This window comes from Verruconatronum alginivorum (assembly GCF_056590205.1).
Window position 1 is genome coordinate 3,516,320 of record NZ_JBWPVQ010000001.1, and the last position, 57,671, is coordinate 3,573,990.

The window sequence follows — 57,671 nt, forward strand, 5'->3', positions numbered from 1 at the left end:
GACTCCGAGTCTTATTTCGGCCATGTCCGCGCTCCTCTCCCGGGGAACGAGGGGGCGATGGGAGCGTATGTCTATCTTCTCCGCCTCGACGATGCTCCCGCCGTTTCCGGCGATACCTTTGGGCTCTGGGTGCGGCCGGAATTGGCGGTCGCGGAGCACCCTCTCCGGCTCCACCTGGAGTTGGCCCGCCAGGTCGACAACCACGCGAATCCGGCGGCGGCCGATTTTTCGGTGACCTATTTCCGCGTTGAAGCACAAACCGACGTCGACCGTTTCGGTTTGACCGCCGGTTACGAACTCCTCGGCAGCGACCGTAATTTCGCCGTGCAAACGCCCTTGGCGACGCTTCACGCCTTCAACGGTTGGACCGATCAATTCCTTGTCACGCCGGCCGCCGGTTTGCAGGACATTTACGCCCACGTCTCGGCGAAGTTGCCCGCTTCGGTCAACGGCAGAGTCGGGTACCATTATTTCACTTCCCACCGCGAAAGCATCACCTACGGTCAGGAAGTGAACGCTCAACTCACCCGCCGTTTCGGCCAGCATTTGAGCGCGTTGGTCAAGGCCGCCTACTTCGATGGCCGCGAAGGCCGACCGGACGTCACCAAAGCCTGGGTACAGACGGAAATTACGTTCTGAGCGGATCCGATCCCGGGTTTCGACCAAGCGACGGGAGCACCCCGCGCCCGATCACCCAATCCTCGGCGGTCATTGTTGGGTTCATGGAAAATGTTAATTTTTCTTTAAAAACAGCCTTGACCTCCTGGGTTTGATCCGCAGTTATCATTCGAGTCAGAATTTATGTTTTAATGAACGTTTAGTAAGAGCTTAACCCCAATTCCTCACTACCCCTATGTCGAACCGTATTCGTTCGCTGCCCCTCGTTTTCTCTCTTCATGCCGCTCTCGTGTTTGCGTCCGCGGTGGACGCGGCAACCGGCGGTCCGGCCGCTCTCATCCGAGAGGACATTTCAATCAATGGCGGGGTGGTGGAAGGCGATATCCACCTGGTTGCGCCGCGACCGTTCAATATCAACAGTGGTTTTCGCGGAGAAGGGCGTTTGCTTTTACCAGGCACCCCGGATCTGCAGATTCATCCTGGGGCAACGGTTTTGTCCATTGTCGATGATGCGGGAGATTCGAGTCCGCACGGTTATCGGGCGCGGATCAATGGGGGTGCTTTTCTGGAGGCCATCCGGACCCGGGTCGATCCTCCGGAGTTTCCGGAGATTGCGGCACCGCCATCACCGTCCGGCAATCGGAACATTCGGTTGGGTCGAGGGGATTCATTCGACGGAGATTTCTCCACGATCCGCAACCTGACCCTCGCGAACGGAGCGGATCCGTTTTTCCTGCCACCCGGTTCCTACGGCGAGCTTCACGTGCAGCGGGACGCTCGGCTCGTTCTTGGGCATGGTGGGGAGGATGGGACGGCGCGCTACACCTTCACCCGGATCCAGTGGCATGCGGGGGCGGTGTTGGAGCTCACGGGACCGGTGACGATCGAAGCCGGTTCTTTTCCCGGGGGATTGACCGGAGTTTTAGGGGACCCCGAACGACCGGAGTGGCTGACGCTCGGCGTGGCGACGGGAGGGGTGAACTTGAACAGTCACGCTGAATTCCATGGTACGCTCCTGGCGCCGGAAGGACGGGTGATCCTCAATGCGAACAGTCTATTGAGCGGACGTCTCGTCGCCCGCGATTTCACCCTGAACAGTAATGCCCGGTTGCGGTTCAGCGGGGGACCGGAGGTGCCACTGAATCAACCTCCGGTGGCGGGCGACGCCTCCTTTTCCGTGGTCCGTTACGACGTCCTAACCGCGAGCGTAGCCTTGCACGCGTCGGATCCGGATGGAGACCCGTTGCTTTTCGAAGTGGTAGCGGACCCTCAAAATGGTGCATTGGAAATGGGTGGGGACGGAACGTTCACCTACATCCCAGCCCATGGTTTTTTCGGGGAGGACCGCTTTACTTATCGGGTGTTCGACGGCGAATTGTTCAGTGGCGACGGAGAGGTGATCGTTGTCGTGCATTTTTTCAATCATCTTCCGGTGGCCGAACCGATGGAGGTTTTTACGCACGAAGGGGAAACCGTCGATCTCATGTTGGCAGCGACCGATGCCGACGGTGATCCGTTGAGCTTTCAGGTGGTCGAGGTGCCTCAGTCGGGCAGCCTGGCCGGCGAAGCCCCGAATGTGAGCTACACTCCGCAACCGGGATTCTATGGGGTTGACCGATTCCGGTTTGTCGCGGCCGATGGCTATGGGACTTCTGAGTCGGCCACGGTCACGATCGAAGTAAATGCCCGACCGTCGGTGGAGATTATGCATCCCGCCAACAGCGCGGTATTTCCCCAGTCGATCTCCGTGGAGATCGCCGCTTTCGCCGATGATTCGGATGGCACGGTGGAACGGGTGGAGTTTTTCGCCGGTGACGAATGGTTGGGGGAATCTGTCGAGGCGCCTTTCGTGTTTCAATGGGATGGAGCGACGGCCGGGATTCATTCGCTCCGGGCCATTGCGACCGATGATCGCGGGGCGACCGGAACGTCGGATGTCGTGACTATCATGATACGTGACCGGATGCCGCCGCGGGTCGATGCGGGACCGGATCGGGTTCTGGACGAACCGGGAACGGTGTTGTTGCACGGGTCGGGCGAAGGAGCCGGTGAATCGTTGAGCTTTCGGTGGCGGATCATTGGGGAAAACTCCGACCGGGTTCGATTCGATGACCCCACTCAAGCCGAAGCGGTCGCCACGTTCGACGAGCCGGGGGAGTATCTGTTACGCTTGTCCGCGTTCGACGGAGAGATGATCGGTTTCGATGAAATGCGGGTGACCGTTCACCGATGGAACCGGGCTCCTGAGGTTTCGGCAGGCGATGGTTTTTCGATGATCGAGGGTCGAACTGTCGCGTTGGATGGAACGATCTCGGATGACGGTTTGCCGACCGGGGCGTTGTTGACGAGTCTGTGGAGTGTCAGTGAGGGCGATGTCGGGGCAGTAACCTTTGGCGATTCGAGTGATCCGAAAACGGATGTGCGGATCATGTTGCCCGGCAATTACCGGCTACGTCTGACGGCTTTCGATGGGGAACTCGCCGCCCATGACGACGTTGAGGTGCAAGTTGAGACAGTTCCAAATCTTCCTCCAATGGTCGATGCTGGACCGGACCAACACCTGCCGTTCCACACCCAAGCCCGGCTGTTCGGATCGGTCGAAGACGATGGGCTTCCCCTGGACGGAGCGCTCTCTTATCAGTGGATCCAGACCGGGGGACCGGCGGCGATCATCGAAGATCCGGAGAGTCTCGCGACTACGGTGACGTTCAACGAGCCGGGCGTGCATCGTTTCCGACTGTTGGCGACCGACGGCGAACTGGAAGCCTTTGACGAGACGGTGATCGAGGTGGAGTTAATCAACCAACCGCCGGTCGTTGACGCAGGTCCGGATTTGATCAATTCAGGCGGGTTAGTGATCCTGCTGGAGGGAACCGTTACCGACGATGGACTTCCGTTGGACGGGGCGTTGGCGGTGGAGTGGAGTCAGACGTCGGGGCCCGGCAGCGCGGTTTTCCATCACCCGGATCGTCTGCGGAGTGCGGTTGAGGTCGATCTTCCGGGAGAATATCGTTTTCGCCTGTCGGCGTATGATGGCGAGCTTGAAGGTTTTGACGAAGTGAACGTGCGCTTCGGATCGCCGGTCAATCACCCGCCCATGGTTGATGCCGGTCCCGATCAAACGGTCGATTTCAATTTGCTCCGCACGGCCAATCTCTTGGAGAATGGAGGAGCGGAAACGCCTTTCGAGGAAGGTGCCGTTCCGGGATGGGAGGCGATCGGAGCGGTATGGCAACGTGTCCTGGGAGGGCATTCCGGCGTTCCGGAGGCATCTGAGGGAGAGTATGTTTTCCGGGCTCCCGCCAGTGGTATCGCCGAGATGCGGCAGGAGATCGATGTCTCGCCTTTCGCCGAGACGATCGATGAAGGAAGCCAATTGTTCGAATTGTCGTTATCTTATCGGGTGGCGGACAAGGTCCGCTACGACGAACCCCGCATTCGAGTGGAATACCGCACGGAGGGAGGGGAAACGTTGGCCTATTCGGATATTTCGCCGACGCCCGTGACCGAAAGTTGGGGCTTTCTGGCGGACACCCGGGTGGCGCCGGCCGGGACCCGCCAGATCCGGGTTCGCTTGTTGGCTTACCGTTCCGGTATCGATTTGGAAAACGAAGTCTATTATGACGAAGTTTCGTTGCGCGGGGTTCGGCTGCCGCCGTTGCATTTGCTCGGAAGTGTCGAGGACGATGGTTTGCCGGAGGGCGGCGTGCTGACGACCGAGTGGCGAACCATCCGGGGACCAGTTGCACCGATCTTTGAGAATCCGGCCGATCTCCGGGGGCGGGTTTATTTTTCGGCGGCCGGGGAATACGAACTGGAGTTGCGGGCGGACGATGGCGAAATGGTCGGAACCGATCGAATGATCGTGACGGTGGTGGACTCAAGCGGCGGCGGAATGGATCCGCTGCAAGTGAACGCTGGTCCGGATTTATTCACCGAGTTGCCTCTGGCTATTGTGCTGCCAATCGGATCGGTCGGCGGAGGAGGGGAGGAGACTATTCAGGTTTCGTGGGCGGAAGTGAGTGGAAGGGCCCGGATATTCATTGGCGACGCCAACACACTGACCCCGGAGGTGCGTTTTTATGAAACAGGTGAATACACTTTGCGCCTGTCGGTCCGGGAAGGAGACCGGGTGGCGTTTGACGAAATGCGAGTAACGGTGGCTTGTCCGGAGGAGTTGCAACCATTGGACGTGGTGATGGTGATCGACAAATCCGGATCGATGGCCGGGGAACGGATGATCAACGCCCGGCTGGCCGCGCAGCAGTTCATCGAGCGGATGGTGCCGGGGGACCGGGCGGCAGTCGTGCCGTTCGATGTAGGCGCCTCGGTGACCATGCCCCTCACCTCGAACCATGCCGCGGCGATCGCGGCAGTGCAGACGATTAATGCCGGCGGCGGAACCTCGATTCATGCGGGAATCAATGTCGCGGCGAACGAGTTGATCGCAAACGGACGTCCGGAGGCGGAATGGGTGATCTTGCTGTTGTCGGACGGGATTTCCAACCGCGCCGCCGCCATCACGGCTGCCCAGGCCGCTCACGCTTCGGGGATGCGGATCATCTCCGTCGGCTTGGGAAGCGGAACCGACGAATACCTGATGCTCGCCTCGGCGAGTTCGCGGGCCGATTATTTCTTCGCCGACACGGGAGCGGATCTGGAACCGATTTACGACGGATTGTCGCGGTCGTTTTGCCGGTTCGTGCCGGGCTTGGAGGTATTTGCCGGCGGAACACTGCATCTGCCGCGGGCGGATGCACCTGTGGTATTAGCAGGGCGAATTTCAACACGACATGTTCCGCCTAATGCGGATATCTCGGTCCTCTGGGAAGTAGTCTCGGGACCGGGGGGCGTAACGTTTGTTGATGAGTATTCGCCGATCACAGAAGCCACTTTTGCTGTCCCGGGGGTATATCGCCTTTCACTTACGGGCAAAATCCAAGGCGAAAGCGGACTGCTTGTTCGGCGGGCGGGAATGTTGACGGTCACTGTCGATCAGCCTTCCGATGCGATTGCCCCGGCGGGCTTGGTGGCGCTGTGGCGAGGCGAGTGGAATGTGATGGATTCGGTGGGAGGTTTTCATGGACGACCTACCGACCGGGTTTTCTATGGAGACGGTCCGGTGAACCAAGGGTTTATATTCGGTCCTGAAACAAGGGCCGTGGAGGTGCCGACGGAGGGACGTTTGAATGTCGGTCAATCCCCGGACGGCTTCTCTGTGGAGTTTTGGGGCCGGGTCGACCACAGCGTTGGGACGCATCGATTCTTCGGCTGGTATTTGCCGAACGGGAATACCCAATTCAGTTTTGGAAAGGTGGCGGCCGGCAATCGGAACATGCGCATTTACTGGAGGGATGACGCTGGTAACGTGCTAACGTTCGATACTCCTGATCTTAGTTACAGGCACGCTGAGTGGCATCATTGGGCGTTGGTCTATACCCGTTCATCGGGGGTTCTAAGGGTCTTTCGGGACGGGTTGCATTGGATGGCGATATCTGGTCTCGGTAATTCAGGGGTCTCGACCGACGGGGATTTCTTTTTCGGTGGTCATCCCAACGGGGGAGTTTTGCATGGCAGTATGGATGAGCTTGCCATTTACGATCGACCCCTGAGATTAGAGGAGATCTGGCAAGTCGCTCGTCCCGAACCGAAGATTCTCACTGCGGCAAATTCTCCCCCAACAGTGGATGCCGGTCCGGACCAGGCGCTTCACTCAATAGAGGACATCGCCATCTTGCGAGGTTTTGTCGCGGATGACGGATTGCCATCCGGCGGTGGGGTGCGGACCAAATGGAGAAAGCTGAGTGGCCCGGGCAACGTGCTGTTTGAAAATCATCTGGAACTTGAAACAGCAGCGCGATTTTCTGAAGCGGGAGTGTATGTGCTGGAGCTGTCTGCCGATGATGGTGTTGCGATCTCGCGCGCCACAATGCGGGTTCTTCTGGGAGTTGCGGCCCCAACTGAAGCGCAAATATCGGGACTTCAGGCTTATTGGCCGCTTGACGGTCACGGACGTGAAGAAGTCCGTGGCTTGCACGCGGAGTCCGTGGGCAAGGTCTCCTTTGGGCCTGGCGTAATCGGTGAAGCTTTGCAAGGACCTGATGGCTATCTGGTCGCTCGAACAGGGAGGACACTCAATGTAGGGGAATCACCGGACGGTTTCACGGTGGAATTTAATGGAAGGCTAACCTTCACCGTGGGAAATCAGATTTTAACGGCTTGGTATGCTGACACCCGATTGGAGTTTGCTATCCTGAAAGTCGGTGACTCATCCAATTCCTTGCGCGTCCGCTGGAGGGATGCCGATAACGTGACTCACTTTCTGGATACGAATTCGGGGGCATTTTCGCCGAACAGCTGGCATTACTTCACGTTTGTTTACGACCCGACGACTGGGCGCTTACGGATCTACCGGGATGGGACTCATTTCCAGACCTTGAATCTTTCCGAAGGAGGTTTCCCCACTACTGGCGATTTTTGGATGGGGGGACGTTCTCCTTTCACAGAAACGTTAATTGGATCGTTGGACGAAGTAGGTGTCTTCGATCGGCAGCTTAGTCCGGAGGAGATCTGGTTGAGAGCCGAAGCAAGGGCGAAAGGAAAAGCGGTGGTCGGGACCCGGCTTCCGCCGTTGGTGGATGCGGGCGATGATTTGGCGTTGAATTCCGTGGATCAAGAAGGGGTCCTCCTGGGCAGCGCGAGTTCCCGGGACGCGGATACGGATTTGCGGGTTCGTTGGCGGCGGGTTGCCGGGCCGGGGGCGGTCACGTTTGGGGATGCGTCGCAGCCGGAAACGACGGTCCAATTTGCGGCACCCGGCATTTACACGCTGGAGCTCAGTGCCAATGATGGATGGTCGGTCGCGACGGATACGGTCAGAGTGGTGGTCGGATGGGCCGACGGCGCGTTATTCCCACCCGCTGGACTGCGGGCCCATTGGCCCGGCGAAGGAGATGGACGGGAGGTGGTAAACGGCTTTGACGCGGAGGCGGTTGGCCCCGTCACCTTCCGGGCGGGAGTTGTCGGGCAAGCTTTCGATTTTTCAAATTCGGCCCTGGTCGCCAGAACGGCGGGGGAATTGAATGTGGGGGAATCGCCCGATGGATTCACCGTGGAGTTTTGGTCGTGGATTTCGTCCACTGGAGGCACCGATGTCCTGACGGCCTGGTACGTGGACACCCGGCTGGAATTCTCGATCGTGAAACTGAGTGGCACGGCGCGAACCTTCCGGATTTGGTGGCGCGATGGGAACGGGCAAGCTCATTCCCTGGACACGAGTTCTGGTATTTACTCGGCCAACGGATGGCAGCATTTCGCCTTTGCCTATGAACCCCCGACCGGACGTTTGCGGATTTATCGGGGCGGAACTCATTTTCAGACCTTGAACCTTACAGCGGGGGGATTTCCCACCACCGGGGATGTTTGGATGGGAGGTCGTCCATTGTTTGCGGATACGATGATTGGCGGCTTGGATGAGGTGAGCGTTTATGATCGGCAATTGGACGTGACTGAGATTTGGGCCATCGCGGATGCGGGGCCGCGCGGGAAGGTGGTCGCCGGAAAAAACCTGGCGCCCATCGTCGACGCGGGCCCTGACTTGGAGGTGGGGACGACTGGCGAAGTCGTCGAGTTGCGAGGATTCGCCGCCGATGACGGTTTGCCCTTCGGCGGAGAACTGCGAACCCAATGGCGGCGAGTGAGTGGTCCGAGCACGGTGACCTTCGGAAACCCGACGCACGTGGAAACCACTGTCCAATTTGGCGCTCCGGGAATTTATACCTTGGAGCTTTCCGCAGACGACGGACTCATGGTTTCGCGGGATACCTTGCGAGCGGTGGTCGGGCGGCCCGATGGAAATGAGGTGCCGCTCTCGGGCTTGCGCGCCCATTGGCCCGGCGACGGAAATGGAAACGAATTGATCAGCGGGTTTCATGCGGATCCGGTCGGTCCAGTTTCGTATGTCAGTGGAATGTCTGGCACGGCGTTCAATTTGCAGAACGGCCTTTTGGTCGCCCGGACCGGTGGTGGTCTCGATGTCGGAAGTTCGCCGGACGGATTCTCCGTGGAATTCTGGGCTTGGATCAACTCGACTGGGGGAACGCAGGTTTTGGCCGGGTGGTATGGCGATAACGGGGTCGAATTCTCCATCACAAAGTTGGCTGGAACCGCTCGCCAATTGCGGATTCGGTGGAAAGATGCAGACGGCCAAGTGCATTTCGTCGATTCATTGAGCGGAATATACGCTTTCGAAGGGTGGCAGCATTGGGTGGTCACGTATGACAACGTTGCAGGGCGTTTTCGAATCTTCCGGAATGGGCTCGGTTACCAGACGTTCCAGGTCGAGCCCGGAGCGGTTCCCACCCCCGGTGATTTTTGGATGGGTGGAAGGCCATTGTTCGCTGAAGTTTTCAGCGGTCGGTTGGACGAGGTGAGTGTTTATGATCGTCGTCTTCTTCCGGCCGAAGTCGCCGAATTGCATGCGGCTGGCTCGTTCGGGAAACCGATGCCGACGATCAACCGGGCCCCGGTGGTTTTCGCCGGGTTTGAGCAGGAGCACTTGGATACCTTGTCGTTCACGCTCGACGGTTATGTTCGGGATGACGGACTGCCGGTCGGCTCCGATTTGGAGATAGGGTGGACGCAAGTGGACGGCCCGGGAGTCGCAGAGATCCTCCGACCGGATGACGCCAATACCGACGTTCATGTCGACGAGTTCGGCAGTTATCGGTTTCGGCTGGCGGTTTCGGATGGCGAGCTCCTCTCCCATTCCGAAGTGTTGATTCATCTACGCAATAGTGCTCCCGAGAACCTTCCGCCAGTGGTCAACGCCGGAACGGCGCTGGCGGTGGTTCTGCCAAACACCGCGGTCTTGGCCGGGACCGCTTATGATCCGGATGACGGCCCGCAACCATTATTTGCCACATGGACGCGGGTAACCGGCCCGGCGGAGGTGATGTTCGCCGACGCCCATTCCATGGAAACCACCGCCGCTTTTTCCGTTCCGGGAATGTATCTCTTGCGTCTCTCCGTCACCGACGGAACCGGCAGCGCGGCCGACCATGTCGAGATCACAGTTTATCCTTCGAACATCAATCAAGCCCCGCAGGTCGACGCCGGCTCGGATCTTACGGTGGTGAGGTCGAATATTGTCACTTTGGCAGGGGCTGCCTCGGACGACGGCGTTCCCGGTCCGCTTCAGGTTTTATGGTCCCGGGTCTCCGGTCCGGCACCGGTTTTGATCGAGTCTCCGAATACCGCGCGGACTCGAGCGCAGTTCCCGGAGACCGGGGTTTATGTTTTGGAGCTGCGCGCGTTTGACGGGGATAAGGAAAGTTCGGATACCGTTCAGATTACGGTCGTGGAAGGGGTCAACCAACCTCCGATGGTTGACGCCGGGCCCTCCTTGGCGATCGATTTGGGTGAGGTCGCTCTCTTCCATCCGGTGATCGAAGACGACGGCTTGCCCGATGGTCACTTGACGGTCTCCTGGAGTTATGTTGGTGGTCCCGGAGGTGCGACTTTGATTCGAACCGCGACGGGTTCGGCCGGGGCGACGTTCAGTCGAGTGGGGGAGCATCGGTTCAGAATTACGGTATCCGATGGAGAATTCGTCGTTTCCGATGAGATAATGGTGGCCGTCACCGCCGCGAATCGGGTGGGACCGCAGGTGGCGTTGATTCGTCCGCAAGCCGATGGCGAGCGGATTCGTCTCGGGGAATCATTCTTGTTGCGAGCCGAAGCAACCGATTCGGACGGCGTGGTCGAGGCCGTTTCCTTCCGGGCGAACGGTGTCGCGATTGCCACGGTGACGGGAAGCGGAATCTTTCAATTTCAATGGGCGGGGATGCCGGAAAGGGCTTACGAGATCGTCGCGGTCGCCCGCAATGAGATCGGCCAAACGACCGAATCGGAGCCGGTCTGGGTGGAGGTCGCCCCGGTGCCCCCTGGCGTGACGTTGGCCGCTCCGGGGAACGGTTCTTTGCACCGCCTGCACAAACCGATCAATCTTTGGGCGTCGGCGACCGGCGGGGCCGTCATCTCCTCGGTCGAGTTTCTCGCCGGAGATCAGGTGATCGCCATCGCCGAAACCATGCCATTTGTCGCGGACCACGTTTTAGCCGCTGCCGGCCCGGTCGAACTTCGGGCGCGCGCCGAAACGTTATCCGGGGAAATCCTGGAGTCGGACCCGATATCGATTACCGTCGTCGCCTCCTCGGCGGACGCCCCGCTGGCCAGGATTGTTTCTCCCCTTGATGGAGAGACGGTCACCGCTCCGGTCGAGGTCCGCGGATTCGTGCTGGGTGGAGCGCTCTCCTCCTACGAGCTCCAGGTTCGGTCGGCTGATGGAGGGCCTGCGGATTGGCGAACCATCGAGACCGGGGTGGCGCCGGTAGGAGCCACCGACGGATCGGCTCATTTGGGCGATTTTGACCCGACCTTGTTGCGCAACGGGATTTACGAACTGCGGCTCCGTGCCGTCGATCCTTTTGGGTTTTCCATGGCCTCCGAGACGGTTTCCGTCGTCGTCGAGGGAGGAATGAAAGTCGGTCATTTCCAGATCGCGTTCGAGGATCTTCGGGAACCGATGGCGGGGATACCGATCCAGATCATCCGCTCGTATGATAGCCGGGGTGGAGTTGGGAATGATTTTGGCCCGGACTGGGAGCTTAATTTCAGAACCGTCCAGGTCCATGCGAACGGCCCAGTCGGCCGGGGTTGGGAAGACTATGTGGTCAGGGTCCAGGCGGTGACCGGCATTCCGATTTATGGAATCCGCCCGCGAGGAAAACGGGTCGTATCCGTCGTGGTCGGCGACGAGGTTCAGCAGTTCGAGGCGTATTCGCCGACTGAGCAGGCGTTCTACAATGTGTACGCGGCCTCGATCGCCTTCCGGCCAATTCACGGGTCCGTGGGGCAATTGATGCTGAAGCAGGGGGGGAACTTTCCGATCGACCGGGTGAATGGAGGCGTCGATATCACTGACTTCTTTAATAGCGTCGATCCGGAAGAGTTTGTTTACACGACCCCGGGAGGAATTCGCCTGGAAATCGAGCGTGTTTTTGGATTACGAAAACTCACCGATCGCAACGAGAACTTTGTGACTTTCTCCTCCAATGGCATTTCCCATAGTGGCGGCGAAACGATCCCGTTTATTCGCGATGCCGCCGGTCGCATTATCCGGATCGAGGATACGGAAGGCGCCGCGATCACCTATGGGTATGATGAATATGGATACTTGGAGTCGGTCACCGACCGGGCTGGAGAAACGGTCTATTTTGAATATGTCGCGCACCCCGCGGATCCCGACGGGGGACGACGCTTGTTGGAGACGATCATCGATCCGCTTGGGAACCGGGCTCTCGCAGCCGGTTACGATGGCGATGGTCGATTGATTGAGCAGATCGATGCCGATAGCCGAGCGATGACGTTTACGCACGACATCCCCAATCGAAAGCACATCATCACCGACCGGCTGGGTAACGCGACCTTGCACGAATATGATTTGAGGGGAAATGTCGTGCGAACCGTCGATCCACTCGGGAATGAAACCTTTCGCGAATACGATTCGAGGGACAACGAAATACGCACCATCGACGCCTTGGGTAACCTTCGGGAACGGACCTACGACGCGCTGGGCAATCTAACCTCCGAGACGGAATTCGGCCGTGACGCCGCCGGCAACCCGGTGGCCCACACCACCAGCTACAGTTACGACGGTTTCGGCAACCCGCTGACATTGACGGATGCGCTGGGAAATGTCACCGGTTTCACCTATGATCCCCGAGGCAACCTACTCAGTCAGGAGGACGCGCTCGGGAATCTTACCCTGTTCACCTATGATACCATTGGCAACGTCACCAGGATGACTGACCCGGAGGGGAACCGAACCGAGTTTGACTATGATGCCCGTGGCAATCAAACCGCCATGCGGATACGTGATACCGATGGCTTGATTGTGCAGGAAACCCATTTCACTTTCGACAGCCGCGGGAATCAACTGACTCGCACTGTCGGGACTTTTCCGTCCGATCCGTCCGGGGACGATCATTCGACGACCCGCTATTTTTACGACGCCCAATCCCGCCTGATTCGCACAATTTTCCCCGACGGAGGGGAAAGCCGGATTACCTACGATGCCGCCGGCCGGGAAACGGAGCGGATTGATCCGCTCGGTCGCGTCACGACGTTTGAGTACGATCTCCGGGGCAATCGTAGCCAAGTAATCCACCCCGATGGCTCGATTACCCGATCGACGTTCGACGCCGAGGACCGTCTTCTCACGGAAACCGACGCGCTCGGCGCGGTGACGACCTACGAATACGATGCGCTCGGACGACAGATCGCCACGGTCTATCCGGATGGAACCTCCACCGACACGATTTATGATGGAATCGGCCGGATCATCGCTACGGCCGACGAACGAGGAAATCTGACCCAATTTGAATACGACGACCATTGCGGCTGTTCGAACCGTCGTTCCCGAGTCATCGACGCTCTCGGTAACGTCACTCATTATGAATACGACGCGGCCGGAAACCAGGTTGCGATCACCGACGCCAACGGTCACACCACCCGGTTCGAATATGACGCCCTTAACCGTTCGGTCCGCACCCTTTATCCCGACGGATCGATGACCGAAACCGGCTACGATACTCTCGGGCGACGTGTTTCTGAAACGGATCAGGCCGGACGCACCACCGAATTCGAATACGACGCTGCCAACCGGTTGGTGTCTATTTTCCAGCCTTCGCCCGCCCCCGGTGCCCCGCGCCCGGTGACGCGTTATGAATACGACGTCTTTGGCAACCGGATTGCGCAGATCGACGCCCTCGGGCGGACGACTCGTTACAAATTCGATAAAATGAATCGCCGCATTAGCCGGACCTTGCCACTCGGGGAGCGAGAGACATACTCGCATGATCTCCTTGGCCGCCTGACGGCGACGACGGACATGAACGGTTACACCACGACATTTGCCTACGATTCCCGCGACCGGCTGATTTCCCGGACCGCCGACCCCTCGCATCCGTCGCTGGTCCTGCCACACGTCGCCTTCCGTGAAACCTTCACCTACGACGCCACCGGACGCCGACTTTCCGCCCGAGTCTTCGGTAACCCCCTCTACGGGGCCGCCCCGCTCCATGCGGAAGGGTTCATCTACGACGTTCGGGGCCGGCTCGTCGCGAAGCAGACTCCGCACGGCACGTTGACCTACGATTATGACGAGGCCGGCAACCTGACCGGTGTGCACAGCGACAGTCAAGCCGGGCTCGATCTCGAATACGAATACGATTTCCTCAACCGCCTCCAAGCCGTGCTCGATCACGGAGCGGGTGAAGGAGCCCTTCGGCACGAATACGCCTATAACCCGGTCGGCAGCCTGGCGCGTATCACGACCGCCGCCGGAATCACCCAGCATTACACCTACAATTCTCTCAACCGGCTCACCTCTCTAGCGGCGACAAACGGGGGAGGGCAGTCGCTCCATTCCTTTACTTACACGCTGAACGCGGCCGGTCACCGGACGCGGATCGCCGAATCCGACGGACGCACCCGCGATTTCGTTTACGACGGCCTCTATCGGTTGACCCGTGAAACGATCGCCGGTGATCCGAACGGCTACGACGGCGATTTGCTTTATGCGCACGACCTGGTCGGCAACCGTCTCAGCCGGGTCTCGACGCTCCCGGGCGTTTTCTCGCAAACCTACGGCTACGACGCCAATGACCGCCTCGACAGCGACACCTACGACGCGGCCGGCAACACTCTCTCCAGCACCCTCGGTTCGCCGCCGGTTTCCGGCGGCAGTGACCAATACGACTTCCGTCACCGCCTGATTCGCCGAACTACGGCCTCCGGAACGGTGATCGACCTCTCGTATGACGCCGACGGCAACCGGATCGCCAAAGAGGTCGACGGCTTGCTCACCGTCTACTTGGTCGACACCAACAGCCTCACCGGCTACGCCCAGGTGGTCGAGGAGTTGCAGCCCGACACGAGCGGAACCTTTCTTTGCCCGGTCGCAGTTTATGTCTATGGTCACGCTCCTTTGACCCAATCCCGTCTCGCGGGACCCGGCTTCGGTGAATGGAACCACCATTATTACCTCCACGAGGGCCAAGGCACGATTTGGGCTCTCGCCGACGAAACCGGGACGATCACCGACCGCTACTGGTATGAAGCCTTCGGCATCCACCTGGCCGAAGCCGGCAACACAACAAATCCCAACCGCTACACCGGCGAACAATGGGACCCCGACCTCGGCCACTACTACCTCCGCGCCCGCTACTACGACCCCGCCCGCGCCCGCTTCTGGACCATGGACCCATTCGAAGGGTTCTCATCCGATCCCATCTCCCTCCACAAGTACCTCTACGCCCACGCGAATCCGGTGATGTATGTGGATCCGAGCGGGAACTCTATATTGAAGGAAATTGGGATTTCCATGGCGATCGGAGCAGTAGTAAACACCGCTTTAACCGTTGTAAGTCAGCCAAGTCTATTTAAAGAACCGAGTCTCGCGGATATTGGAGCACAATTGGCGCTGTCAGCGGGGGAAGGCGCGCTCAGCGGCGTTTTCGGAGGCATTGGGGGAAGACTGGCGCTGAAGCTGTTTCCCCCGCTAAAGAATGCACTTCTTAAAGGAATCGCCTCAGGCGCAGGAGGCGGCGCAACTTATCAGTTAGCGAAGGAACTATTCGCTGTTTTGATTCTTGGACAACCACTGGAATTTAAGGACCGGCTGGGTAGAGTGATTGTCGCTACCGCCGTGGGGGCGGGCGTTGGAGGCGTTGGGTTTAAATTTGAACCCCTTGTGCAGCGCACCCGAGCCCTCGCAATTCGAACCCCGTCAGGATTCACAGTTTCTGTCTCGTGGATCGACATAACAAGATTCGAGTTGAGTAGAACCGGTGCAATCGGGGCTGGCGGGACAGGCGCACTTGGGTCGATTCTAGAGATGTGGATTTATGATGTTTTTGAATTTCGATAAATTTGATTATGAAAATTATAGCCCGTGTTGTTGGGTATTTATCTGTTTTGTTTATTGTATTGTATTGTGCATTAGTTCTTTTTAAATCAGTTGTTTTGTTGATTAATGTAGGTATACATGATAGTCGATTTTATTCATATTTACTAATAACGGTTGTTGTTCTGGTGGGAACCGTTTTTCTTTCATACTTATTTGCTTATATAACTCGCGTGTATTTTGTGGTGATTTTAGCAAAAATCCGAGAGAGGCGCTGATGTCGTGGATGCCAACACCAGTTCGGAACAACTATTTTGAGAATTGGGTAGAATTATTAATATTTCGGAGTGGAAATATATATGATGACAAAAATCTTCCTTTTAATGACAATTATCTAGAAATAATTTCTTGATAGTCAGGTGGGGTGCCTGGCTCATTTCTAAAAGTGTTGTCATGAATGTTCCCTTACCTTGGCATGGCCTCTTAGATCCAAGTCGCGCGCTGTCCCGCAAATATGGGGACGAAATTCGGAAGATGCGCTTGGTTGGACTCGACCCGCACTCGTCAGCGGCTACCTGCTGTCCCGTGGAATTCGAACAGATCGAGAAGTTGGAATCGGTCCCAGACCATGCCGCGGATCAAAGGGAAGAGGCCCAGGAGACTGTGCGCCCAGCCACTCGCAAACGATTGGAAACGCAGCAGGGCATCCTGCAAAAGGCTGACCAGGCCTGCCAGCGCACGGCGTTTGTGTGGTATCCGAGGAAGTCGCAAGGCCGCAGGGCCTGCTTGATTTGCTTGAAGAAAACCTCGATCTGTCAGCGGTAACGGTAGAGGTCGGCCACCGTCGAAGCCGCCCACCCCGGAAGTTCCGGAGACGCTCACGAAAATTTTTATTGCGGTAACAACTTCTTGGGATGAAAGGTAAAGAAATATTTATTCAATTTGTTGTTCTCTTGGTTGTTGTTTTGAATGTTTATTTATTTGATTGTTTTTTGGTTTCGGTAATTCTCTTGGGAGGGGTTTGGCTTTTTCTTTTGAAGAAGGTGGTTGGGGTTTTTTTGTGTGGAAGTGGTTTGAATAGAAATGGCAAAAAATCGAATATTCGTATTTGTTATTCTGTTTTTATTGTTCACACGATTTTAATAACATCGGTTTTAAGGGGGTATGGTTTGGATGCATTGTTTTCGATTGTGGTTGTTTTGATTTTGATGTTTGTTTTTGATTTATTTTGGCCTTCTCGGATTGATTAAATGAATTTAAGTTTATTGAGTTTTGGTGGTAATGAATAGAAGTTAGGTAGTTTTCTGAGATTTATTTCCGGCTTCCGTTTATGGTTTTCGTTGGCAACTCGAATGGAGATCCGACTCATGATTGTGATTTTGTTTTCTGTTCCATTAATTTTGGTTTGGATATTTGTGTTCTATATGGAAGCGCTTGAGGTTAGTGTGTGGATGTTTTTGTTAGCGGCCCCTTTGTTTTTTGTCCCAAATTGGATCGCTCATGAGTTGATTCCCTCGTCTTGGGTGAAGGTTGATCCTTCGGTGGGGGATTTTATTTGGATTCGGTTTCTTCGAGATCCTAAGCTTGAAGCAAGGTTCCGGGTAAGGTTTTTCTTGGCCGGCTGTGCTATGGCGTTGTTGTCTTTCTTGGTTTATCTATTATTTGGGGATTTGGTTTTTCTAGGTTTTTTATGTCTTGGAGGCTTGGTGGTTTTTATTGTTTTTCACTTTTATGTTCTTCGGGCGAAAGAGCCGGAGATTGCAAATATGAAAAAGGACGTGTGATCCATTTAGTTTTAGTTTTACGAATCCGAGCCTCCGTCGCTGACCCTGCTGCACGCTGCCCACCGCGAAACTTGGACCTCTGACGCCGTCGGGCCTTGGCTTTCCGCCTGAGAGAAGGAGTCGCCGCGGCGGCAATCAAGGGCCTCGCCAGGGTGGGTTTCTGACTGCTGGGGCATTGCCTGGAGGTGTTTGGAAAGAATTATTTCGGCGTGTTCGAATGATGTATTGGAATATGAGAGTGTTAAATGTGTTGTTGTCTATTTCGTGTGTGAGCTCGGGGTTGGTAATCTATAGGGAGAGCTGTTTTCTTGCGGTTTTAGGTGGAGGGGTGGCTTTCGGCGCTTTTGCCATTAAGAAAAGATTTGGGTTTGATGTCGCTATGCTAACTGTCTTGATGTTTCTTTTCATTGTTGGTTGGATATCAGTTTGGGTGATCGGTGTGTTAAACGGAGCGGGCGCTCTTTTACAGTATGTTGGGGGATTCTCGTTGGTGGTTTGCATCTCTGAATTCCTTTGTTCGGAAACAGATTAGTCGGGGTAAAGGGGAGCGACTCCAGCGGTCGATTGCTCTCCCGGATTGCAGACCCCATGCATCCGGGGTTGGTTCTACTCGATGGTGTTGTTTAATCGAGGGAACATGGTTGTTAGGTGGGGCGAGTGTTTTGTCGGGCACGGAACTAATGAGGCGGAGGATGGAAACCGGTGGATCTGGTTTCGGCCTGATGGATTGTCGTGAAAGTATATTGGTTTTCAGGTGGATAGATCATTCTGTCAGGGATGAATATAAGGTAGATGCCTATGGTATACATCTAAAGTGATAGGAATCGTTTTATTTTGGGGGGTGTTATTAACTGAAATTTTGGTGATAATATGAGATTTGAAAGAGAGATTTTGTGTTTTTCAGTTCTTGGGTTTTGTGTTTCTGGGGTTAATTTAATTTGTTCGATTGCTAGGATTCTCCTACGGTCAGAGTCGGTGGGCGATTTTGGTTTTTTTGTTGAAGATTTTCCGGTTGATACAGTTCAGCTGTTGAATCAAGACAGTGATTTGGTTGAGCTGGAATTTACTTTGGTTTCCTTGTCTTTTTTTATTTTTTGTCAGTCATTGATGATTTTGTTGTTTCTTAAGGCGAATGCGGGCTACAGTTCGGTTTCGTCCGGCGAGAGATCCACCATAAATCTTCGGTAAGGGCATCGGGTTCTTGCGTTTTGAGATGTGATGGATTTTCTTTATTTTTTGATTCGGGTTATTGTAGTTTTTCTTCCTGTCGTTTGTGTTGTCTTTGTGTTTCAGTTCACGGAGCGAAATAAACCCAATTTTAGGGTTTTGGTTTCGGGTAGCTCTTAGGGGTTTTGTTTTTTCTGTAATTTTGGTTTTGTCTTTGTATTTAAAGGGGATTGATCCGGTGGAAATGTATTTTTCTATTGGGATGGCTTTTTTGTTTTTTATTTTAATGATCGTTGGATGTGATATACGCAGTTTTCTGTGGATATTTGGCGGGAAGGTATCCCGCAGTGATAAGTCGGGTGGGGTTGAATCATGATCTTTTTCTCTGATACCGGAACAAGAAGCAGTGACCGATCAATGTGAAGCAATGGCGGATCGAAGGCACGTCGGGCTCGCGGGGTCTACTGCGGTCATCGAATCTTCAGGGAAATATTCGCTACACCTCCATGCCCGAATACGGGCCCGGCATCCTCTTCATGGCTGAGATTGCCAATAAGCTGGGGCGTGCATCATCTTCGCGTCATTATCGTTACATTAGATAGATAGGGGCGAAGATGGCGAGTTGAGTCGCTGCCAGTTCTCCGCGGCTTCGAAATGGACGGTTAACAAGTCGTCGGCCAGATCCTTCGCATGGCTACCGTGGTTGACGGCAAGGAATGACTTTGGCGGCGTAGGTTCCTGATTCAACAGATAAACGGGAATAACCGTTCCCCGCAGCTTGAAGGGCCGGCCTGCGGGGGGAAGGCCGGTCGTGGGGGGGTGAATGGCAGCCATTCAGGCCGCGGTTGCATATATATTACCAACCCAGCCCTGCGGACTGGGCTGTTGGATGACGCACCTGCGGCGCTGAAAAATCGTGCCGGATGGTTCTCTGGCACTCGAATGTGGACTGTCAATTCTGACGTTGATGTGCGAGCCTGCGGCGCTTTGAAAATGCAGCAACCCCGTGTCGACCGGTCCTTCTGCCGGTGGTCATTTCGATCCCTCTTCCCGGGGGGTGAGGATGAGGAGGTTGGCATCGTAGGTGATGATGCCGAGCATCACGGAGTTGATGAAGCGGTGGACGTCGATCCGGTAGGAGCCTTGGGGGTTGAAGGGGTTATCATGGTAGGGATCGGCGACGTAGACTTCCTGGCTTTCGTAGTCGAATCCGTTGACTACGACGAAATGTCCGGCGGGGAAGCCGGCGATGTCGTCGTCCGTGGAGTCGGGCAACTCGCGGACCGTCTGGTAGAGGTAGGTGGCGCTCAGACCGGTCAGGATGGGAGCTCCTTGGAGGAGAAGGCGGTGGAGGAATTCGGGAGTGAGGTCGGTGAAGCGGACCCGGCCTCCTTGGTGAAGGTATTGAATGTAGGCCCGGTGAGCTTCGATCAGTTTGTCCGAAGTGAGGTGCGGGATGCGGAGGGTGAGCTTTTCTATCAGTTCCTCCGGTTCGAGATTCCACCAGGTCGGGTCGAAGATGCGCAGATTGTAGGAGTAGGTGCGGGCGTTGAATCCGTGGTTGAGGGCGTGGAGGGCGAGGTTGACCGAGAGGGTGCCGCCGTCCTCGTGTTCGGGGATTTCTTCGATGATCTGGTCGAGCGGCAGGGGTAAGCCGAAATGCCGGTAGATTGCGTGCAGGCAGGTTGGGCCGCAGGTCGATTCGGTCGGCTGCGGAAGCATTTTAAGCGGAATTTTCAATGATCTTCAGGGTGATGAGAATTGTGTGGCAGGCAAATTAAAACCCGGATTTTTGACAGGGGACTTTCGAGAGGTAGGGCTATTTCATCTGGCCGACACCGCTCCCGGGTTGGGGCGTCTGCCGTGTTGGAGTCCCCGGCTTTCGCCGGTCATTGAGTCGTGGGGGGGACCGTCCAACGCGAAACTCCAACAATAGCCCAGATGAAATAACCCTGTTTCGAGAGGGGGAGCAATCAGACGTGTTGGGATCACCGTCGTGTCATTGCGAGGAGGCTTCGCCGACGAAGCAATCCATGAAACAGCGCCCCGCGCCCCTTCCGGGAACGTGGATTGCCGCGTCAGTCGTTCCTCCTTCCTCGCAATGACAGATGGTTGTCTGTTTTTCCCACTACTTTCAATCGGACCCTCGAGAGGGGGCGGAAATGGCTTCGGCATTGTCTTTTGGTTGGCCCGGTGTTACAACGTCCCTATGAGAACGCTTTCTGAAACCCGTTTGGCTCTTCGGTTGTATGTGTCGATCTCGGTGTTGGTCGGTTTTCTCTGGCCGGTTGGATTCGTCGCGGGGGTGGATGAGGCTTATGGTCCGGTAATCGCCCGTGAGGTCGTATCGGGTTTGAATCAGCCGGTTTATGTGACGACGCCGCCCGATGAGAGTCGATATTTGTTTGTTTTGGAAAAAGGAGGGAGCATTCGTTTGTTTGATCGGGATGCGAACGCGCTGTTGCCGGGGGCTCTTTTGGTGATTTCTCCGATCACCACGGCCAGCGAGCAAGGGCTGCTCGGCTTGGCTTTTCATCCGGAGTTTGCGGAGAATCGGTATTTTTTTGTGAACTACACCAATGCCTCCGGGGCCACGGTCGTGCGTCGTTATCGAATGCAAAGCGCCACTCCTCCGTATGCGGTCGAGCCTGGCAGCGCTTTAGATTTGCTTACTGTTCCTCAGCCGTATGACAACCACAACGCCGGGTGGCTCGATTTCAGCCCGGCGGATGGTTTCCTTTACATTTCGATGGGGGACGGCGGCAGCGGACATGATCCGTTGAATCACGGTCAGAACAAGGAGACCCTGCTCGGTTCGATGCTTCGAATTGATGTCGATGGCGACGATTTCCCGGGTGACTCCACTCGTAATTACGCGGTCCCGTCGAACAACCCTTTTGTTGGCATGGATGGCCGGGACGAGATTTGGGCTTACGGTCTGCGTAATCCCTGGCGCAACAGTTTCGACCGTGAGACCGGAGACCTATGGATCGCCGATGTCGGGCAAAGCAGCCGGGAGGAGGTCAATTTCCAGGCCGCGGGCATTCCCGGTGGGCAGAATTACGGCTGGCGCCTCCGCGAAGGCACGCTTGCAACGCCGACTGGCGGAGTTGGGGGGAATCGGCCTCCCGGTAATGTTGATCCAATTTACGAATACGATTTTTCCGACGGACGGAAGTCGATCAGCGGCGGTTACGTGTATCGCGGGAACGCGATGCCGCAATTGCAGGGGCATTATTTCTTTGGCGATTATGTGGCGGATTTCGTCCGGTCTTTCCGCTATGATGGATCCGGGATGGTCGATGAAGGCGACGTGCATGATTGGACCGCGGAGTTTGGCTCCATTGCGAATCCGGTTTCTTTCGGAGAGGATGCGGACGGGGAACTTTACATTGTCAGTCTTTCCGGGCGCGTTTATCAGATCACGCAGCCGTCGTGGTATCTGTGGCGTAACCGGCATTTCACGGCCGATGAGATCCAGGATCCCGATACGAGTGGTCCCGGTGCTTCCGCGCTCGGCGATGGGGTCGCCAACCTCGTGAAATACGCGCTGGGAATTGGAGCGAAGGAGTCGGGGGCCAATTTGCCAATTCAGCTTTCGATCGAGGCGGAAGGTCAAGGCGATGCGCCTTACCTGACCCTGACGGTCGAGCGGGACCCCGGCGCCGACGACGTTATTCTACTCGTCGAATCGACGGGCGACCTTGGAGGCGGTTCGGCCTGGAGCGAGGAGACGATTGTGGTTCTCGAGGACGAACCCGGGCTCTTACGCGTGCGGGATTCTGTGTCGATCTCCGAATCGGACCGGCGGTTTATCCGCCTCCGGGCCATCGGGAACTTCCCGGAATAACGGCAGAGAGGGAAAGCGGGAACGGAAGAAAACGTTCAACGTTCAACTTCCAACTTCCAACTTCCAACTTCCAACTTTCACCGTGGATTGGGCCGGGATCTCAGGTTCGGCCGGAGGCGGAAATGGGTCTATTGGTCGCGGCGGTCGGGGGCGCCGAATTGGGCGGGCGTTTCCTGAATCGGTTCCAAGCGGTAGATGCCGCCTTCTTCTTCGTCGGTGGCGAGGTAGAGGAGGCCGTCGGGGCCTTGGCGGACGTCGCGGATGCGGCCGATGGTTTCTTCAAAGAGACGTTCTTCGTGGACCACCCGGCCTTCATCGTCGAGGACGAGGCGGCTGACGTGTTCGGTCAGCAGGAAGCCGGCGAAGAGATGGCCGTTCCAAGCGGGGAAATGTTCGCCGTTGTAGAAGGCGAGTCCGGAGGGGGCGAGGGACTCTTTCCACCAATGGGCCGGGGGTGTCACGCCGGGAGCCTCGCGGCCGATCCCAATGTGCTCACCGGTTGCGTATTCGGTGCCAAAGGCGACCTGGGGCCAGCCGTAGTTGTTCCCTTTTTCAATCCGGTAAAGAAGGTCGCCGCCCGAAGGGCCGTGGTCGGTTGCCCAGATTTGACCGGTTTCGGGATGCATGGCTAATCCTTGATTGTTGCGGTGGCCGAACGAATAGATTTCGGGACGGAGGTTGCCGGGTTCGCGGCCGACGAACGGGTTGTCGTCGGGCGCGCCACCGTCTTCTCGGATGCGAATCATCGAGCCGCCGGGATCGGTTAAATCCTGGGAAACAAAGCGGAGACCGCGGTCGCCGATTGAAAAGATCACGGTGCCGTCGCCGGGGAAGAGGATACGGGAGCCGTAGTGACGGCCCGGGTCGCGGCGGGGAACCTGGGCGTAAATGGTTTCGACCTCTTCCAGGCGATTTTCTTCCTCGTTGAGCCGGCCGCGGGCGAGGGCGGTGCCGGTGCCGCGCTCGTCGTCTCCCATGACAGAGTCATCGTCGCCGGGACTTGAATACGTGAAATAAATCCAGCCGTTGTTGGCGTAGTCGGGGTGGACGGCGACGTCGAGGAGGCCGCCCTGGTTGCCGCCTTCGGGGGCGGTTAATTGGTCTTCGTCGGTGTCGATTTCGGGAAGGCCTCCGAGTTCCTGGACGGTGCGGGAGTCGAGGTCGACCAAGTGCATCCGGCCGGGGCGTTCGGTGACAATCATGCGACCGTCGGGGAGCCATGCCATTCCCCATGGGTGTTCGAGGTTTTCGACGATTTGGACCACGCGGAATCGGGTTTCCTCGCTCTCGACGGATTCCTCGACGACTTCCTCGATGGCCTCCGGTTCGGCCGAGGCGGCGAGGGGAGCGAAAAGAAGGGCGGCGGCGCAAGTGGCGCCGAGGGCCCTTGTCGGGTGAAAACGGTGCGGGTGGATCGGATCGTGCGTTGTATTCTTCATGGTCGCGAATCGGTTGAGTGTTTTGTTTTTCTTGGTGGTAACGAACGGCGGGCAGGGGGATCAGTCAAATGAGAGGGCGGGCGTTCGGCCGGTTTAAGGTTTTTCCGGAGGCGCGAGTCAGGGGGCGCGAAGCGCGCAGACGGAGCCGTCCCGGCTCCGTGCGGTTCCCAAGGCTCCGTAGGCTGAACCGACGCACTGAGGCGGGACGCCTCACCCACTTTGGACCTTCGGATCGTACGCCAGAACCAAAGTTTCCATAGCCCAACGGGCTTACGTCTTCCAGCCCAGGGTTGAGCTGAGAGAAGCGAGGCCTACCCTGGGGGCCGATCCCGACGTCACGAACCGCAACGCGGTTCCGCCGGCGTTCGATTCATCATCGCACGAAGGGTTGGGCGCAACCTCTTCGAGGTAGATCGTCTCGCGACCGAGACCCAGGGTAGCCCCCGCATTCGCGCGGCAACCCTGGGCTGGAGGACGAAACGCCGTTGGCGTATGTTCCCAAAGTGGCAGGGCCGTCACGGCTCCGTGCGGTTCCCTAGGCTCCGTAGGCTGAACCGACGCGCTGAGGCGGGACGCCTCACCCACTTTGAAGCCTTCGGATCTTATGCCAGAACCGAAGTTTCCATAGCCCAACGGGCTTACGTCTTCCAGCCCAGGGTTGAGCTGAGAGAAGCGAGGCCTACCCTGGGGGCCGATCCCGACGTCACGAACCGCAACGCGGTTCCGCCGGCGTTCGATTCATCATCGCACGAAGGGCTGGGCGCAACCTCTTCGAGGTAGATCGTCTCGCGACCGAGACCCAGGGTAGCCCCGCATTCGCGCGGCAACCCTGGGCTGGAGGACGAAACGCCGTTGGCGTATATTCCCAAAGTGGCGGGGCCGTCCCGGCTCCGTGCCGAGCACCAAGCCTGACCGACTCACCGGACCAGAGTGGCGGCTCCGTCTACTGGGCAAAACCCCGGTGCCGACGGTGGACGGCAGGATGCCATCCCTCCCAGTGACAAGAACGTTTCAAACATTCTCACATCAGAACCAAAGTTCCATAGCCCAACGGGCTTACGTCCTCCAGCCCAAGGTTGAGCCGAGGGAAGCGAGGCCTACCCTGGGGGCCGATCCCGACGTCACGAACCGCAACGCGGTTCCGCCGGCGTTCGATCCACCATCGCACGGGGGCTAGGGCGCAACCTCTTCGAGGTAGATCGTCTCGCGACCGAGACCCAGGGTAGCCCCGCATTCGCGCGGCAACCCTGGGCTGGAGGACGAAACGCCGTTGGCGTATATTCCCAAAGTGGCGGGGCCGTCCCGGCTCCGTGCCGAGCACCAAGCCTGACCGGCTCACTGGACCAGAGTGGCGGCTCCGTCTGCTGGGCAAAACCCCGGTGCCGACGGTGGACGGCAGGATGCCATCCCTCCCAGTGACAAGAACGTTTCAAACATTCTCACATCAGAACCAAAGTTCCATAGCCCAACGGGCTTACGTCTTCCAGCCCAGGGTTGAGCTGAGAGAAGCGAGGCCTACCCTGGGGGCCGATCCCGACGTCACGAACCGCAACGCGGTTCCGCCGGCGTTCGATTCATCATCGCACGAAGGAAAGGTCGCAGCCTCTTCGAGGTAGATCGTCTCGCGACCGAGACCCAGGGTAGCCCCGCATTCGCGCGGCAACCCTGGGCTGGAGGACGAAACGCCGTTGGCGTATATTCCCAAAGTGACGGGACCGTCCCGGCTCCGTGCCGAGCACCATGCCGCACCGGCTTACCGGACCAGATGGAACTGGTCCCTCCCAGAGAGTGGCGGTTCCGTCTGCTGGGCGAAACCCACGCGCTGAGGCGGGACGCCTCACCCACTTTAGGGGCATAGACGATCGCAGATAGACGATGGAGATGGACGGACGGGGACGGGGGTGGCAGAATGGGGGGATGGCGTTTTGTATTGAGTTTTTGGTTTTGGCGTTGGCGGTCGGGACGGAGGTGGTGGAATTGGAGCCGGTGGTGGTGACGGCGGGCCGGGGGCCGGGGGCGTTGGAAGAGACGCCGTTGCAGGTGACGGTGTTTGACCGGGAGGAGGTGGGGCATTCGGCGGCATTGACGGTGGACGATTTTTTGCGGCGGACACCGGGGTTTAGTTTGTTTCGGAGGCAGAGCAGTTTGGTGGCGCATCCGACCGCGCAAGGCGTCTCGTTGCGGGGAGTCGGTCCGACCGGGGCGAGTCGGGCATTGGTGTTGCAGGACGGGATTCCGATGAATGATCCGTTCGGGGGATGGGTTTACTGGAGCCGGATTCCGGCCTTGAGCGTGGAACGAATCGAAGTGGTGCGCGGGGGTGGTTCGACGGCGTGGGGAAACGCTGCGATGGCGGGGGTGGTGAACGTGATTAGCCGACCGCCCGAACCGGGGGTGGCGGTGGAAGGGCTTGCCGGGACGCGGGGGACGGCGCGGACGGGAGTGCGGGCCGGGACCGAGGCGGGGAGCGCGATGCTGGGGATCGATGGGCAGTTTTTTACGACTGACGGTTATCATGTGGTGCATCCGGAGCAGCGGGGATCGATCGACCAGAGGGCGGATTCTCGAAGTGTCACCGTGGCCGGGACGGCGGTGGCGCCGGTGGCGAACGAGAGTTTGTGGACTTTGCGGGCGGGCGGGTTCTGGGAGGAGCGGGGGAATGGGACGCCCTACACCGGGAACGAGACGCGGTCGGGGCGCATTTCATCGAGCCTCGATTTCGGGGAATGGGAGGAAGTTCGCTGGGAATGGACCTTGTTCGCGGAGCATTCGGTTTTTTCCAGCACCTTTTCGGCAGTGAACGCGGATCGGTCCGGGGAGACCCCGGCATTGGACCAATTTGATGTGCCGGCGACGGTGGTGGGGAGTGGTTGGCAGTTTTGGCGAGAGATAGGAGATCGGAACCGGCTGACCGGGGCGACCGATTGGCGATGGGTCATCGGGGAGACCAACGAAGATTTTTTCTTTCAGAACGGGGAATTCCAGAATCGTCGAATGGCGGGGGGAACCCAGGCCCTGGCGGGGGTGTTTCTGGAAAATACCTTCGAACCGGATGAATTCTGGCGTTTGTCGGTCGGTGCGCGGCTCGATTATTGGCGGAATTACGATGGGGAGGCGAGGCAATGGCAGCGGGCGACCGGAAACGTGACGATGGCGGACGAATATGATTCGCGGGGCGGGTTTGTGTTCAGTCCGCGGGCGGGGGTGGTGCGGGATGTGACGGACTCGGTATCCGTTCGGGCCGCGGTTTACCAAGGCTTCCGGGCGCCGACGATCAACGAATTGTATCGGCCGTTCCGGGTCGGGGCGGATGAAACGCAGGCGAATCCGGGCTTGGATCCGGAACGGATCACCGGAGTGGAGGCCGGGACGGATTTCGAGTTCACCGACCGGTGGAGGGGACTTGTATCCGGATTTTGGACGGAGATGCGGGATCCGATCGCCAATGTAACGGTCGGGCAAACTCCGGCGGGCGGGGCGTTGCGTCAGCGGCAAAACCTTGGCCGGGCGGAAGTGGTCGGGGTGGAGTTGGAAACCGGATACGATTTGCTGCCGGACTGGACGGTTTCGGCCGGGGTGTTGTTGTCGCGTCCGACGGTGCGGCGCGCGTCGCAACAGCCGGAGCTGGTCGGGAGGCGGTTGGCGCAGACGCCGGAGCGGACCGCAACCTTGCGTTCGCGATGGCGCTGGGGAGAGGAAGTCGTGGTCGATCTACAGGGACGGTATGTCGGGCCGCAGTATGAGGACGACTTGAATACGCGGAGATTAGCCGGTTATTGGCTGGTCGACTTGTATGCGGCGCGGTCGTTGGGAGAGGACTCGTCGGTGTTCGTCGGGGTGGAGAACCTGTTTGACCGGATGTACGCGGTCGGAGAGACGGGGGACGGCTTGGTGACGATCGGGCAACCGGTGATGATGCACGGGGGAATGCGGTGGCGGTTTTAGCGCGCTCGGCGCGCGCATAGACGATAGTTGGCCCTGGGGTAGTAGGGTGAATTCCTTATAGCGAGAAGGGATGTGCCTCAGGCGGGTGGTCGGGGCTTGCTAAGTGGGGACGAGGGGAGAAAATAGATATGGAGCTGATCGTTCACCGTGGTTTTAGCGGAGGTTTTTGGGCGGTCGGCCGATTTTTTATCGATGATAGAGCCCTATGAAGAGTACCGGCGGCAACATGCGGCTCTTGTTTCACTGACACGGAGCGGGTTGTGGAACGCTGCGGATGAGAATGCCGGCTTGCGGGAAATCGCGGTGGCGGTGGCCAAGGGTCTCGATGTGGAGCGGGTCAGTGTTTGGCGGTTCAGTGCGGCGCGGGAGGCGATCGTTTGCCTCGGTTTGTATGAGGCCTCGATGGATCGGCTTTCCAGCGGGCAGGAACTGAAGGAGAAGGACTTCCCTTCCTATTTCCGGGCGTTGGCGGAGGAGGAGATCATCGCGGCGCACGACGCCCGGAAAGATCCCCGGACGCGGGAGTTCACCGATTTGTATCTCAAACCGAACGGGATCACGTCGATGTTGGACGCTCCGGTTTATGTCGCCGACGGGTTGGCGGGGGTCCTTTGCGTCGAGCAAGTCGGAGAGGCGCGGGAGTGGAGTCATACGGAGGAGAGTTTCGCCGTTTCGGTGGCCAACCTGGTCTCCCTGATGTTGGCTCAGCGGGCGTTGGCGCGGAGCGAAGCGCGTTTGCGGACGATTTTGGAGAGCGAGCCGGAATGCGTGAAAATCGTTTCGTTGGACGGGCGATTGTTGGAAGTCAACCGGGCTGGTCTGGCAATGATCGACGCGGAGAACCTGGACCAGTTGCGGGACAGAAGCGGACTGGACCTGGTGCATCCGGCGGACCGGGAAACGGTCAGACAGGCGCATCAGCGGGCTTGCCGCGGGGAAACTACCCGGGCGCAATACCGGGTGATCGGTTTAAAGGGCCGGGAACGGTGGTTCGACAGTCATTCCGCGCCGCTTCTGGAAGCGGACGGATCGATCGGATCGATCCTTTCAGTTACGCGGGATGTGACCGAGCAAAGGCGGGCGGCCGAGACCATTTTGAAGGTGGCGGGGGCGGTGTCGATGCCGATTGGGGAGGCGTTTTTAGAGAACCTCACCCGGGAAATCGCCGAGGCTTTGTCGGTCAAGGGTGGGGCCATTTTGCTCGTTGATCCGGATCAGCCGGGCGACGTCTTTTCCCAGGCGCTTTTTATCGACGGGAAAAAGATCGACGACGTTCGCTACGAGATCGACGGCACGCCGTGTGAAACGGTGGTGAAAGGGGAGTCGCTCGTGGTGGAGCGGTCGGTGAGGGAGCGGTATCCGGAGGATCCGATGCTGGTTGATTTCGGCATCGAATCCTACGCGGGGGTTCCGATCCGGGGTGAGTCGGGGCGGGTGATCGGGATGGTGGCGGTTTTTTCGGAAACCCCGATGGAGCACGGCGAGTTGGTCTTGTCGACGTTGCAGATTTTCGCGGCCCGGGTATCGGGGGAGCTGAGCCGACGGACGGTCGAGACGCGATTGGAGACGGTTTGGCGGCGGCAGGAAATGATTTTGGAGTCGACGGCTGACGGAATTCTCGGGATCGACGCGGAGGGACGGGTCGTTTTCGAGAATCCGGCGGCTTTGGCGATGCTCGATTGGGCGCCGGGCGAACTGATCGGGCGAAGGGGGCATGATGTCTTCCACCATCACTTGGGAGACGGTCGGGAGTATCCTTTCGAGCAGTGTCCGGTGACCCGGACTTTGAAAGACGGTGAGACGCGGCGGGTGGAGAACGAGCTGTTTTTCCGGAAGGATGGCAGTTCTTTTTCGGTCGAATATATTTGCGCGCCGGTGAAACGGAACGACGGGCGGATCGACGGGGCGGTGATTTCCTTTCGGGATATGACCGAGCGGCGGCACCTGATCCACTCGCTCGGGGAACGGGTGAAGGAATTGCGGGCGATGCACAACGTGGCGGATCTCTTGCGCGGTCCGGAGACCCCGTGCGGCGAGTTGTTGCGGAGAGTGGCGGAAAATCTGTTGGGGGGGCTCCAGTATTCTGAATATGGATGCGCCTCGGTCGCCTTCGGCGAGTGTCGGGCTGACACGCCGGGATGGGAAAATGCCTGGGGAGTGATCGAGCAGTCCTTCGCAGCGGGGAATGGGGTGGTCGGTCGGGTCGGGATCGGTTATCGGGAGCAAATCCCGGAAGGAGAGACCGGGCCGTTTTTGTTGGAGGAGCGGTTGTTGATCGATTGGGTGGCGGAAGCGCTGGCTTCGCATTTCGACCAACTCTCGTCCCGGGAAGCGTTGCGGGAGAACCAGGCGTTTTTGCAGATGGCGTCGCGAGCGGGGAAGTTGGGGGCCTGGAGTATCGAAGTGCCGGGAGGTGAGCAACGGTGGTCGGACGCGACGCGGGAAATTTACGGGTTGGAGGAAGGACCACCCCCGCGCAAGAAGGAGCTGCTGGAACTGTTCGTGCCGGAGGACGGGGAGCGTTACCGGGAGGCCTGTGAGGCCTGCGCGCAGGGAGGAACGCCGTTTGATTTGGAGGCGTGCTTGCGGGAGCGGCGAGGCGAGTCGGTATGTGTCCGGGTGATCGGCGAGGCGGTGCGGAACGAATCCGGCGAGATCATTCGGGTGCAGGGGGCGGTTCAGGATATCACCGAGCGGAAAAAAGCGGAGGCGTCGCTCGCGGCGAGTGAAACCCGTTTCCGGCAATTGGCGGAGTCGATGCCGATGATCGTTTGGACCGCCTCGGCGGACGGAAATGTCGATTACGCAAACGATCGTTGTTTCGAATACACCGGGATAATCAACACAAATGCTCCGCTCATTTGGGAGGAGGCGCTCCATCCGGACGACCTGGAGCGTTGCCTGGAACGATGGCAGACGGCGGTGGAGCGTGGAACGCCGTTCGCGATCGAATACCGGATACGCCGGGGGGAAGACGACAGCTACCGTTGGTTCGACGTCCGGGCGGTGCCGGTCCGGGATTCGGCCGGAAACGTGGTGAAATGGTATGGGACGGCGGTCGACATCGACGATATCAAGCGTCTCCAGGAAGAGTCGACGAGGTTGGCGGACCGGCTCACCGCCACGTTGGAAAGCATGACCGATGCGGTCCATACCGTGGACCGGGAATGGCGTTTCACTTATCTCAACCGGGAAGCGGAAAGACTTTTGGAACGTCCGCGCGACCAATTGCTCGGGAGGAAAATGTGGGATGAGTTTCCGGAGGAGGAGGCGAAGGGATTCCGCAAGGCTTACGAGCGGGCGGTGCGGGAGAAAACCAGTGTCACGGTGGAAGGTTTTTTCGCTCCGCTCGGGAAATGGTTCGAAGTGAAAGCGTCACCCTCGCCGGAAGGCCTGACCGTTTTTTTCCGGGACGTGACCGAGCGTCGGCGTCACCGGGAGGCGATCCGGGAAAGCGAGGAACGCTTTGCCTTGCTCACCAAGGCGACCAACGACGCCATCTGGGATTGGAATCTCGCGACGAAGACGCTTTGGTGGAACGAAGGAATCGAGCATCTGTTCCGTTATGACCGAAAGGACGTTCCGCCGACGATCGAGTTTTGGATGGAGCAGATTCACCCGGATGACCGGTCCGTGGTGGTCGCGGGGATCGAAGAGGCTCTGGAAGGGGAGGAAAAGACATGGACCGCGGAATACCGCTTTCGCCGGAATGACGGGAGTTACGCCTACGTCCTGGACCGGGGCCATATCAGCCGGAACGAGGCAGGAAAGGCGGTCCGCATGATCGGTGGCATGACCGACCTGTCGGACCGGCGCAATGCCGAAGAGCGGGTGCGGGAGCAGGCGGCGCTGCTCGATTTGGCGCAGGACGCGATTCTGGTCCGGGATTTGGAGCACCGGATCCTCTATTGGAACAAGAGCGCGGAACGATTGTATGGATGGACGGCGGAAGAAGTGATCGGCCAGCCGGTCCAGGAAATGATCTACCGCAATCCGGCGGAGTTTTTAAAAGCATCGGAGACGACGCTGCGGGAGGGGGAGTGGGTCGGCGAGATTTCCCAGCGAAGCAAATACGGGGAGACGCTGACGGTCGAAGGCCGGTGGACGTTGGTCCGGGACGAGCACGGTATGCCGAAATCGATCTTGGCGATCAACACCGATTTGACGGAACGAAAGAAACTGGAAACCCAATTCCTGCGGGCTCAGCGTCTCGAAAGCATCGGCACCCTGGCCGGCGGCATTGCGCATGATCTCAACAACATCCTGGCGCCGATCGTGATGGGGATCGATTTGTTGCGGGATGAGGAGACCGATCCGCAACGGCAAGCGCTCTTCGAGACGATCGCCGCCAACGCCCAGCGGGGGGCGGCGCTGGTGAGCCAAGTGTTGACCTTCGCCCGGGGCGTGGAGGGGAAACGGCACAAAGTCGACGTGTTGGAAATCGCGCGGGAAATCCAGAGGGTGGTCCGGGATACCTTTCCCAAGAACATCGCGATCCAGGTGGAAGCTCCGGTGGCTCCCTGGCCGGTGGAGGCCGACGCGACTCAGCTGCACCAGGTATTGATGAATCTCTGTGTCAACGCCCGGGACGCGATGCCGGAGGGTGGGACGCTGACGGTCTCGTTGCAAAACACGGTGTTGGACGAGGTCTACTCCGGCATGACCCCGGAATCGAAACCCGGACCGTATTTGATCATCCGGGTGGAGGACACCGGAAAAGGAATTCCCCGGGCGAACCAGAACAGTATCTTCGATCCGTTTTTCACCACCAAGGAAGTGGGCAAAGGAACCGGATTGGGGCTTTCAACGGTGTTGACCATCGTGAAAAGCCACGGGGGCTTCATCAACGTTTACAGCGAGCCCGGGAAAGGCGCCCGGTTCAAGATTTACCTGCCGGCACTCGCCTCCGGGGAAGCGGTGGAGACTGTGGCGATCGAGCGGAGTGGTTTGCCGCGTGGGCGGGGGGAGTTAATTCTGGTGGTGGACGATGAGGCGGCGATCCGGGATGTGGCCCGCAAGACCCTGGAACGGTTCGGTTACCAAGTGATTTTGGCCGCCAACGGGGCCGAGGCGGTCGCGGCTTATGTCCGGGAGAAAGGAATTGCGGTCGTCTTGACCGATATGGCGATGCCGATCATGGACGGTCCGGCGACGATCGCGGCGTTGAAGGCGATCAATCCGGACGTCAAGATCATCGGGTCGAGTGGAATGGCCGCGAACGGCAATGTCGCGAAGGCGGCGGGTTTCGGGGTGCGGAATTTCATTCCGAAGCCGTATACCGCCGAGGCGCTGTTGACGGAATTGGATCGGATCCTTCACGGCGCAGGAATTTGAGAGGGATGGAGTGGTCGCGGCGGTCGCCGCAGCCGACGGATTTTCGGCTGAAGCGCTTAGTTCCGGCTAGGGCTCTGGAAGGAGCGGCGCGCTTTAGCCGCCGTCGTTGCGCGGGCGGAGTTTTGGGGATGGTCCTCGTGGTCGACGGTCTTCGGCTAAAGCACGAAGCTCCTGCTTGGGCGAGCCGACTTTTAACCTTTGACAAACCAGCTCCGGATGTGCGGGCGTTTAGGCGGTTATGGAAACGGAACATCGCGAACCGGTGGATAACGCCTTCGGTTGGATCGAGCGGGTGGCGCGGGCGGCGCAGAATCCGGCGCGCGGGTGGCGGCGCTGGTTGAGATGGGCGCGCTGGGTGTTGGCGGTTGTTGCCATCGGTTATGTCGGCGGACTTCTTCTCGGGCTCGGCGTGGCCCAGTGGGTGGGGGAGCGCCATTGGGTCTCCAGCTTGGTATTGCTGTTGCCTCCGGCATTGTGGCTGATACCGGTGGCGGTGCTCGGGCCGGTGAGTGCGGTGATCTGGCCGCGGCTTTGCCTGTTGCTGGCCGTGGCGCCGGTTTATGTTTTTGTGGGATTCATGCCGTTTCATTGGTCGCGTCCGCTGGAGGCCGGGGAAGGGGGGACGACGATCACGGTGTTGGCCAACAACGCCGGACAGCGGCAGACCCGGACCTTGTTCGGCTTGGTGGAGGAGGTCCGACCCGACCTCATGGTGTTGCAAGACGTCTCGGCCCGCCGGGGGGCGGTGTTGGCCCACCGGCAAGGCGATCCGGGAATGGACGTGGTCCAACACGCCCATTTCGTCCTGGTAAGCCGGTACCCGATTCGGGATTCGGGGCTGGTCGAAGGGTTGGTCTTCCGGGGGACCCCGGCGGCGGCGTGGTTTGAGTTGGAGGTCGGGGGGCAACCGGTGATGGTTTACAATGTTCATTTGCCAACTCCCCGGCACGACCTGGAGCGGTTGCGGGGCCAAGGATTCCTTTATGAACTCTCGCGTCTCGGGGGGATTTACTCGCGGGAGGGGCGGGGCCGTTACCGGGAGGCGTTGGCGGAACGCGTGGAGGTGGCGGAACGGTTGGGGGAAATCATTGCGGCGGAAGGTCGTCCGGTGATCGCGGCGGGAGATTTCAACGCGACGGCCAACGGGTATGTCCGCCGGTTGTTCGCCGCGACTTTGACCGACGCCTTTGCGGAGCGGGGGCGGGGATACGGGCTCACCTTTCCCAGCGTGACGCGAAATCCGCTTTCGTTGTTTGGTCCATGGATGCGGATCGATTATCTCTTCACGAGCGATGATTTCCGGGTGTTGGACGCCGAGGTGGAAGGACGCGAGCGCGCCCAACACCGGGCGGTGATCGCACGGTTGGAATTCATCGCAGCCGATGATTGAGGCGGGTTGATTCTCCAGAGCGAAGGCGCGGCATCCCAGTCGGAAGTGGCGACCTGTCAGGCCGCGAAGACCGTTTTTTTCGTTTACCCAGCCCTTCGGACTGGGCTGTAGAATCAGGCACCTACGGCGCCACAGACCTCCCGGATGACACGCTGGGTCCAAAGTATCTCCGGCACAGTGGTCTGGGGCGGGTTTCCCCGATGCTTATTTTGCCGCGGCCTTCCTCCGGCGAAAGCCGGGATGCTACGAAGAGGACCGGGGACGATTTTCAGAGATTGCATGGGAAAAGTCAGCCTTTGGAACCGATTCGCCTTGATGGGGGTCAATCGCAATCGTAGTGGTATCCCTTAAGGAAATATAAGGGGAAGACCCTAAATTTCATTGCGTCAGGGCTAATTCTCGTCAGTAGAGGAGGGGCAAATCAGAAAACCGGCGGGATCACGAGGGGCGATTTTGGCCGGTCAATCCAGTAATGCGGCCGTTTTTCCAGTCCAGACAGCTTTCGATTTCACCTCAGGTTCATCCGTCATGAGTGCTCATTTCCTTTGTCATTTCGCTCGATTGGTCTTGTTTGCCTTTGTTTTGGCCTGGCCGGGATGGCAGCTTCAGGCCGGAGCGGTCAATATCGCCGGGAGGGATGGCTGGACGGCCATCATGTACGGTTTGAACCAGGACCCCGCCGGGGACAGTCAGGCGGGGGCGGCCGACACCGACCTCATCGGATCCGATTTCCACGGTTCCCTTTACACCGCGTTCGACGACAATGGCACTTCGAATCCCGACGACGACACGTTGTTGTTCCGTTTGCGGATCGACAATCCGAGCTCGCCGGGGAACTTTCGCGGGGTCGCGGTGGTGGGGATGGACGCCAATGGCGATGGACGGATCGATATTTTCATGCAGGTCGATGCCCGGAACAACGGCCGGGTCATTCGTCTGATGGATCCCGGCACCGACGCCAATATCTCGCCGAACACGACTTCAACGAATCCTTTGCCGGTTGGGTGGCTCCCCAACAACGGGGTTTATCCGTTTTCCTCGACGAACTTCAATTCCGCGTCCGTCACGGCCGCCAACGATCCGCATTGGAATGGCAACGACGACGTTGGCAACGACGGCAAAATCGACGCCTTCGTTTCGTGGCGAATTCCGCTTAAAGACATCGCCACCGTCCTGGCGAAACCGTCGCCGATGGATAAGAACGGCAATTACGGACCCCGCGGTCCGAACGGCATTCAAGGTTTCAACAAGGACACCCTCGTCCGTTACGTGGCATTCAGCCAGACCCAGAGCGGTCCGATTAACGGGGACCTTCTCGGGGTGCCGCGCCATTACGACAAGAACGCCACGTTCGAATCCTTGGGAACCATGACCCCGCCGATGAGCGCCAGCGAACCGGTTTCGGCAGGTCCCTCAATCAGCATCGTAACTCCCGTCGGCGGGACCCTCTTCAACGCCACCACCAGCGTCAATGTCACCGTCTCCGGAACGAGTGCCTATTTGGAGGGACGGACCGTTACCGTGACGGTTTCCGATGGGATCGATTCGGTCTCGGGGAACGCCACCGTGCAGTCGGGGGGAGGGTGGAGCGTCACGGGACTTAATCTTTCGTCGCTCAGCAACGGTCTGCTCACCGTCAGCGCCAGCGCCACGACCGTCGCGGATATCACCGTCAGTGCCTCCACCACCGTCAACCTCAATACGACGTCGCCGGATTTGGAAATCACCCCGTTGGCGCAGAACTCGGCGGGTCGTCCGACCATCAGCGGCACCACCAGTCTTCCCGTCGGTTCGGTTATCACGGTGGTAATCGACCATGACAACAACCCGGGGACGCCTCAGGTCACTTATCAAGTCGTCGTCGGCTCTGGCGGAACCTGGACACTCAATACCCAGACGGCTATTCCGGTTTCCGGTTCCCTGCCGGCGGCCGGGCTCACCAGCTATGCTTTGATCACCGCCTCCGGCACCGATGCGGCCGGAAACACCACCACCGCGACGGCCTTGAATCCACCGACGGTGAACAATCTCGTCACCAGCAACACCACCCCGGCCATCACCGGCACCTGGACCCATATTTCCGGCGATGTCCTCCGGGTTACCATCAGCGGGGCGACTTACGAATTAAGTCCGTCCGGCAATTTCTGGACGCTGAATCTCTCCTCCCCGCCGCCCGTTTATTCGGGGGCCTTGACGCCGCTAGTCGCCGGACAGACCTATCCGGTGACCGCGACCGTCGTGCGCGGCGCGCAATCGGTGCAGGGCACTGGGCAGGTTGAAGTCGTCACGGTTCCGATCGTCGCCGTCGCGATCACCAGCGGGACAACCGCGACCACCGCTTTCCCGGTGATCTCCGGCACTTCGGAAAACGCCGGCGGTTATGTGCTGGTGACGATCGACGGGGTGACCTTTTCGGTGGTAACCGACGGCAGTGGAGCCTGGACCCTCGACACCCAGACCGCGACGCCGATCCAGGGAACACGTCCTTCGGGCGGGTGGAGCGGGCCGGTTTCGGTGAGCGTCACCGATAGCACCGGGACGGTGTCCGACAGCATCACCCTGACCATCACCATCCCTTCGGTCACGATCACCGGAATTTTCAGCGACGCGACGACCAATACCTTCGCGATCGTCAATACGGCCAATAAAGTCGGTTCGGGGAGCTGGATCAACATGACCGAAAGGACCAACATCCGGATCCAGGGCACCGCCACGGGGGGCGCTTCGGTCGACGTGGTGATTCGGGATTGGAAGGGAAACACCGTCACCGGGAACGCGGCGATCACCGCTGGGACCTGGACCCTTTCCGGACGGAATCTGACCAGCCTGAGTGACGGGCGTCTCGATATCACCGCGACGGTGGTCGGTTCCACCGCGAGTGCGACCAATTCGAATGTGACGTTGGACACGGTGGCTCCGCGGATTTTCGATACAACAAACAAGCCGATTCGGCACAATAACCTTCATAACATCACGGGCACGACTGACATTCCCATCCATGCCAACCCATCCACTCATCCTAATCCGCCCACATTGAACGTTACCCGGACCGGTGGAGCTGCGTTTACACCTGTTACCGGCGTCCCAATTTCGACAAGTGCTCCATACTCCTGGTCGGTCGCAGCAGGAAGTCTGACAAGTGGGACGACTTATACCTATACCATAACCGCTGTCGCAATTTCGGGGAATGTCACCGACGCGGCGGGCAATATTGTCCAACCATTGACGATTCAGGTTTTGGCTCACAACCAAGCTGAGAACACCGTTAACACGCTTGTTATTAATACTATTGCCTCCGCTGATCAAATTGGAGTTTCGCATATATCTCCCCTGACGATTTCCGGCACAACTACCCGAACCGGCGCTACGGTGACCGTCACAATTAGCGATGGGGTCACGACGCTATCGACTACCGCTGTTGCCGCAGGAACGGCGCCCGGCACTTGGACTGCTACGTTTCCCACCTCCAGCCCCTCGACCGATGTCAGGTTGTTGAAAAACGGTCCGGTTTTTGTCACCGCTTTCATCCCGGGAGTTCCCGCAGGAGGGGCAAATCCTGATAATCCTTCGGCCTTGACCGCCACCCGTCCCGCCACCCTCAACCTCGCCGATCCTGTCCTGACGATCACCGACAACGTTCCCGGGACGGCCACGGGGCCGGTCACGTTCACATTTTCTTTCACCGAAGGAGTCACTGGTTTCGATGCGAGTGACATCGCGGTGACCAACGGCACCAAGGGAACGTTCACCGTTGTTAACCCTTCCACTTACACCCTGATGGTGACGCCCCCCGCCAATTCGACCGGGGATATTCTTGTTAGCGTCCCCGCGGGTGCCGGTTCCGGCCTCAACACCGGGCGTCCGAGCACCGCGGCGAGCGCCACCCAGGCTTACGACACCACACCGCCGCCGGTTCCGCCGACGCTCACCTTGAATACCTCGGCGCTCGCGACCGACGCGTTTCCGGTGATCTCCGGCACCACCACTGAAATGCAACCCGGCTCTATCGTGACGGTGGTGGTCGACCTCGACAACGACGGCGATAACCTGGTCGAATACCAAGTCACGATCGGAGCGGGCGGCACCTGGAGCCTCAACACCGCCACCGCCGTTCCTTCGTCCGGAACGCTGCCCGAGGGGGGAGTCAATCCATGGTCGGCCGTCAGCGGCACCGTGACCAATGCCGCCGGTTCCGTGACGGCTTACGGTTTGAACACCCCGGCGGTCGAGCCGTTAATCACCAACAACCCAACCCCGACCGTCACTGGAACCTGGACCCAGGTGCCGGGTGCGGTGCTGAGCGTCACCCTCAATGGGGTGACGTATTCCGAACTGAATGGCAATCTCACCGTCGGGCCTACGACCTGGTCACTGACTGTCGCTCCCGGCGCTGCTCTGGGGGACGACGTTTACGAAGTCGTCGCCACCGTGACCCGTGGCGGCGACAGTGTATCCGACCTGACGAACAACGAATTGACCATCGACACCTTCGCGACGATCGCGATCAACGGCGGACCGACCGCGATCACCGGCGATCCGACTCCGGTCATTTCGGGGACCTCCGGAGGCCTGCCCGCCGGCACCATCGTCACCGTCTCGCTCGACCTCAATGGCAACGGCACCCCCGATTTGGTTTATCTCGCGATCGTCGACGTTGATGGCAACTGGAGTGTCGACACCGAGACCGCCACCCCGGTGTCGGGATCCTTCCCGTCCAACGGACTCGGCGGGGTGATCGACATCACCGCCACCGCAACAGATGCGGCGGGGAACACGGCGGTCGCCGAGCAGGAGTTGACCGTCAAGACCAGTGCCTACATCACCTTCACCACCAACCCGAGCAGCAACAGTCCGACGCCCGTCATTTCGGGAACCACCGATATCGAGCCAGGAGAACAGATCGAGATCTGGATCGATACGAACGACGATGGGATCTTTAATTACGGCCCCCTCTTCGCCACGGTCCAACCCGATGGCACCTGGTCAGTGACGGTGCCGGATCCGCTCGATCCCGGTTTAATTCAGATTCAGGCGAGTGGAACCGATCTTCTCGGCAATCCGGCGGTTACCACCACGTCGATGATTATCGACCTCACCGCGCCGAGCCTCACCATTACCACGCCGATCGATCAGCCTCCGGGTAACGAAGACGGGATCCTGAACCGGGTCGAAAACGACGCCGTGGTCATTCGCGGAACCACCACCGACGTGCCCGCCGGCGGCTTGATTTATGTCACCATCACCGACGGCTCGATGACTATCGCCGATACGGTCGTGGTCCAGAGCGATGGCTCCTGGACGGTTGACCCGCTCAACTTGAGCGCGTTCGCCGATGGCACGTTAACGGTCACTGCCACCTACATCGACAACTTCGGGGCGATGTTCATGGATGTCGCCACGGTGTTGCACGACAACACGCCGCCGCCGGCGGTCCTGAGCGCCGCCACCACCACGATCACCGGCCCCGCCCCGGTTTCCGTGCAGGTGACGGTTACGTTCAATGAGCCGGTTACAGGCCTGACGGAAAGCGATTTCGACACCTCGAACGGCGCGACTGTCCAAAACCTCCAGCATCAGGGCGGCAACGTTTATACTTTTGATTTCGTTCCGGCGGTCGACGGCACCGCTTCGGTCTGGTTGCCGGCCGGATTGGTCTTTGACGTTGCCGGGAATCCGAATCTCCTTTCGAACACCCTTACCTTCAACGTCACCAATCTGGTTCCTGACAACATTCCGCCGACCGTGATCAGTATTCTGCGGGAAAATCCATTGGCGGAGATCACCAACGCCGCGACTGTGACTTTTAAAGTCAGCTTCAGCGAAGCGGTGAAAGGAGTGACGACCGGCAGTTTCCAACTCACCGGAGCGGGTGCCCCGGGAGGGATCATCAATGTCGTCGAAGGGGTCACCGGAACCGGGAATCCGACCGACGGTTACATGCAATACCTGGTCACCGTCACCGGTCTCTCGGTCAACAACGGACCCTTGTTCCTCGAAATCGGTCCGTCCCATGGGATCGAAGACACCGCGGAGAATGACCTGGTCGATCCGATCCCGGACGATGTGGAGGGTTATTTCCTGGATACGATCGCTCCGGTCGTGAACACCGGCTCGATCCTTTTCAGCGCAATCACCTTGCCGGTGATCGAGGAAGGTTCCGGTTTGGCCACGGTCACCCCCGCGGCGGGCAGTTTTACCTTGTTGATCACCCGGCCAGATACCACCACCTATTCCCCGGCCGTCACCGGGGTGGCGGTCAACACCACCAGTTCCGCCGTCCAGCTCACCTTAGGGCAGAGCATTCCCCATGATCACGTGGTTCAAGTGACTTATACCCCTCCCGGCACGAATGCCCTGCGCGACGCCGCCGGCAACCTCGCCGCGGGTTTCAGCTTCACTCTCACCAACAACGCCCCGGTGCCCGACACCACTCCACCCGTCATCGATCTCGATCCGGAGGACGGCGGCTCGATCCACCGCACCGTCGCCAGCCCGGGAGGCTTTCCCGTTTATCTCGCGGACGGGGCCACCCTGGTCGAAAACTCCGACAAGGTCCCGACCATTTTCCTCGAAGTGGCAGGTCTTCTGGACGGTGTCGATGAGAAGCTCATCTTCGGCGGCACCACGGTCGCGGCCGACGGCTCCGGAACCTTGCCGACGAACATCACCGTCGGTGGTGTCCAGGTAAACATCGGTTATTTGGGCGGGGTTTTCTTCGTGCAGAAAGTAGACTATTCGTCGCTGAGCGCAGCTCAAGCGCAGGAGATCATCCGCGACATCCGGTATGCCAATGAAGCGACCGTCGTCACCCTCGGTGACCGGACCATTATTTTCACGGCCGAAGACGAAGCGGGCAATGTCTCCCTCCCGGCCATCGCCACCGTCAGCGTTGTCGCCGGCGCTCCCGACGCGGCTCAATCGACCCTGACGCCGATCAGCTCGACAATCACGGTCGGTGGATTCACCCAGATTCTCACGGTTACTGCCCGCGATGTCGCCGGGAATCCGTTGCCGACCGGTGGAGCGACGGTGACCATTACATTCGCCTCCGGCACCGGCAGCATCGGGAGTGTGACCGATGTCGGCGACGGAACCTACACCGCGACCGTGACGTCGCCGAATCTAGTCGGCAGCGGCGTTTTCGTGGCGACCCTCAACGGGCAACCGGTCCAAAACGGCGGGGCGAGTCAAACTGAAGCGGTGGTCAACTACGTCGCCGGACCCCCGACCCAATTGGTTTTCATCAACGATCCGTTTACCGGCGGCGACAGCATCACCGCCGGGACCACGACGCCGAGCGATCTGGTGTTGCAACTCCAAGACCAATTCGGCAACCCGGTGACGGTGACCGATTCGGCCGGACTTACCGTGACGCTCGGGACCGGGAGTCCGGCGGGCGAATTCCGCGACGAATTCGGCGACTCAATTTCTCCGGCGGAAGTGGTGATCGCGGAAAACAGCAGCACCGTCACGTTCCGTTATTACGACGAACGGGCGGGGAATCATACTTTGACCGCGAGCAGCGCCGGATTGACCGACGGGACCCAAGCGGTGGAAGTGACCCCGGCGGCCTTGGCGTCGCTGGTGCTGACCCTCCCCGGCGAAACCTTCGCGGTGGGAACCGGCAACTCCGGCACCCCGACGGCGCGGACCGCGGGCGAAGCCTTCGATCTCGAAGTCCGGGCGGTCGACGCCTTTGGCAACATCGTGACCGGTTACGACGGGGAGAAGAGCCTCCAGTTCTCGGGAGCTTCGGCCAGTCCGAACGGCGACCAGCCTCAATATCCGGCGACCGTGACCTTTGCCAACGGCGTGGCGAGCGGTCCGGCGAGCGCGGAAGTCATTTTGTATCTGGCGGAAACCCTTCAACTGACCGCCACCGAATTCGACGGTCCCGATCCGGTGGTCTCCGGAACCTCCTCCCAGTTTGATGTCAATTCGGCCGCACCGGCGGATGTCGATCTGACCGGTCCGGTCGCAACGGTCGCCGGGGTGGCGAGCGCCAATTTCACGCTGACGGTGGTCGACGCCTACGGCAATCCGTCGGCGGTGAGCGACGACACTGTTTTTGCCCTGAGCTCGACCTCGGGCGGTGTGGTCACCTTCGCCCCGTCGGCTGCGGTCACGGTGCTCGAAGGCCAATCTCAGACCACTTTCACCTACACCGACACCTTGGCCGGACCTCACGTGGTGACCGCCGAGATTGCGGGGACTCCGGCCGACGCCGGTTTGGTGGGGGCGAGTGACGCTCATCCGATCGTGGTGGTCCCGGCGGCTGCCTCCCAGTTGGTGGTCGCTCCGGTCGGAAATCAAGTGGCGGGCGTTCCGTTCGACGTCACCGTTACCCTGGCCGATGAATTCGGGAATCCGGTGGTGGCAACCGCCTCCTCGACCATCGAGTTGGAACGGGAAGCGGGAACCGGCAATCTCGGGGGGACGGTTGGCGGACTTCTGGAAATCGGACAAAGCTCGGTGGTGATCAGTGGCGTCACTTACAATGTGGCTGAAACCGAGGTGACCCTGAAAGCCACCGGCGACGGCGGCAGCGCCGATGGATTCGACGGCGTGTCGGCCCCGTTCAATGTCGGAGTTGGCGGTGTTTACACCTTCCTGGTCGAGGCTGACGGCGGCGGGCCGATCGGTCAGCAGACCTCCGGGGAACCATTCGCGATCCGGATCACCGCGCAGGATCAATTCGGCAACACCGTGACCGGATTCGAAGGGACGGTCGATCTGACGGTGAACCAGGCGGCGCTCATCACCGGCGGGGGCACGACTCCGGCGTTCGTCAACGGAGTTTTGACCGGCCATCAAGTGCGGATCGACGTCGCGGATACCGGATACGTTCTCACCGCGACCGGCGGGGGAGGCGAGGGTGATTCCAATACCTTCGCCGTGGTCCCCGGAGCGCCTTACGCCGCGGCTTCCACGCTGGCTCCGTTGAGCTCGACCTTGACGGTCGGTGGAGAGACCCAGGTGTTGACGGTGACGGCTTTTGACGCGTGGGGTAACTCGATCTCTGTCGGCGGAGCGACCGTGACGATCACCCTGGCCTCCGGTACGGGAAGTATCGGGACCGTGACGGATCACGGCGACGGGACTTACACCGCGACTGTTACCTCGCCGAATCTCGTCGGCAGCGGCGTGTTCGTGGCGACCCTCGAAGGTCAATCGGTGCAAAACGGCGGGGCGAGCCAAACCGAAGCGGTGGTCAATTACGTGGCCGGCCCCGCGACCCAGTTGGTCTTCGTCAACGATCCGTTCAGCGGTGTTGACAGTATCACCGCGGGCACTACGACGCCGGGCGACCTGGTGTTGCAACTCCAGGACCAATTCGGCAACCCGGTGACGGTGACCGATCCGGCCGGACTTACTGTGACGCTCGGGACCGGTAGTCCGGCGGGCGAATTCCGCGACGCTTTCGGCAATCCGATTTCTCCGGCGGAAGTGTTGATCGCGGAAAACAGCAGCACGGTCACTTTCCGCTATTACGACGAGCGGGCGGGGAATCATACTTTGACCGCGAGCAGCGCCGGATTGACCGACGGGACCCAAGCGGTGGAAGTGACCCCGGCGGCCTTGGCGTCGCTGGTGCTGACCCTCCCCGGCGAAACTTTCGCGGTGGGAACCGGCAACTCCGGCACCCCGACGGCGCGGACCGCGGGCGAAGCTTTCGATCTCGAAATCCGGGCGGTCGACGCTTTCGGTAACATCGTGACCGGTTACGACGGGGAGAAGACCCTTCAATTCTCCGGTGCTTCGGCCAGTCCGAACGGCGATCAGCCCCAATATCCGGCGACCGTGACCTTTGCCAACGGCGTGGCGTCCGGTCCGGCGAGCGCCGAAGTCACCTTGTATCTGGCGGAAACCCTCCAACTGACCGCCACCGAGTTCGACGGTCCCGATCCGGTCGTCTCCGGGACCTCCGCCGAATTCGACGTCGACGCGGCGGCGCCTTCGGAAATTGATTTGACCGGACCCGCGACGGTCGCGGCCGGGGAGGCGAGCACCGATTTCACCCTGACGGTGGTCGACGCCTACGGCAACCCGTCGGCGGTGAGCGACGACACCATTTTCGCCCTGAGTTCGACCTCGGGCGGTGCCGTCACGTTCGCGCCTGCGGCGACGGTCACGGTGTTGGAAGGCCAGACGCAAGTCACCTTCACCTACACCGACACGATGGCGGGAGCGCAAACGGTCACTGCCGCGACCTCGGGGAGCCCGGTCGACGCCGGTCTCGCTGGCAAGGACGGATCGCATCCGATTTCCGTCACCGCCGGACCTGCCACGTTGGCGAATACCACCGTGACCGCCGACCCGGCGGCGATTCTCGCCGACGAAACCTCGGTTTCCCTGATATCCGTGCAATTGAAGGATGCCTTCGGCAATGACACGGAGATCGTGGGAGGCGCGGTGACGTTGGCTACCGATGCGGGAACTTTGCTCGGGGTTTTGCAGAGTTTGGGCGGGGGGCTGTTCACCCAGGAATTGCGCTCCAGCGACCTGGCGGAAACGGCGACTTTGACGGCCTTTTTGGGCGGCCAACCGGTGGTGGATACGGCGACTGTGTCATTTATCATCTGGGAACCGATCGCGATCGAGAGAGTACCGGTCGGGGACGAGGGGAATCCGGCCGACACCACCGGTTATGGTGCGGTCGCTTACGGTTTTGAGATCGCGAAACATCCGGTCACCAACGCTCAATACGCCGCGTTCTTGAATGCGGTGGCGGCCGATGACCTCCACGGCCTTTATCAGACGGCGATGGCCGCGAATCCCTTCGGCGGCATCGAACGTTTCGGTTCGAGCGGCGATTACGTCTATGTGGTGAAGCCCGGTTTTGAAAACAAGCCGGTGAACAATGTGTCGTTTTTCAGCGCGGCCCGCTTCGCTAATTGGTTGATGAACGGACAACCGCTCGGAGCTCAGGACGCTTCCACCACTGAGGACGGGTTTTACACCTTCGACGGCACCTCCAACATCGTCGACCAGGCGACCCGTTCCGGAGACCAGGTCAACGGCGTCGACTGGGTGGCGGTCGCTTCTCACGACGAGTGGTATAAAGCGGCTTACTACGACGGAAACAATGGCTATTTCCTCTATCCGACCCAAAGCAATACGATCCCCGTCGCGGAGGCGCCTCCCGGAGGATCGAACTCCGCCAATTACGCCAATGTCGTGGCAAACCTGACGGATGTCGGCGCGTATGGTTCGACGACCACCTACTACGGAGCGTTCGACATGGCGGGTAATATCTGGGAGTGGACCGATACGGTCAGCTTCGCGCCGAATCACTTTATCCGGGGCGGTTATTTCGGGTCGGTGGTTTCCGATCTCGAGGCGCCGACGGTCTACGGCCAGGATCCGGTTAATTTCAACAACATCATCGGATTCCGGGTCACTTTCCTGTTGGATACCACGCCCCAGGGTCCGGTGGGCATCGTTCTGAGCGGGCCGGACAACGTCACCGCCGGGGAGATCAGCGGCTTGATCACCTTGACCGTGGTCGACTTCCATGGCAACCCGGTCGCGGTCTCCGCGGACACCGTGTTTACTTTGTCCAGCGACTCGGGCGGCAGTTTCGGTTTCGATCCGGTCAGTGTGACCGTCCTCGAAGGCCAGTCGAGTGTCACCTTCACCTATACCGACACGTTGGCGGGGTTGGTGACCCTCACCGCCACCGTCAGTGGAACGCCGGCGGACGAGCATTTGGCGGGCCAGAGCGATACCCATGAAATCACGGTCAACGCCGCCGCTCTCCATACGTTCGCGGTCGAGGCCGCGGGCGGCGGGGTGATCGGGCAACAGACCGCCGGAGAAAGCTTCGACATCCGGATCACCGCCCAGGATCAATTCGGCAACACCGTGACCGGATTCGACGGAACGGTCGATCTCTCGATCAATCAGAACGCGCTCGTCACCGGAGCGGGAACGACCGCGGTTTTCGTGAACGGCGTGTTGGAGAGCCATTCGGTCCGGATCGATGTCGCCGACACCGGTTACGAGTTGATTGCGACCCGCACGGGTGGGATTGAAGTCGGGGAATCGAATGAATTCGCCGTTCAGCCAGGAGCGGCGGCCCAGTTGACGATCGCCACCCAACCGTCGGCCACGGCGACGACCGGTGTCGCCTTCGCCACCCAACCGGTCATCCGGATTGAGGACGCTTTCGGGAATCTGATTTCCACCGACAATTCCACCGAAGTCACTGTCGCGGTGGCCAGTGGGCCGGGGACCCTCCAAGGGACCACCACCGTCACCGCGGTCAACGGCATCGCGACCTTCGCCGGTCTCTATCACCCGGTGGCGGGCGAAATCACCCTCGAGTTCACCAGTTCGCCGGTGCTTGCCCCAGTCACCTCGGGGACCATCGTGGTGGCTCCGCCTCCGGCACCGGATGCCGGGGAGTCGACCTTCACGGCGGCGCCGTTGACGGTGGAGTCCGGGCAGGACGTCACGTTGACCGTTACCTTGCGCGACGCGAACGGCGATCCGGTGACGACCGAGGATGCGATCACCATTTATCTGATCGAAATCAACGGAACCCCGTTGCCGGAAGGGGAGCGGATTCTCTTGCACGCGACGAATGTCAATCCGGCTGGGATTTTCTCCGCCGTCGAAAACGCGCTGAATCCGGGAGTTTACACGGTGGCGGCTTACATCGGGCTGCCGGGCGATTTCTCCCAGATGATCGATGAGCAAACGGTCACGGTGACACTCAGCACGGAGCCGTTGGCCGCTTTCGGGGTGCTCGGCACCGGGCTTTCGCCTTTCCCCGGGCAATTGACCGGCAACCTCCCATATGAAGCGTCGATCGTCGCCCTCGACGCGAACGGAGGCATCATCGACCTCAATGGGCCTTACGAAGTCGAAATCACCGTCCAGGGAGTGTCTACGGTGGTGATTCTCAACTTCACCGATGGCGTGGCTCCGTACGAGTTCACTCCGACCCAGTTTGGAACCGACTTTGTTCTCGAAGTGGTTTCGATCGCCGATCCGGCGATCACCGGTGAGTCGACTCCGTTTGATGTCGGCCTCGGGCTCCCGCATGGTCCGACCTCGACCATCGAGACCTTGACTCCGCTGGTGGCGGTTGGGGAGCAGGCCGTTTTCCAGGTCACTTTGCGGGATGCGGGCGGAAACCTGTTACCGGGTCTGTTGAGCTCGCTCAGTTTCTATGTCGACGATCAGGAACCCTCGCTCCCCTTTGGTGATTTGGCCGACATCGGCGGCGGACTCTACACCGCGACGGTGACCGCTCAGACTCCCGGACCGATTGAGATGTTCGCTTACATCGGGGCCAACCACGACGGGTTCGTCGGCGATCCGATCGGCAGTGCGGTCGCCACCGCCTTCGCGGGGCCGGCCGGTCTGGTTTTGACCGGTCCGTCCACGGCGGCCGCCGGTTTCCCGAGCGGCACGATCACGCTGACGGTGGTCGACGCTTCGAATGATCCGACGCCGGTGACGCAGGCAACAACCTTCCTGTTGTCCAGTAATTCCAGTGGTTCCTGGGCGTTTGCTCCGATCAGCGTGACGATTCCGGCGGGCCAAACGACCGCGACCTTCACCTATACCGATTCGGCGACCGGAAACTGGACGTTGACGGCGACTCCCGATTCCCCGGCCGACAATGGATTGGTTGGTCAATCCGCCACCCATCTGATCGAAGTGACCGGGGCGGTGCCGCCGGTGGCCAGTTTTGGAGGCAGCGCGCTCCGCTTCAACGGAGTCGATCAATACGGGGAAGTGGTTTTGCCGAATCCGGGGATTTTCGGCCAGGCGTTGACGGTGGAGGTCTGGTTCCGCCGCGACGACAGCGATCCGGCGCCGGTCGCGAATGAGACGGTGCTGGCAAAAGGGACGGATTGGTCACTTCGCCGTTCCGGGTTGACTGGCAACATCGAGTTTGTGACCGGGGGAGTGACCTCCGGCGGATCGAACACCCTGGCGGCCTCCGGTGCGTTCAATGGCGAATGGATCCATGTCGCGGCGGTCTACGACAGCGTCACCAACACCAAGAAACTATATATCGACGGAGTGCTGGCGGCTCAGCAGAATGTGACCGGAAGTTTGACCAACACCGGCGGTCTCTTCCGGATTGGTTCCAACGGAGCGGCCACCCCCGGCGACTTCTGGGGAGGCGATGTCAGTGAAATCCGGGTCTGGAACGTCGTTCGCGACATCGGGCAGTTGAACGCGATGAAGCAGACCCGGTTGCAAGGATTCGAGTTTGGCCTGGTTCATTATTGGCGCCTGGCCGAAGGCATCGGGAACACTACCGCCGACGAGCAAGGGGGAGCCAATTTAAGCCTCTTCAATCTGGTGAACGACCTGGAATGGTTCGCCCCGGGAATCGATGTGAATCGAGTGGTCGGTATCCAGGGATTGGATGTGCAAATCAATCTCGGCGGATACGATCCGATGGGACAACCGCTGACGGTTTACATCACCAAACTTCCGGAGAAAGGGGCGTTGTATCAAATGCTTCCGAACGGCGATCGCGGCGACTTGATCGTGGTCCCTCCGGGTGGTCGCACCCTGGTTACCGGTTTGTTGTTGTATGCGGCTCCGGACGAACCGGGCGCGGATTTCGACACCTTCGAATACGTGGTGATCAGCAGCGACGAGCGCGAGTCCGACGTAGAGGAAGTGATCATCGATCTCGAACCGGCCAGCTTGTTGGGCGGAACCGCTCTTTGGCTCAATCCGATGCCGTGGTTTGAGCAATACGTGATCACTCCGAACCTGCAAACGCATTTCACCGACAACGCGGTGACGATCGAGGTTTGGTTCCAGGCATTCGGGCCGGGGGTCATCGTGACGGAACTCGGGCAAAACCAAATCGACCGAGGCTGGCAAAATAGTCAGCTCGAAGTCGTCGACATCGGGGGCGGCCGCGCCGAAGTGCGGGCGCGCGTTTGGAACTTGCCGGAAGCTGACAGCACGAAGTTGGTGAACGGAGTGGCGCTGGGGGAAATTGAATACGGCGACTGGCACCATGCCGCGGTCCGCTACGATCCGGTTTCGCGCCTGCTCGACGGGGCGCTCGATGGCGTGGTCACCCGGAATCTTGGGACGGGCGAAGGATTCGCGGTAGGTGACCGGTTGGCTCCGTGGGAGACCATCATCGTCGATTCCTGGAACCAGGCCTCCCGCCCGGGACTGTTTTATGCCTTCGGCGCCCGCGACCGGCAGCACCTCGGGAGTGGCGGGCCGATCGGCCAGTTGACCAACAATTATTTTCAAGGCGTCATTGATGAAGTCCGGATCTGGAACGAGGCAATTCCGGACGCTCGCCTCGCCGCTTCCCGTTCGCTCTTCCTCGCGCCCGAACGTTTGGCGGATTATCCGCGCCTGGTCGCGCTCTACCGGTTCGACGAGCCGTCGGGCAACATCATCCGCGAAGCCCGCTTCCCGGCTCGCAACGCGACGCTCGTCAACGGCGGTTTCCGGGTGGAATCGTTCGCCAATCTGAACATGGTCGACTCCGTCCGCGAAGGGGAATTCGTTCTGGAAATCCCCGGATTCCACGAGGGAGGGAGTGGAGCGACCACGGCATGGATCACCCGGTTGCCATTGTTCGGCGAGCTTTACCAATGCGGTCCGAACGACACGATCGGGACGCGCATTTCGAATGTTCCCACTCAAGTGACGAACGCCGATCGCCGGGTCATTTTCCGCCCGGCGGGGGGCGGGACGTTCGACACCCTCGAATTCGAGACCCGTCGGAGCGGGCAGGTTTTCGGACCGAAACGCCTCCGGTTCCGGGTCAATCGAACCAACGCTCCGCCTCAGATCAATGCGATCGGGACGGTGCAGAACGCCATCGAAGGAACGCCGGTGGAGATCACTTACGAAGAATTGGCCGATGTGCTGGGGGTCGGTGATCCGGACGGAGGAACGGTGGCTCTCCGGATCGAGCGGATCTTTATCGGATCGATGACCAAGGATGGAATCCAGGCGGTGCCGATGGTGACTCAGCTTCATCCGGGCGAAACCCTGGTCTGGACCCCGCCGCCGTACGTGAACAACGTCAACAACAACGGCCCGATCAACGCGTTCCGGGTGATCGCTTTCGATGGCCGGGCTTATTCCGAGAACACCGCCGTGGTTCGGGTCGATCTGGCCCCGGCCCCGAGCGATCCGGTGGCGACTTTCCCCGCGACCGCCCTGCGGTTGCAAGGGAGCAACCAGTTCGTTTACACCAAGAACGTCCGCCCGCTTTTCCGGCAGAACGATCTGACTATCGAGGTGTGGTTCCGGGCGGACGGCCCCGGGGTCATTATCAGCGAGCGGGCCCGGGCCGACCGGACGCAATGGAGCAATAGTCAGCTCGAAGTATTGGCCAACGGCCAGGTCCGGGCGCGGGTCCCGTCGATGCCATTCATGACTCCGATCGTTCTCGGCACAGTCGAGTTCGGCACGTGGAACTCCGCGGTGATCCGCTTCGACAGCGCCGCTCAGTTGTTCGACGGCTTCTTGAACGGAGTTCGGGCGCCCGACACTAGAACGGGCAATCGCTTGGCGCCGTGGAGCAACGGCCATCCGGGACTCTTCTACGGGTTCGGCTTGGGCGATCCGGTTAATCTCGGCAATGGATCGTTCTTCAACGGCCAACTTCGGGAAATCCGCCTCTGGAATATTGCGCGCAACACCGGAGCGATCCGGACCTCCTACCCGGGAAGTCTGACCGGGAATGAAATCGGACTCGCCGCCTGGTATCGCTTCGACAATGGGACCGGGACCACGGTGACCGATTACGGGCCGTTCCAGACGGATGCTTCCTTGATGTTCGGACCGGAGTGGGTCGGCGCTCTTCGGGTCGATCCTTCCCAGGAAGTTCCTGACAAGACGATCCGACTCGAAGGATTCCATCCGGATAACCGGGCGATCGAGTTTGTCATCACCAGCTTGCCGCAACGAGGATCGCTTTATCAGTCGGGCGGTGCGGTTCTGATTCAAGGGGAAAACACGGTGGTGAGCGGAAACCAGGTCGTTTATGTTCCGAGCCCGGGTCAAGTCGGCGACGATTCCTTCCAATATGTGGTTCGCGATCAGTTGGAACCGACGCGGGTTTCGGCGGCGGCGACGGTGAATCTGGTGCTTCAGTCCTCGAACGGTCCGATGTCACTTGCGATGATGACTGCCGAGGAGCGGGCTCACGTGGTCCGGGTCCATTCGACGCAGTTGGTCCGCTCGAAGCGGGAAACCTACCGTTATTATCTGGCGGGCGGAGACGTGGTCTCCACCTTCGATGAACCGCTGGAAGTCTTGCAGCTCGACTTTTCGATCGAGCGCGGGCGATCGTTCACCGTGGAATTCTCCGAAGATCTCCAAACCTGGAGCCAGGTCTACGACGTCTTCACGGTCGTCTCGACGGAAGATCCCTCCCGCCTCGATGGCATCGCCGAAGTCGAGACGGCCGGAGGGCGCGGCTTCATGCGGATCCGGGTGGACAACTAAACCATGACGGGGAAGACGAATTCCAACTCATCGTCGGTTTCGAGCCCCGAAGATTTGGAAGGCGAACTCCAGCTGATCGTCGGTTTCGAGCCCCGAAGGGGCGGAATCCTATAGCCCAGGGCAACGCCCTGGGTTTTGAGATCCCCCAGGACGGACAGCCCTGAAAGGGCGAAATTGTTAACGCCTTCGAACATCGCCGGCATCAGGCGCGGCCTGTTTGCCGGACCGGTCGACTCAGACCGTGTCCCCGGACTGCGGAACCGCCCAGCTCCGCCCTCCGGGGTCCTCGGCACGCGGTCTTTGTGATACCCGTTTGGCGAAACGAATTGTCCTATCCGTCGGCAAATCGGCGAGCATGGGTAAAAACCGGGTGAATTTTCCTCCTTGCTCCCGGTTTTTTTCCTGCTACTGGTTTCCCCTAATTTTTTTAGGGAATTTCCGCCAGCACCCGTTTTTGTATGCCGACGCCTGTTTTTCGTCCGATTTTCGCATGTTTTATCGTTTTCACACTGCTTTATCCGATTCTTAACCAATCGTTTGGAGCCACCGTCGCCATCGGTGGAAAAGAGGGTTGGACCGCGATCATGTACGGCACCAACCAGGATCCGGCCGGGGACAGCCAGGCCGGGGCGGCCGATACCGACATCGTGGGCGACGATTTTCACGGCTCGCTTTACACCGCTTTCGACGACAACAACACTCCGTCACCGGACGACGACAGCCTTCTTTTCCGGTTGCGCATCGACAATCCGACTTCCCTGGGGAATTTCCGGGGAGTGGCGGTGGTCGGGATGGATGCCAACGGCGATGGTCGAATCGATTTGTTCATGCAGGTTGATGCCCGAAACAACGGGCGGGTAGTGCGGTTGATGGACCCCGGCACCGACGCGAACATTTCTCCCAACACCACCTCGACCTCGCCGCTTCCGCCGGGTTGGTTGCCGAACAACGGGATTTATCCGTTTACCGCTCATAATTTCAACTCGACGGTCGTCACCTCGGCGACCGATCCGCACTGGAATGGCAACAATGACCTGGGCAACGACGGCAAAATCGACGCCTTCGTCTCCTGGAGGATTCCCATTAAAGACATCGCCGCCGTTTTGGCGAAACCGTCACCGAGGGACAAGAACGGAGTCTACGGCCCCCGCGGACCGAACGGAATTCCCGGTTTCACCAAAGATACCCTGGTTCGCTACGTGGCGTTCACCCAAACCCAGAGCGGTCCGATCAACGGCGACCTTCTCGGGGTGCCGCGTCACTACGACCGCAACGCGACTTTCGATTCCCTCGGCACCATGACACCGCCGATGTCGGCCAGTCAACCGGTGGCCGCCGGACCGCGGGTGACGATCAGCACTCCGATCAGCGGAGGAACAATTAACTCCGTTACGAATTCGAATGTTACTGTCTCGGGAACAAGTGGTTACCTCGATGGGCGAACGTTGACTTTGTCCATTACCGACGGGACGACGACAGTGGTGGGCAATGCGTTGATTGCCGCCGGAGGAGCTTGGAGTGTGACCGGATTGGATCTGTCGGGATTGAGCGACGGCATTCTGACCGTCACCGCGTCAGCCACGACCGAAGCGGGGGTGACGGTGACCGATGTCGCCACCGTTTTGCACGATGCGACTCCGCCGAGTGTGACGATCAATCCGCTGTTGGCTAATTCCGCCGAACATCCGGTGATCAGCGGGACGAGCAATTTGCCCAACGGTTCGGTGATCACCATTCTCATCGATCCGGACAACAATCCGGGGACCGGCTTCCTCACCTATCAGGTGGTGGTGATGGACGGGGAGTGGACGCTCGACCTTGCGACGACCCCGCCTCTCGCGGGAACGATGCCTTCGGGCGGGTTGACCAGCTACGCGAAAATCACCGCGTTGGCCACCGATGCCGCCGGCAACACCGCCAGTGTCGATGCCCTGAATCCACCGACCGCGCGAAACGTTTCCACCAACAACACCACCCCGGTGCTTTCCGGGACGTGGACCAATATTCCGGGCGACGAATTGCGAATTACGATCGAGGGAAGCAGCGCGGTTTATCTCCTTTCGCCGACCGGCAACTTTTGGTCCCTCGACCTGGCGACGGCCACGCCGGTCTCAGGGACGCTTTCACCTCTTTTGCCGGGGAATACGTATGAGATAACGGCCTCCGTGCATCGGGGAACGGAGAGTGCGGCAGGAACGGGTGTTCTCGAAATCACCACCGCTCCGGTGGTGGCTGTCGGGATCGACGGGGGAGAAACCGCTTTCGGCAGCGATCCTTTTCCGGTAATCACCGGCACTTCGCAAAACGCCGGCGGATTTGTGATCGTGCGTCTGGATCCCGGAAACGATGGGGACTTGAGCGACGCCGTCACCTTTTCGGTGCCGACGGACGAAAGTGGTAATTGGTCATTGAATACGCTAAACGCAGCGCCGATTTCCGGAATCAAGCCCCCGGCCGGCTTCCTCGGGGATACCGGGGTCCGGGCCACCGACAGCACCGGGGAGGTGAGCGCTCATCAAATTCTCTCGATCACCGTTCCGACGGTGTCGATCACGTCGATCCTGTCGACCGCCGTGGAGGACAGTTTTGGTATAATCGATAACAGCCCCGGCACCGGCGACGCGTGGTTGAACCGAACTGAAGCGACCTCGGTGGCTATTTCCGGCACGAGCACCGGCGGTAGCTCGGTTGACCTGGTGATCCGCGATGGGGCGGGGCAGTTCATCGCGGTCGATGACATCCCGATCGTCGGTGGCGAGTGGTCCGTTGATGGACTGAATCTTTTGTCCCCTCTTCGCTTGAGCGACGGCGTTCTGACGGTCACCGCGACTTTGGCGAATACGGTGATCAGCGACGAGAATCAATCGGTTACATTGGATACCGTCCCTCTGCGAATTTTCAACACCACGCCGAATCCGATCAAACGGAATCAGTCGAATGAGGTCCTGAGCGGTCTTTCACAACTTCCGGTAGGGACCTCGGTCCGTCTCCGTGTGTATCCGACCAACGCATACGCTACGGTTCATACGAACGGCGGGCATACCTTTGATTACACGTTAGCCGTCGGAAGTGGAGGGAACTGGAGTCAAATACTAGCGAATCAGCTCGGCAATACTTCGTCGATTTACTATGTCGATGTCCGGCCGTCGGTGCAAAATACGGATACAGCGGGCAACATCACCCAACCACTCCGATGGGATCAAGGAACGACCACCGGGAGTTCCACCACCGGGACGATTGCGATCAATATAATCGCCGGGGATGATTCGATTGAGGTCGGAGATATTTCGCCATTGATCATCACCGGAACGGTGAGTGGATCCGATTTAGAGGGAGCTGCGGCTTCCGCTTTCACTTTGCAGATTTGGGACGGATTTACCACGGTCACTGCAGACTCGTTTGTCAAGAATACCGCGACTACCTGGACCGCGACCTTAAACGCTTCGACCGTGCAGGCTCTCAGTAACGGATCGTTGGTGGTAACGGTTTTTACCACCGGCTTAAGTACGAATTTCACCGGGATCAGAGCGGCGGAATTGTTTTTGGCCAATCCCGTCCTCACCATCACCGACGATGCTCCTTCGACCATCACGGGATCGGTGACTTACACGTTTACGTTTTCCGAGCCGGTGAGCGGTTTCACGGCGGACGATGTGATTGTCACCAACGGCACCAAAGGCGTGTTTTCGGGGAGCGGCGACACCTACACTTTGGTGGTGGAACCGGCGGATGACGCAACCGGGATTTTGTCGGTTGTGGTCGATGCGGGAGCGGGAACCGGGCAGGCCACCGGGCGGCCCAGCACGCCGGACAGTTCTTCCAAGCCGTTCGATACCACCGGGGCGGCCGATCCTCCCGAGATCACCATCGATACGACCGGATTGGCGACCAGTCGAACTCCGTTGATCACCGGCACCACCGATCTATCACCCGGAGCGCCGGTGTTGATTCAGATCGACCTGAATAACGACGGAGTGTTCGATTTGATCTATTCCGTGACCGTCCAACTCGGCGGAGTTTGGAGCCTCAACATTGATACCGCCACCCCGGAAACCGGACTTTTGCCCGAAGGCGGTCTGGATCCGTGGGCCCGCGTCGTCGCCACCGCCACCAACGCCTTCGATGTCAGCACTTCGGTGACCGGGCTCAACAAGCCGGTCGTTTCGTTTCACCTCACCAATAACAACAACACTCCGACGGTCAGCGGCTTCTGGACCGAAGTCGACGGCGATGTGCTCGACGTTTTGATTGAAGTCGGACCTGGCGACTTCGTCGGCGGGATTTTGGTGTCTGGCCCGACCTGGTGGACGTTGACGGTCGATCCGGCGTATTCGTTCGACGATGGTGTTTACGACGTGATCGCATCGGTGACCCGGGGTGCGGAAACGGTTTTCGATCTTACCGAAAACGAATTGCAAATCGACACCTTTGCAACGGTATCGATTCATAGTCCGACGGGGACGATCGGCAATCCGTCCCCGGTGATTTCCGGTTCGTCGGACGGCTTGCCGCCGGGAACCGTGTTGATTCTGGAGCTCGATTTAAATGGCGACGGGAATCCGGATCTTGAATACAGAACGGTGATCCGGTCGGACTTGAGCTGGTCGGTCGATACCGGTGTCGCGATCCCGTCCTCTGGGACTTTCCCGGGACCCGGGCTCAACGGCCTGGTGCACATCACGGCCCGTGCCACCGATCCGGCCGGCAACATCGCGACCGACGAGCGGGAGGTGACGATTAAGACGAGCGCGGAAATCGCTTTCACGACCAATCCGAGCACCCGGACCACCACTCCGGAAATCACCGGCACCACCGACATCGAACCGGGCGGGATCATCACGATTCGGATCGATTCCAATGACGACGGTATCTTCGACAAAGGACCTTACACCGCGATCGTCCAGCCTGACGGAACCTGGTCGGTGACGGTTCCGCCGGAGGATGCGCTCGCGCCGGGCACGATCGTTGTCGAAGCTTCGGGAACCGACGCCTTGGGGAATTCCGCGCTCGTCACCACGAACCTGATCGTCGATTTGAGCGCTCCGTCGATTTCCATTGCCACGCCAATCGATTCCGCGGGCGACGGGGACGGGGTTTTGAATGGGATCGAGAACCAGGCCGTGGTGATCTCCGGGACCGTTTTTGATATCCCCGAAGGAAGCGTGATTTACGTCGCCATCACCGATGGATCTGCCACGATTGTCGACACGGCGATCGTCGACGCGTTCGGGGCATGGGAATTGGAACCTCTCAACCTGAGCTCGCTGGCGGACGGAGTCCTGACCGTCTCCGCCACCTACATCGACAATTTCGGCGCCTTCTTCAACGATGTTGTCACGGTCGTCCATGATCAAACCCCGCCGCTCGCGCTGTTGAGTACGACAAACACCTCCATGGAAATTGTCGGAGCCGGACCCGAGCAATTCACCGTGACGTTTTCCGAACCTGTGACCGGATTGATTGCGGAGGATTTCGCTGCCTCGAACGGCGCGTCCGTGACCGATCTCTTTTATGTCGGCGACAACGTTTACACGTTCAACCTGGTGCCGTCTGTCAATGGAAGCGTCACGGTTTGGCTGCCGTCGGCACGGGTGGTCGATTTAGCGGGGAACACCAATTTAATCTCCAATTTGCTCACCTTTACTGTATCGGGATTGGCGGACGACGAGGTCCCGCCGACGGTGATCAGCATTTCACGGGAAGAGCCGGT

Annotated in this window: 13 protein-coding genes and 1 pseudogene (2 of these 14 running past the window's edge); 11 read left to right on the top strand and 3 right to left on the bottom strand. The window is 59.4% G+C overall.

All coding sequences use genetic code 11. The annotated features are described in order from the left end of the window. Positions 1–639 carry the 3' portion of an alginate export family protein gene (locus tag ACWUI2_RS12580; RefSeq protein ID WP_486983199.1) on the top strand. 597 nt of this gene lie to the left of the window's left edge, so 639 of the gene's 1,236 nt are visible here — the last part of the coding sequence; its start codon lies off the left edge, out of view; the stop codon is at positions 637–639. A gap of 214 nt (positions 640–853) precedes the next feature. Then, positions 854–15,610, top strand: a complete 14,757-nt coding sequence (locus ACWUI2_RS12585) for a PKD domain-containing protein (protein ID WP_486983200.1) — start codon at positions 854–856, stop codon at positions 15,608–15,610. Positions 15,611–16,159: 549 nt separating this feature from the next. Here the strand turns inward: ACWUI2_RS12585 and ACWUI2_RS12590 are convergent. Then, a pseudogene (locus ACWUI2_RS12590) lies at positions 16,160–16,443 on the bottom strand (IS4 family transposase); the annotation flags it as partial. Between the two features lie 57 nt (positions 16,444–16,500). Between ACWUI2_RS12590 and ACWUI2_RS12595 the strand changes: the two are divergent. The 3 genes from ACWUI2_RS12595 (at position 16,501) to ACWUI2_RS12605 (ending at position 18,558) form a co-directional block, all read left to right on the top strand. Continuing rightward, complete coding sequence (locus tag ACWUI2_RS12595) at positions 16,501–16,836, top strand: hypothetical protein (protein ID WP_486983201.1); 336 nt, start codon at positions 16,501–16,503, stop codon at positions 16,834–16,836. Positions 16,837–16,953: 117 nt separating this feature from the next. Next, positions 16,954–17,370: a hypothetical protein gene (locus tag ACWUI2_RS12600; protein WP_486983202.1), complete on the top strand. Its 417-nt coding sequence runs from the start codon at positions 16,954–16,956 to the stop codon at positions 17,368–17,370. Positions 17,371–18,240: 870 nt separating this feature from the next. After that, positions 18,241–18,558 (top strand): hypothetical protein, encoded by a 318-nt coding sequence (locus tag ACWUI2_RS12605; protein ID WP_486983203.1) that lies wholly within the window; start codon positions 18,241–18,243, stop codon positions 18,556–18,558. A 1,011-nt stretch (positions 18,559–19,569) separates the two neighbouring features. On the opposite strand, the gene ACWUI2_RS12610 is transcribed toward ACWUI2_RS12605, so the two are convergent. Then, positions 19,570–20,277 (bottom strand): C39 family peptidase, encoded by a 708-nt coding sequence (locus ACWUI2_RS12610; RefSeq protein ID WP_486983204.1) that lies wholly within the window; start codon positions 20,275–20,277, stop codon positions 19,570–19,572. Between the two features lie 469 nt (positions 20,278–20,746). Between ACWUI2_RS12610 and ACWUI2_RS12615 the strand changes: the two genes are divergently transcribed. Further along, on the top strand, positions 20,747–22,387 hold the full coding sequence (locus tag ACWUI2_RS12615) for a PQQ-dependent sugar dehydrogenase (protein WP_486983205.1): 1,641 nt from the start codon (positions 20,747–20,749) through the stop codon (positions 22,385–22,387). A 128-nt stretch (positions 22,388–22,515) separates the two neighbouring features. Here the strand turns inward: ACWUI2_RS12615 and ACWUI2_RS12620 are convergent, their stop codons facing one another. Next, a complete protein-coding gene (locus tag ACWUI2_RS12620; protein ID WP_486983206.1) occupies positions 22,516–23,826 on the bottom strand; it encodes a PQQ-dependent sugar dehydrogenase in 1,311 nt (436 codons plus the stop codon). A 1,917-nt stretch (positions 23,827–25,743) separates the two neighbouring features. Between ACWUI2_RS12620 and ACWUI2_RS12625 the strand changes: the two genes are divergently transcribed. The 5 genes from ACWUI2_RS12625 to ACWUI2_RS12645 all read left to right on the top strand — a co-directional run. Beyond that, on the top strand, positions 25,744–27,771 hold the full coding sequence (locus ACWUI2_RS12625; RefSeq protein WP_486983207.1) for a TonB-dependent receptor: 2,028 nt from the start codon (positions 25,744–25,746) through the stop codon (positions 27,769–27,771). 192 nt (positions 27,772–27,963) lie between these two features. After that, complete coding sequence (locus tag ACWUI2_RS12630; RefSeq protein ID WP_486983208.1) at positions 27,964–33,105, top strand: PAS domain S-box protein; 5,142 nt, start codon at positions 27,964–27,966, stop codon at positions 33,103–33,105. Positions 33,106–33,343: 238 nt separating this feature from the next. Beyond that, the gene (locus ACWUI2_RS12635) at positions 33,344–34,495 is read left to right on the top strand and encodes an endonuclease/exonuclease/phosphatase family protein (RefSeq protein WP_486983209.1); all 1,152 of its coding nucleotides are present in this window, start codon (positions 33,344–33,346) and stop codon (positions 34,493–34,495) included. Between the two features lie 528 nt (positions 34,496–35,023). Then, complete coding sequence (locus ACWUI2_RS12640) at positions 35,024–51,961, top strand: invasin domain 3-containing protein (RefSeq protein ID WP_486983210.1); 16,938 nt, start codon at positions 35,024–35,026, stop codon at positions 51,959–51,961. A gap of 458 nt (positions 51,962–52,419) precedes the next feature. After that, positions 52,420–57,671, top strand: the start of a protein-coding gene (locus ACWUI2_RS12645) for a LamG-like jellyroll fold domain-containing protein (protein WP_486983211.1). It continues 6,292 nt past the right edge of the window; 5,252 of the gene's 11,544 nt are visible here — the first part of the coding sequence; it begins with the start codon at positions 52,420–52,422; its stop codon lies beyond the right edge, outside the window.

Excerpts from the sequence above, each read along its gene's own strand:
- ACWUI2_RS12585 (WP_486983200.1), top strand. The coding sequence starts at position 854 with ATGTCGAACCGTATTCGTTCGCTGCCCCTCGTTTTCTCTCTTCATGCC.
- ACWUI2_RS12595 (WP_486983201.1), top strand. The coding sequence starts at position 16,501 with ATGAAAGGTAAAGAAATATTTATTCAATTTGTTGTTCTCTTGGTTGTT.
- ACWUI2_RS12600 (WP_486983202.1), top strand. The coding sequence starts at position 16,954 with ATGATTGTGATTTTGTTTTCTGTTCCATTAATTTTGGTTTGGATATTT.
- ACWUI2_RS12605 (WP_486983203.1), top strand. The coding sequence starts at position 18,241 with ATGAGATTTGAAAGAGAGATTTTGTGTTTTTCAGTTCTTGGGTTTTGT.
- ACWUI2_RS12615 (WP_486983205.1), top strand. The coding sequence starts at position 20,747 with ATGAGAACGCTTTCTGAAACCCGTTTGGCTCTTCGGTTGTATGTGTCG.
- ACWUI2_RS12620 (WP_486983206.1), bottom strand. The coding sequence starts at position 23,826 with ATGAAGAATACAACGCACGATCCGATCCACCCGCACCGTTTTCACCCG.
- ACWUI2_RS12625 (WP_486983207.1), top strand. The coding sequence starts at position 25,744 with ATGGCGTTTTGTATTGAGTTTTTGGTTTTGGCGTTGGCGGTCGGGACG.
- ACWUI2_RS12630 (WP_486983208.1), top strand. The coding sequence starts at position 27,964 with ATGATAGAGCCCTATGAAGAGTACCGGCGGCAACATGCGGCTCTTGTT.
- ACWUI2_RS12635 (WP_486983209.1), top strand. The coding sequence starts at position 33,344 with ATGGAAACGGAACATCGCGAACCGGTGGATAACGCCTTCGGTTGGATC.
- ACWUI2_RS12640 (WP_486983210.1), top strand. The coding sequence starts at position 35,024 with ATGAGTGCTCATTTCCTTTGTCATTTCGCTCGATTGGTCTTGTTTGCC.